This window comes from Desulfoluna sp. HI9BLuna, from assembly GCF_056829775.1.
Genome location: NZ_CP186555.1, coordinates 4,052,361 through 4,110,031 on the forward strand (window position 1 = coordinate 4,052,361; position 57,671 = coordinate 4,110,031).

Below are 57,671 nucleotides of genomic sequence, written 5' to 3' on the forward strand. Positions count from 1 at the left end.
GAAGTTGATGCCCGCGATCTTGCATGCCTCGAACCGGACCCCGTCAAAGGTGGTGCGCAGCACCTCGGACATCATCAGGGAGGAGGAGTGGAAGGTGCAGTTTTCAAAGGTGGTGTTGGTGAGGGTGGTGTCTGAAAAGGTGCAATGCTCGAAGGCACACCCTTCGAAGACCTTGCCGGAGAGGTTGGCGCCCGTGGCGTCCACATGGGTGAAGGTTTCGTCGTAAAAGTCGTCCTGGTCGTAAATCATGGCGGTTTGGTGTGTCATCCCGTGGGGTTCCTGTGGTTGAGGCCGTCTTTGTGTCGGGCCCACGATACCACAAGGTGATTTTGTTTCCTATTGGGATTCACGACCTCACATGGGGACGCCCGCGGGCGACCGTTCCTTGAGGAAACGGTCGCCTGCAGGTTGGACGGGCAGGGTGTTCAAGTGCATTCGCGACCTTATCCGATTCCCATGGCAGCTGCCTGGTTGGCGAGCTCGTCACGGAAGTCGGGGTGGGCAATGCTGATGAGGGCCTGGGCCCGCTCCACCGTGGACTTGCCCTTGAGCTGTACCATTCCGTACTCGGTGGCCACGTACTGGACCAGGGATCGGGGCAGGGTGACAATGGAGCCCGGGGCCAGGGTGGGGTTGATGCGGGAGTGTACCTCGCCTTTGCTGTCGGTGTAGGTGGAGCTGATACCGATGATCCCCTTGCCGCCCTTGGAGCCGAAGGCGCCGAAGATGAAGTCGAGCTGTCCCCCGGTGCCCGAGACCTGGCGGGTGCCTGCGGATTCGGAGCAGACCTGGCTGAAGAGGTCGATGGCCACCGCGTTGTTGACGGCCACCACCTTGGGGTTTAAGGCCACGATCTTGGGGTCGTTGATGTAGTGCACCGGATAGGAGGCGCAGGTGGGGTTGTTGTGGAGGAAGTCGTAGAGCTTCTGGGTGCCCATGGCAAAGGTGTAGGCCATCTTGTACTTGTCGATGACTTTCCTGGCCCCGGTGATCTTGCCGCACTCATAAAGATCCACACAGGAGTCCACCAGCATCTCGGTGTGAACCCCCAGGTCCTTGAGGTCGCTCTCCGCCAGCATGCTGCCGATGACGTTGGGCAGGGCGCCGATGCCCAGCTGGAGACAGGAGCCGTCTTCGATGACCTCCATGATGTGGGCTGCAATGGCCCGGTCGATGTCCGAGGCGTTGGCTCCGGGGACTTCCACGAGGGTGTCGGTGCGACCCTCCACCACGGCGTCCACGCGGCTGATGTGGATGGATTCCTGGTTGCCGCCCAGGCAGTTGGGCACGTTGGGGTTCACCTCCACCACCACGCGCCGGGCCTTGTCCACGGCCGCGGAACTCATGGAGTTGGAGAGGCCGTAGTTGAAGTAGCCACGCTCGTCCATGGGACCTGTGGTGAGGACGACGATGTCGTAGTTCTGGTACTTCCGCATGATGCGGGGGCCCTGGTGATAGGTCAGGGGGATGTAGTTGCAGCGGCCCTGCTTGTGAAGTTTTCGGCTGACGCCTCCGAAGTGCCAGTCGTTGAGGATGAAGTGTTTGCCTTCGGGGTCCACCTCGGCCACTTTGGGCATCTGGGTGAAGCAGACGCTGTCCACGTTGACTCCGGTGACCCGGTCTTTCTGGGCGGCCAGGGCGGCATCGCACAATCTCGGGAAGAGGGTGAACTCCCCGTAAAAGATTCGGTCGCCCGATGTCACTCCCGCCATGGCTTCCGCAGCGCCGGCTCTTTTCAGTTCATATTCACGCTCTACTCGCTCGCTCATCTGGCCCTCCTTACTTGCGGTTCGGTGTGCCGGGAACAACGGTGTTCCCTTGAAAACCACGTGTCGCACCGAGAATAAAAATGATTACACCAGAAAACAGTCACAAATAAAGGAACCGTTATACACGCAAGGTGAGAGAAATTCAATATATTCGCAATGAATACACGCTGTTAATCTATCGTAACGCAATTCACACATAGAAATAGATTCCTTAGTATATGAAAGCGTTTTGTGAAAAATTACAGGTACGCAATCGCCACCAATTTTAACTTTTGCTGTTTTTTTCCGGGAAAGTCCGAAAAAGGGAATAAAGCAGGAACATCAAGTTGACAACCCGTTGGTCTTTTGTGGATAGTCAAAAGGTAACCCCGGATATTTCACGAGTCGAGTGCACCCATAGATCTACTGTTTTTCCCCTGGGATGAGGAGGTCGGACCGGCATGAAAATATCAACGATGAGTCTGCTTGAGGAGCTGGAACGCCCCGAGTATGCATCCATGAAAAAAGCCTTTCGAAGGCGGCGCTATGTGAAAAACGAGACCATCGCCTTTCCCGAGGACTCCCCCAACGAGGTGTTCGTGGTGGCTGAAGGGCGCCTGCGCGTGTTCAGGGCCTATGAGGAGAAAGAGTTCACCTTTGCGGTGCTGGAGGCCGGGGATATCTACAGCAGCCACACCGGCGCCCATGTGGTGGCCCTCACCGACGGGGCCCTTCTCGTCACGGACGTGGGGACCTTTCACCGGGAGATGATGCAGGCCCCGGCCGTGACCCAGGCCATGGTCCGGGTGCTGGGGGGCCTCTTGAAAAACGCCTTTCAGATCATCGACAGCCTCGTCTTCAGCGACAGCACCGCACGCCTTGCCGCTTTTCTCCTCTCCGAAGCCCGAAACGAGCCAGAAGGGCCCGTGGTACGCCTTGCCGTGACCATCGAAGAGCTTGCCCTCCACCTGGGCATGTCCCGCCAGACAGCCTCCACCCTCCTTGCCGACATGGGCCGCTCCGGCATCATCCAAAAGCTGGGCCGCGGGGTCTACCGCATCGAAGACACCCCACGGCTTGAAGAGCTGGCCCGCTGATTCATTTGACTTCGGTGGGTTATGTCGGCTGGGCGACAGAAGCGGTGCCTGGACTCTGGTAAGGTGACGATATAACCGTGGGGTGTCGCGGGCCTTGCCGGAAGGGTTCTGCGAGGCGTGGGCACCGGGAGATGAAGGAGGTCGGCATGGCAAAGGAAAAACGGACGGTGGAAGAGCTTTCCATGTGGGATGACGCCCGGGCGATGATCAAAAAAGCCCGGACTGAAGGCATTGAAACGGCATGGGAGCGCCTGGAACAGCAGACCCCCCACTGCAAATTCTGCGAGCTCGGCACCACGTGTCGGAACTGCACCATGGGGCCCTGCCGCATCAGCCCGAAAAAGGGCGGCAAGATGCAGCGGGGCGTGTGCGGCGCCGACGCAGATGTGGTGGTGGCCCGCAACTTCGGCCGGTTTATCGCCGGCGGGGCTGCGGGTCACTCCGACCATGGCCGGGACCTCATTGAGGTGCTGGCCGGGGTGGCCGAGGGCCAGTGCCCGGACTACGGGATCCGGGATCAGGACAAGCTCATTCGCATTGCCGGGGAGTTGGGCGTGGAGACAGAGGCTCGCCCGGACACAGAGATCGCCGGAGACCTCGCCGAGGTGCTCTTCGGGGATTTCGGGAGCCGAAAGGCCGAAGTGGCCTTTTTGCAGCGGGTGCCTGCACGTCGACGCGAGACCTGGAACAAGCTGGGCATGACCCCTCGGGGCGTGGATCGTGAGATCGCCGAGATGATGCACCGAACCCACATGGGTTGCGACAACGACGCCCCGAGCACCCTGATCCATGCGGCGCGCACGGCCCTTGCCGACGGATGGGCCGGGTCCATGATCGGCACCGAGCTTTCGGACATCATTTTCGGCACCCCCACGCCGTCTAAGTCCACGGCCAGCCTGGGGGTGCTCAAGAAAGACCAGGTCAATATCCTGGTCCACGGCCACAACCCCGTTGTCTCGGAGATGATCCTGGCCGCGGCCCGCCTGCCGGAGCTCGTGGACCGGGCCCGGGCAGCCGGGGCGTCCGGCATCAACGTCTGCGGCCTGTGCTGCACGGGCAACGAGCTGCTGATGCGTCAGGGGATTCCCATGGCCGGGAACCACCTCATGACCGAACTCTCCATTGTCACCGGCGCCGTGGAAGCCGTGGTGGTGGACTATCAGTGCATCATGCCCAGCATGGTCCAGATCTCCGGCTGCTACCACACCCGGTTCATAACCACCTCGGGCAAAGCGCGTTTTACCGGGGCCACCCATTTTGACATTCATCCGGAAAACGCCATGGAAAAGGCCATGGAGATCGTTGCCATGGCCGTGGATGCCTTTGTTGAGCGGGATGCCTCCAGGGTAGAAATCCCCGACGAGCAGGTCCCCATCATGACCGGGTTCTCCAACGAGGCGATCCTGGCGGCCGTGGGCGGCACCCCCGATCCCCTCATCGAGGCCATGAAGCGGGGCGCCATCCGGGGCGTGGTGGGCATCGTGGGATGCAACAATCCCAAGTTCACCCAGGATGCCCTGAACGTGGGCCTGGCAAAGGCCCTTATTAAAAAGGACATCCTCGTGCTGGTGACGGGCTGCGTCACCACTGCTGCGGGCAAGGCCGGACTCCTCGTGCCCGAGGGCATCGACATGGCCGGTCCCGGGCTCAAAGAGGTGTGCGGATCCCTGGGCATCCCCCCGGTGCTCCACATGGGCAGCTGCGTGGATAACGCACGGATCCTTCAGCTCTGCGCACTTCTTGCCGAAACCTGCGGCGTGGATATCTCCGACCTTCCCGTGGCCGCCTCCTCCCCGGAGTGGTACTCGGAAAAAGCCGCCGCCATCGGTCTCTACGCCGTGGCCTCAGGCATCGAGACCCACCTGGGCCATCCCCCCAATATCCTGGGTTCCGACACCGTGACACACCTCGCCACCGAAGGCCTCGAAGACCTTGTGGGCGCGCGGTTTATCATTGAAAAAGATCCGGAAGAGGCCGCTGAACGCCTGGACAGACGCATTACGGCCAAACGGGTGGGGCTGGGGTGGACGCCCTAAGTGAGACAAGGGCTCAGGGAGGGAAAAACAGCCTCCGGCGGCGAGGTGAGCCACCTCGAAAGCTGATTGCCCTTGCGTTTCGCCCTTCGTTCCTCAGGGCAAATCGCAAGGGCGTTCGCCGCGGGCTTCGCCCGCCACCAACGCTGGTGACTGTATGCGTACTGTCACAAGATTTGGCCGGGTGAGGAAGCGGTGCTGTTACTTTGTAGAACCGGTATTCATCTGAATGCCTCCGGCGATTTGCCGGAGGCATTTTTTCGTTACGCTGCTGTGTGCTCGTTTCGCTCCAAGGCTCTGCCTTGCCGGAGTATGAAATTAAGCAGGTGGGGGGCTCACAGGCTTCGGTGGTAGCAAAAGATGGAGGCAGAGCCTCCGGGGAGCATTCCCAGGCGGAGCCTGGGAACGAGCAAGCGGTGCTATTGCTTTAGCAGAATCGGTTGACGTTTTTTGACCATGAATACCCAAGCCACTGCCCACGGGCGCAGCCCGTAAGCGAATGCGACACCCCGAGGAACGAGGGGTGGAGCATTCGCGAACCCGGGTTATTTTTCCCGGAGGACCTGGCCCCTTGAGGTAAAGGAGATGCCCTGCTGGGCCCGGGTGCTGATCATGATGGTCTCGATGAGGGCCGGGGTGATGGGGCTGTCTGCTTCCCAGGAGACGATGAAGCTGGCGCCTGAACCCCCGGTTTTGTCGGACTCCTTGAGGATGAAGCGGGTGGCGGCCAGGGGCGCGATGGTCTGGGGCTTTTTGATGTGGCGCCTGATGAGTTTACCTTTTGATCCGTAGTAGTCCACACGGCTGATGGTGATGGGGCTGTGGGGATCGGTGTTGCGGATGCTTAAGGTCACGGCCAGGTCAAAGGGCTTTCCCATGTTCCCGCTGTAGATATGGGAGTAGACCGGAACGTAGACGGTCTGCCCCTTGGACGCGGCATGGGCGAAGGGGGCAGACAGGGCGAGAAGGGCCACGAAGGTGAAAGCTGCCAGGGTGCGTAGGAATGTCATGTGTCGGTCCTCTCTGTTGGCTGTTGATGCGTCAGTATACGGTCAGGCGCCCGAAGCCTCTATCTTTTTTTTCTCATGATCCTGGTTTTTCTTTACCAAAGGGTCCATCATACAGCATTTTTCCTATCCCCTATCCCCTATCCCCTATCCCCTATCCCCTATCCCCTATCCCCTATCCCCTATCCCCTATCCCCTATCCCCTGATTTCCCTGCATCTCCTGCTTCAGGTAGCATTTCTGGGCAAAGGCAGCGATCTCCGCTTCCAGATTGGGCAGCTCCGAATCCCCGAAGACCGCGTCCATGAAGGGGACGATGCGATCGGAAGGAGAGCCGGCGTGCATCCTGTGCTTCTGGGTGATGGACTGAATCTGGGAGGTGGCTGCTGTCTCCTGCATGCATCCGAAGGGTCCCACATGGTAGATGCCGCTGATGCGTGGCATCTCTCCCTTGGTGAAAAGGTAGGCCTCGCCGATGGAAATGGGCGATTCTCCCTGGATGTGCCGGTCGTACACCAGGTCTTTCTGAATCTGGCTGAGGAGGTGCTCGGAGTCGTGGCTCTCCCTGCCTTTGAGAAAGTCCCGGAAGGGCGCGGTGAGTTTTTTGCCCCGGCTCTGCATGTAGCTCTTTTTGATCATGGACAGGACCAGGCGTTTCCAGTTGTAGGCTTTTTTGAACTCTTCGATGGCTGTTTTGTTGGTGTATCCCATCCACTGGCCCAGGGGGGAGAGCATCACCTCCAGCCCGTATTTTTCCAAAAGCAGGATGGACTCCTGGTTGGCGTTTCGGTGGAGCCTGACAAAAATCTCTCCGTTGATAACCACCACGGGTTTTCTGGGGATACCCGGGTCGATGAGGCCCTGAAAGCCTTCCTGGGCACGGGCCATGAAGGCGAGATACTCCTTTGAACCCGCACGTCTGGCAACCATGGTGTAGAGCTCGTCGGTGAGGCTGTCGTAGAGGGCCTGGGTAGAGCCCGCCTCTTTTTCGTAGGGCCGTGTCCGCAGCAGGGCGTTGCCCAGGATATCCAGGCAGGAGGTGCCCTTGAAGAGCCCGGCCGCCTGCCTCAGGATTTCCCAGTCGGAGACGGGCACGTTGGTGTAATCCTTTTCCGCATCCGGGCTCAGGATGTCCACGTTGCCCAGGCCGTTTTCCCTGAAGAGCTGCTTTAAGATGACGTGATACTGGCCGAATCGGCAGGGGCCCTGGGCCATGGGCTGGAAGACCACGGCTTCGGTGTTGGGGTTGATGCCCTGGTCCATGAGGCTGTAAAGCCAGGCCAGGCAGTCCCCCACCTGGTAGGCAAAGGGCATGCAGGTGTTGGTGCCCACCATCTTGCGGGCGATCTCCTGGGCCCTGCCGGTCTGGGTGGGCATAACCTCGGCGGTGAAGCCCATGCTTCGGAAGGTGGCGGCCAGCACATGGGAGTTGTCCCCCATGTAGGGGATGCCGACGCGTTTGTTTTTGAGGACCACCGGCCTTATTTTTCGCCGGAAGTCCGCCAGGCGAACGGGCTTGGGCCGATGGGTCTTCACCACCTCGTTGTTGGCCAGGGTGCGGGTGCCGAACTGGGCGTTGCTGGAGTGGCCGTCTGTCTGGAGGATCAGGTGGGGTTTCCCCGCTTTGTTCATGATGGCCTCCTCGTGGTAGAGGAGGATGGAGTCGGTGCCGCAGTTGAAGTTGGTGGCCCGCACCGGGTAGAGGTTCGGTCCAAGGGCGGTCTCCAGGGTGTACCGGATGATGGTTTTGCCCTGGACCCAGTACATGTTTTCGGCAATGTCGCTGATATCGAACTCCGGGGGCCTGGTAAAAAAGGCGGGCACAAAGTGGAGGCCGTGGGAGGCGAAGAGTTCGTGGATACGGGATCCGGCCTTGTTGTCCAGCAGGGTGTAGCCCCGGCCGATGCCCATGAAGATGTTTTCTCCCTTGGCCGTGAGCCCTTCGATGATCTTTTCTCCCCGGCTGTAGATGTCAAAGAGGCACTCGGCCTCGGCCTTGCGGGCACTTTCCACAGCCTCAAACACCCGGCCCAGGGTGAAGCGGGTGCCGAACACCCGGGAGAGGTCCTCCCACACCGCCTTTTCCATGGGGTGGGCCGAATCGTCGAAGTGGAGCACCGGAAGCAGCACGTCCCCGTTGTCGATGCCCACGGCATCCTTGGCCAGGAAGCCGTCTCCGGCCACATAGGGGCAGAAACGGTTTTTCTCCCACAGGGCGCCGATGGCGTTGACCAGCAGGATTTTGTCTTTTCCCTGCCTGACATGCTCTTTGAGAAAAGCGGCGTGGCCATGGGCCAGTTTCACCGGAAAGCAGGTCTCGGAGTGGGAATAGTGGATCCCTAAGTTTGTGATCCGGTCGTCGGACTCCGGGGAGAGGGCCACCTCAAAGCCCAGGTGATGATACAGGGCCGCGTAGAAGATTCCTTTTTCGTTGAGGAAGGTGAGGCTTCGGGGGATGAGGACCCGCTCTTTGTCCGACGGCGAGTCCAGGGGACTCGTAAAGCGGGTGAGGTGTCGGTTCATGATCTTCTTGTACTTGGCCACGTAGTCCGGCGCCTTGGCAGAGCCCGAGTCCGTGTTGCCCTTGGGGCATGCCCCGCCCGAGAGGACCCGGTCGTGGCCCACGGTGTAGACCTGGAGCTTGCAGTCTTTCAAGGAGCAGGAGTCGGAGATCAGGCGGCTGCAGAGGGCCTCCGAGGTGGTGAACTCGGTGTCGGCAAGGCCCAGGCCCCTGAATTTGCAGTCCGCAGGTATTCCCTTTTTGCGGCAGGTCTCCAAGGCCTGGTGGGCGGCGATGGCGGCTCCCAGGGCGCCGAAGAGCTGCCGGTGGGGAAAGGCGTGCACCTCCATGCCCGTGTGCAGGGAGAGGGCGGCAAGGCAGGCCGTGCCCTTGAAGGGACCGCCCTGGGCCGATGCAAAGTCCCCGAAGGGCTCGTTGCCGATGAACTTGTTGACGTAGCCCCCCATGAACCCGTAGGCGATGGCCGCGGCCACCTCCTCCTTGGGAAACCCCAGGGCCACGAGGCGGGCGATGCCGGCCTCGGTGAAGACGCCGCAGGTGTCGTCCACGATGGGGGTCCTTTCGGCCCTCAAGGCGTACTCATGGAAGCTCGTGCCGATATCCAGGCCGATCATCTCTACCATGTTCTGCATGGTCTGGCCGGTACCGGCCATGCAGCTTAAGTTCATGCGGGATTTCTTGACGGTACCGTCTGTGTTGAAGAGGGTGAACTTGGCGTCCTGGCCCCCCAGCTCGAAGATGGTGTCCACCTTGTCGTTGAAGTGTTTGACCCCGTAGGCGTGGCAGGTGATCTCGTCCTTGACGATGTCCATGGACGCCTGCTCCGGGTTTTGTCCTGTGTCGGTGAAGAGCTTGTGGTAGAAGGCCCCGGACGAGCCCGTGTAGGCCACGGCCCGGATGGTGAGATCGTCTCCCAGGGTGTCCCGGATCTGCCGGAGGATCTCCTTTGCGGCCTGAAGGGGACGGCCGTTGGTGTTGAGGCAGATCTCGGCCACGATGGCAAGGGTTGAGGCGTCGGCCACAATGGCCTTGGTGGTGGTGGAGCCGCCGTCCATGCCCAGGATGACCTCCCGATGGGCAGGGTCGCTTGTGTCGAACACGGAGAGATCTTTGATTTTGGTGGTGCGGGCGGGTTCATCGTAGATACGCACCTTGTCCAGGGCCGAGGAGAGGGCAGGGGCGGTCTTGACGGTGCTTTTTTCCGCCTGGGAAAGGGCGGTAAGGGCGTCGCTGCGGAAGGTGGCCGGAACATGCCCGGCACAGATCACAGCCCCAATGGCACCTGCGCTGCGGAACAGCTCGGGGACCTCGATGGAGAGGTTCAACGTTTCGGCAAGGAGATCCACGAGGTGGTGGTTGCCGAAGATTCCCCCGGTGACCACGGCCCGCTCGGCTTCGCCAAAGGCCCTTGTTTTGAGGACATCGGACCGGTAGTTCTTGACAATGCGGTCGCACAGGCCCTTCAGGATATTGGGAATCTCTTCCCCCCGGTTCTGGAGGTGGATCATGTCGGACTGGATCACCACCCCGCACCTGCCCCCCACGTCGATGTCCCGGGTGGCTGCCCCCAAGGCCCCTTCGGCTTTGCCGAAGATGGTCTCCAGTTGCTGCTGGAGAAGGGCCCGGTTGGTTTTGCGGTCGTCTCCCAGGCTGACGGGCACTTCTCCTTCGAAAAACCGGCGGCACTGTTTGGCCATGAGGATGCCGCTGCCCCCGCCGCACTTGGTGCCGGTGGCGTGATCCGGCACAAAGGCCCTGGAGCCGTTTGCCTCCTGGATGGTCTCACGCCTGAAATAGTAGGGGTCCTTGGCACCGATGTGGAAGATGTGGTCGGCCCATGGCGCAATGATCCCCACCCCTGCGGGGATGGTGAGGGTGTCATAGAAAAAGGGGACCTTCAGGGCCTGGGCAAAGTACTCGCCGCCGCTTCCGGTAAAGGCCGTTGTGGCGATGTTCTCCTGGCCGTAGCGCGAGATGATCTCGTCAAATATCTCTTTGAGAGCGTCTGCGGGGTTGCCGAAGTGCATCAGGGCCTCCGGGGCGTACTCCACTTCCAACCGGGGCGTTAGAACAACCGAGTGCACAGAATCCGTACCGATGTCAAAACCGACAGCGTAGTGTTTCATGGCAAGTGGTCTTTCATGGGGTTGCGGTTATCTGTTGTGGGAAGGCACGCCATGCGCGGGCTGAGCCGCAGGGTTTTCATGGAAAAAAGGCAGGGTGCGGGGCGCTTTGGCGCTGGCGAGCGGCAACGCGTTTCAGAAACGTTCGGGTGTGGTGACAGTCACCCCGGGAAACGGTACGCTCAATGATACCAAAATACCGAAGATAATGAAGAAAAAATTCAATGGGTATCTTGGGGGGAAAAGTGGCTGGGAAGGCGTATCGCCGCAGATGGCGGGGGGTGGCATGGTGAAAAAAGGTGGTTCGGGTGCGAGGGGATGGAGGGTTCCATTCTGTTGTTCTGTGGCAAAGAGGCCCACTTTGTTACCGGTTTTGCCACTGTTTTGTTTACCTCCGGCAGGGCCGCCGGAGGCAAGCTGAACCGTTTTTTTACTTGATGTACCGGACCCCTTCGCCCTGGGTGACGGTGCCGATGCGGTAGGCTTTTTCGCCCATGGCATCCATGGTGGCCATGACGGCGTCGGCCTCTTTCGGGTCCACGGCGAGGATAAAACCGATGCCCATGTTAAAGGTCTTGAACATCTCGGCTTCGTCGATGTTGCCTTTTTCCTGGATCAGGGGGAAGAGGGGATGCATCTCCCAGCTGCCCATGGTGATATCGGCACCCAGGCCCTCGGGCAGGACCCGGGGGATGTTTTCGGTAAAGCCCCCGCCGGTGACGTGGACCATGCCGTTGACCGGGTGGTTGGCAAGGATCTCCAGGATCTCTTTGACGTAGATCTTGGTGGGGGCGATGAGGGCCTCGCCCAGGGTCATGCCCAACTCGTCCACCTGGTCGCTCACCTTCATCTCCAGCACGTCGAAGAAGAGCTTTCTCACCAGGGAGTAGCCGTTGGAGTGGATACCCGAAGAGGGCAGGCCGATGAGGACGTCTCCCTCCTTGATCTTGCTGCCGTCGATGATCTTCTCTTTTTCCACGATGCCCACGGTAAAGCCCGCGATGTCGTACTCGTCGTCGGTGTAGAAACCGGGCATCTCAGCGGTCTCGCCGCCGATGAGGGAGGCCCCGGACTGCTTGCAGCCCTCGGCAATGCCCTTGACGATGTCGGCCACCTTGTCGGAGCTGATGCGGCCCGTTGCAATGTAGTCGAGGAAGAAGAGGGGCTTGGCGCCCTGGACCAGGATATCGTTGACGCACATGGCCACCAGGTCGATGCCGGCGGAATCGTGGACGTCCGTGAGAAAGGCGATCTTCAGCTTGGTGCCCACCCCGTCGGTGCCGGAGACCAGAACCGGCTTTTTGTAGCCTTCCAGGTCCAGCTCAAAAAGCCCGCCGAAACCGCCCAGGCCACCCAGGACACCCTTGGTGAAGGTCTCCTGCACATAGGCTTTCATCTTCTCAACGGCCGCAGCGCCCTCTTCAATATCCACGCCTGCGTCGGCATACGTCAGTTTCGTCTTTTCGCTCATATCTTTAATCCTTGATTGGGATGGATTTTTAGTTAAAAAACGCCTCCGGCGGCAGGGGGCTAAAGCCCCTTGACCCCAGGGTCGCGAATGCTCCCGACCTTCGTTCCTCAGGTCGATCGCATTCGCAGATTCAGCTGTCCCACGGGCGAAGCCCGTAAGCAAATGCGACGGCCGAGGAACGAGGCCAGGAGCATTTGCGAACCAGGCTATTCGAACATGAGTTTGTTGACCTCTTCGGGGACGTCCATGGGGTAGTCGCCGTCAAAGCAGGCAGTGCACATGTCGCAGTTGGTTTTGCCCACAGACTCAAGAAGGCCTTTTACGCTGATGTAGCCCAGGGAGTCGGCGCCGATGAGTTCGCGTACCTCTTCGTCGCTCTTGGAGGAGCCCACGAGCTGCTGGCGGTTGGGGGTGTCGATGCCGAAGAAACAGGGGAATTTCACCGAGGCGGAGCTGACCCGCATGTGGACTTCGCTGGCCCCTGCCTTCCTTAAGGCGTCCACGATCTTGCGGCTGGTGGTGCCGCGGACGATGGAGTCGTCCACCACCACGACCCGTTTTCCTTTGACGTTCTCTTTGAGGACGTTGAGCTTGAGGCGGACGGCCAGCTCCCGGGACTCCTGGTCGGGCTGGATAAAGGTGCGGCCGATGTACTTGTTCTTGATGAGGCCGATGCCGTAGGGGATGCCGGACTCCTGTCCGAAGCCGATGGCCGCGTCAATGCCGGAGTCGGGAACGGCGATGACGATGTCGGCGTCCACGGGGTGCTCCTGGGCCAGGGTTTTACCGGCGCTGCGGCGGGAGCTGGAGACGCTGACCCCGTCGATGACGCTGTCGGGGCGGGCAAAGTAGACGTATTCGAAGATGCAGTGGGCCACACGCTGGCTGTCGTCGTAGATGATGGACTCCATGCCGTTTTCATCGATGATGACCATCTCGCCGTTTTTCACGTCCCGCACGAGCTCGGCACCCACGACGTCCAGGGCGCAGCTCTCGGAGGAGAGGACCAGGCCGCCGTCGGGGAGTTTGCCGATGCACAAGGGGCGCAGGCCGTTGGGGTCCCGCACGCCGATGAGCTTGCCCTCGCAGACGATGACCAGGGCAAAGGCCCCTTTGATCTCCCGGACGGTTTTGAGGATGGCGTCCTTAAAGCCCAGGGAGTAGTTCTTGGCAATGAGGTTGGCGATGACCTCGGTGTCGATGGAGGTCTGGAAGATGGAGCCGGAGAGTTCCAGTTCGTCCCGGATCTTGTCGGCGTTCACCAGGTTGCCGTTGTGGGTCAGGGCGATGCTGCCCCCCCGGTAGTTGATGACCAGGGGCTGGGCGTTGGAGACATGGGACTCCCCTGTGGTGGAGTAGCGCACGTGGCCCACGCTGATGGTGCCCTTGAGGGTTTCCAGGATGTCGTTGTTGAAGACGTCCTGGACCAGGCCCATCTCTTTGTAGTGGCGGACCTTGCCCTCGTCGTAGGCGGCGATACCCGCACTCTCCTGGCCGCGGTGCTGCAGGGAGATGAGTCCGAAGGCGACCCGGCGTGAAAGGTTTCGGCTTGTCTTGGAGAAGATACCCAGGACACCGCATTCGTCTTTAAACTTGTCGCAATTCATTGTGAATCCTTTGATCATGCCTGTTTACTGGAAGTACCTTACCCCAGACTCAAAAATCTTCATATCGGTTTTGCCGTAAATGTTACCGGCCACATGGTTTCCGATGCGTTCGCTGTGTCCCATTTTGCCCAGGATGCGTCCGTCGACGCTGGTGATTCCCTCGATGGCGTAGATGGATCCGTTGGGGTTGAAGCTGCCGTCGTAGGTGGCGTTGCCTGTTTCGTCCACGTACTGGGTGGCGATTTGTCCCCCCTTGATGAGCCCGTCAAGGACCTCCTGATTGGCAAAGAATCGCCCTTCGCCGTGGGAGAGGGGAGACTCAAAGATCTCACCCACCTCGGTGCCCGCAAGCCAGGGCGAGAGGTTGGAGGCCACGCGGGTCTTGGCGTAGCGGGCCACGTGGCGGCCGATCTTGTTGTAGGTGAGGGTGGGGGCTGTTTCCGAGAGGGTGCGGATCTCGCCGAAGGGCAAGAGGCCCAGTTTCACCAGGGCCTGGAAGCCGTTGCAGATGCCGAGCATGAGGCCGTCCCGGTCGTTCAGGAGGCCGTGGACCGCGTCTTTCACCTGCTCGTTTTTGAAAATGGAGGCGATGAATTTGCCGGAGCCTTCGGGCTCGTCCCCTGCGGAGAACCCGCCGGGCAGGGCGATGATCTGGGCCCCTTTGATCTTGCCGGCCAGGGTGGCGATGGACTCTTCCACCCAGGCGGCGGTGAGGTTCTTGAAGACCACCACCTCGGCGTCGGCACCGGCGCGTTCAAAGGCGCGCTGGGTGTCGAGTTCGCAGTTGGTGCCGGGAAAGGCGGGGATGATCACCTTGGGGCGTGCAACCCGGGTGTTGGCCACATGGACGGTTTTTGCCGTGTGACTTAAGGTTTCGATGGGACCGTGGTGGTCCTCCTTGATGTCGAAAATATCGTTCAAGGGTGCTTCCCACGCGGTGATGAGATCGTCCAGGGCGAGGGTCATCTCGCCGTGGGAGATGGTCGGCTCGCCGGTGACCATCCCAAGATCGACATAGGCCGAAGTGAAAAGTTCTGCAAGCTCTTTTTCGGAGCTGACCTCCAGGACCAGGGAACCGATAGCCTCTTCGGTGAGGATCTCCCGGGTGACCTCGGGGGTGATCTCCATGCCCAGGGTGTTGCCGAAGCACATCTTGGCGATGGCGGCCATGGCCCCGCCCTTGCTGACGGTGTGTGCGCTGATGATGTGGCCTTCTGCCATGAGCCGGGTGATGCGGTCGTATTTTTCCTTGAGGTCGTCAAAGTCGATGACGTCGGCCTCGTTCCGGTTGGCCCGGACCATCACCACGCGGGAGCCTTCCCGCTTGAATTCGGGGGTGATGAGCTGGTTCAGGTCCGTTGCGGCCACGGCAAAGGAGATGAGGGTGGGGGGCACGTCCAGGTCTTTAAAAGACCCGCTCATGGAGTCCTTGCCACCGATGGCGCCGATCTTGAACTCTTTCTGGGCGCGATAAGCCCCCAAAAGAGCGGCAAAGGGCTTGCCCCAGCGTACGGCCTCGCCTCGCAGTTTTTCAAAGTACTCCTGGAGGGAGAGGTAGATGTTGCGGTAGTCGCCGCCCATGGCAACGACCTTGGCCACGCTCTCCACCACGGCGTAGAGGCCGCCGTGGAAGGGGGACCAGATGGCCATCTCCGGGTTGTACCCGTGGGCCATGAGGGTGCCGGTGCTGGTGTCGCCGTGCTCCACGGGGATCTTGGCGGCCATGCCCTCGGTGGGGGTGCGGTAGGTCTTGCCGCCGTGGGGCATGAGGGCCGAGCCCGCCCCGATGGTGCTGTCGAAGAGCTCCACCAGACCCTTCTGGCTGGCCACGTTAAGGTCCGACAGGGTTTCGATCCAGAGGGCGGCGTCATCACCGCTTTTGTTGCTTTCAAAGACGCTGGCCCCTGCTTCGGGGGATTCCACCTCGATCTTGGTGGACTGGCTCACGCCGTTGGTGTCCAGGAAGGCTCGGGAGACGTCGATGATCCAGTTGCCGCGCCACTGGATGCGCAGGCGGCCGGTGTCGGTGATGTCGGCGATGGCCGTGGCTTCCAGGTTCTCGTCCCCTGCCAGGCGGATAAACGCTTCGGCGTTTTCGCGCCTCACCACAACGGCCATGCGCTCCTGGGATTCGGAGATGGCCAGCTCGGTGCCGTCCAGGCCGTCGTATTTCTTGGGCACCCGGTCTAGGTAGATGTCGATGCTGTCGGCAAGCTCGCCAACGGCAACGGAGACACCGCCTGCGCCGAAGTCGTTGCAGCGGATGATCATTTTGGAGACGGTTTCGTTTCGGAAGAGGCGCTGGATTTTTCGCTCCTCCGGGGCGTTGCCCTTCTGGACCTCGGCCCCGCAGGTGGCCAGGGACTCTTCGGTGTGCTCCTTGCTGGAGCCGGTGGCCCCGCCGCAGCCGTCGCGGCCGGTTCTGCCGCCCACCAGGATCACGATGTCACCGGGCTCCGGCACCTCGCGGATCACCTGGTCCTTGGGGGTGGCGGCGATGACGGCCCCCACCTCCATGCGCTTGGCCACGAAGCGGTCGTTGTAGTACTCCTTGACAAAGCCGGTGGTGACGCCGATCTGGTTGCCGTAGGAGCTGTAGCCGTGGGCGGCCCGCTTGCAGATGGTGCGCTGGGGAAGCTTGCCCGGAAGGGTCTCTTCAAAGGGCGTCCTGGGGTCGGCGGCCCCGGTGATGCGCATGGCCTGGTAGACGTAGGATCGGCCGGAGAGGGGATCCCGGATGGCGCCGCCCAGGCAGGTGGCGGCCCCGCCAAAGGGCTCGATCTCCGTGGGGTGGTTGTGGGTCTCGTTTTTGAACATCACGAGGTAGGGGACCTTCTCCTCGGAGCCGTCCACGTCCACATCCACGTTGATGCTGCAGGCGTTGATCTCCTCGCTGACGTCGATGTCCTTGAGGTAGCCGTCGTTTCTAAGGGATTTTGCGGCGATGCAGGCCAGGTCCATGAGGCACTCGGGCTTTTTCGCCCCGCAGGCGGCCCGGTCTGCCCGGTAGAGGTCGTAGGCTTTCTGGATTTCCTCGGCGTACTTGCCTTCCCGGATCTTCACCTCTTCGATTTCCGTCATGAAGGTGGTGTGGCGGCAGTGATCCGACCAGTAGGTGTCGATGGCCTTCATCTCGGTGATGGTGGGGTTTCGCTTTTCGGTCCCTTTGAAGTAGGCCTGGCAGGAGAGGATGTCCCCCATGCTCATGGCAAAGCCTTCGGCATCTTTAAAGGAGGCCAGCTCGGCTTCGGAAAACTCGGTGAAACCCTCGAACACGGCCACGTCCTCGGGGACCACCGCGTCCATCTCAATGGTTTCGGGGAGCTCCAGGTCCAGCTCGCAGGACTCCACCACGTTGATCATGTGGGTCTTGATCTTGGCCTTGTCCGCATCGGAGAGGCTGCCGTTGACGGCAATGACCTTGGAGGCCCGGATCAGGGGGCGCTCTCCTGCGGTTAAGAGCTGCACGCACTGCATGGCGGAGTCCGCACGCTGATCGAACTGGCCGGGGAGCAGGCCCATGCGGAAGACAAAATCACACCCCGTGAACCGGGAGGGGTCCTCATACACCTCATCGATGTTGGGCTCGCTGAAGACATTGGCCTTGGCCAGGTCGAAGGTGGCGTCGTCAAAACCCGTGCACTCGTAGCAGTTGATGATGCGCACATGGGAGACCCCGTCGATGTTCAGGTTGTGGGTGAGGTCCGAGAGCAGGTGGTCGGCCTCGACCTTGAAGTTATCTCTCTTTTCAACAAAGACCCGTCTGATTCTGTTTGGCATGGAAAGACCCCTGAATAATGTATGTGTTTCTCGTTCACGGTTCCGCCGGATCCCGGGGGACCGTGAACCGGTATCGCCTCAATGTGGGGCGGGCCCTGGGGGCTCGCTTCCTGATGACACCCTTGACTTACCATAGGTGGTTTTATAAATGTAATTAATAATTGTAACGTCAATAACAGGTATGGCTAATATAAGGACGGATTGTGAACGTTAATTTTGAATTGTACAAGGTCTTTTACCATGCGGCCAGGCTCCTGAGCTTCACCCGGGCGGCCGAGGCCCTTTTTGTGACCCAGAGCTCTGTTTCCCAGTCCATCAAACAGCTGGAGACCCAGCTGGGGGCCCTTCTTTTTATTCGCAACCGGCGGAACATGCAGCTTACCAAGGAAGGGGAGATGCTCTTTTTCCACATCTCCGAGGCCTTTGACCTGATCAAGGCCGGGGAGAGAAACATCGAAAACACAAAGGCCCTGGGCTACGGCGAGGTGACCATCGGGGCCAGCGACACCATCTGCCGCTACTTTCTTCTGGATTACATCAAGCGCTTCCACGAGGACTACCCCAACATCCGAATCAGCATCACCAACCAGCCCTCCATGCAGACACTGGAAGAGATCGCCGGGGGCAAGATGGACTTCGGGGTGGTGAACCTGCCGGAATCCATGGCCGTCAAGGGGGTGAACATCACGGAGATCAAGGGGTTTCAGGAGGTGGCCATTGCAACGGATGCCTATGCCCAAAGGCTTCCGGCCCGCCCTTCCATCAAGGACCTCAAGGACGTGCCCTTGATTACGCTCACTTCCAACACCAACACCCGCAGGTACCTGGACGCGTTTTTCCGGGCACAGAAAGCGGTGCTGACCCCTGAGTTCGAGCTGGAGAGCATCGATCTTATCGTGGACTTTGTCCGCATCGGCCTTGGCGTGGGGTTTGTCATGGCCGACGCCATCCCCGAGGGCGACCCCATGGTGCGCGTCCTGGACCTCAAGGAGACCCTTCCCTCCCGTTCCATCGGTATCGTCACCAACAGGAACAGCCCCCTGAGCATCCCCACCGAGCATTTTATGAAGGTCCTGATCAAGGGCCGCTAAAGAAGGTTCCGGCTGTCGTGACTTGCCTTTTTTGCGATAAATGAGGCAACCAAGTTCTGAAAAAGGTACTTTTCTTATTCCTGCCCTTTGGCGGTGCTTCGAGGGCCTGCTGTGTACAGGTCCTATTTTTCAGGGACATCGCGTTTTGGTTTTCGGCGAAACCCCGAGGGGTCTTCTGTATCGCCATTCTGGGTTTGTTTGCTGCTTTCCTGCGATGAGTGAGCAAATGCCACTAAGACTTTGATTGTTTAAATCAAATGGGGCGGCCATGATTGCTTTATGGATCAGTTTCACTACTTTTTCTAACGTTTAAAGATATAAAATTCTTTACATGTAGTACACTTGTGCCTATGATTTTCTTGTATTACGTGGTTGTCAGGTGAAATTGGTAGTGTTTTTTGTTGATGTTTTATTTGCTCAATTTGAAATAAAAATTCGGAAACCAACCCTGAATATTCCTTATTGTCGGGTGTTCCCCGCATCACCGCCTTTTCCTGTATCAGCCAGTACTCGCTATCCTTAATGAATGATGTATCCCCTCACCGCCGAAGTGAGCGTTTTGCGTCCCCCCCCCTTTTTTCAGCCTGTGGCGAGCAACGGGAGGTGTGAACCGTGCCCTTCATCCGTGGGAACGGGTTGCGTCTTCACCCTGAAGGGCCCGTGCGCCTTTTCTATCAACGAAATCCAAAAGGAATGAGACATGAAAAAGTCCCTGTTGCTCACTGCCATGATGGTTTTTTTTCTCTCGGGTGCCGCCCAGGCCGCCCTGACCTTCGGGGTGATTCCCCTGGAAGATAAGCAGATTATGGAGGAGAAGTTCACGCCCCTTGCCGGGTACCTGAGCAAGGTGCTGGGAGAGCCGGTGACCCTGCGTGTCGGCGAGAACTACGAGGCCATCGAGGCCGCGCTGCTCTCCGGCGACCTGGCCTTTGCCTACATCGGCCCCGTGGGTGCGGTGAAGGTGAACGCTCAGAAAAAGACGGTGATCCCCATCGTCAAGGTCGTGAAGAAGGGCTCGCCCTTTTACAAGTCCTATGTGGTTGCCCCCAAAGATTCGTCCCTGGCATCGGTTGCCGACCTCAAGGGCAAGGTCTTTGCCTTTGGTGACAAAGGTTCCACCTCCTCCTACCTGGTGCCCAGGTACCTTCTGGCCAAACAGGGCGTGACCTTGGACGCGCTTGACGATCACCTGCTCACAGGCTCCCATTCCAACGTGGTGCGGGCGGTCCTGGACGGCAAGGCCGCTGCAGGGGGCATCAAGGAGAGCGTAGCCCTGAAAAACAAGGATGCCCTGAAATTCCTCGCCATCTCCAAGCCCATCCCCAACTTTCCCATCTGCGCCAACATCGAGGCCCTGGGCAAGGAAAAGGCAAAAACGCTCCAGAAACTTCTGGAAACACTGCCCGCCGACGCCCCGGAGATAAAGGCCATCAACAAGAAGTACGACGGGTTTGCCAGGGCAACCATCGGGGACTACCGGATCATCCAGGCCATCATGAAGCAGCAGTAGGCCGACAGGGTCCGTTCCGGGTCAGGTGCGCAATGCCCCTTTCGGTGCGGGGCGTTGCGCGGTGGCGTGTGCACCGTGAGATGCGAGGGGGATGAGAGTGAAACTCAAGGTCAAGTTGTTGCTGTCCATGATCATCGTGGGGATCCTGCCGGCGTTGTTTGTGGCGGGGTATGCCAGCTACAGGATTTCAGGGTTTATCGAGTCGCGGCAGTCCGAGCAGATGGTTGCGGACAGCCGGATCGCAGCCGAATATCTGGAGGAGGTTCTGGACCATCGTATCCGGGATATCCGGTTGCTGCTGGCAAACCCCATCCTGGGCCAGTCGCTGATCACCGATTTTGATTACGGGGATGTGGACACCCTGCTCACCGGCCTGGTCCGGGACAAGGACAATCCCTTTTCGTTTTTCATGGTGACAAATCAGGAGGGCACCTGTGTGTCGGCCAGCGAACCCGGGCTCATCGGTGCCCGGCACGGGGAGGAGGCATGGTACCGACAGACCCTGGCCCGGGGGACCTACTGGTCGGACTGGCACGAGCAGCCCGAGGGCTCGGTTCTCACCCAGCCTCCCTTTGGCGGGGATGCCCGGTACACCATGGTCATCGCCACGGTGATTCGTGATGCGGACGGCGGGGTGCTGGGCACCCTGAGCGCGCGGGTGAAGTGGCAGCTGGTGCAGCAGTGGCTGGAGGGCAGGGTAAGCAGCTTCCGGGATCTCGGCTGGGCTACCAAGACCCTGACCGTGGTGCGCTCCGACGGCACGGTCATCGGTCATGAAGAGGGCAGCGCGGGATATGGCGGGAACATCCGGGAGAGCCTGGGGGAAGGCTCGGACAACCTGAACATTTTAGAGACCGTGGGCCAGGGTTTTTTCAGCGATGCCACCGAAGGGCACGCCACCGTGTACGGATTTGCCACCGCGGATTTCGGAGATTTCACGTGGAAGGTGCTCACCTCAGCCTCGGAAGATGAGTTTTTTCAGGTGAGGCAGGAGTTTCTTGTGGCCATGGTGGTGGTGTGCATCCTCTGTTTTCTGGTGGCTGCGGGGCTGGGGCTCTTTACGGGCAACGGCATCGTGCGTCCCTTGAACCGGGTGGTCTCCATGCTCCAGGGTATTGCCACCGGGGAGGCGGATCTCACGGCCAGGCTGCCCATGGCCGGCGGCCGGGGAAAGCCCGACGAGATCGGGGCCCTGTCCCTTGCCTTCAACACCTTTATCGGCAACCTGGAGCGCCTGGTGCGCAGCATCCGGGGCAACGCCGAGACCATCGGCCATGCATCGGTGAACATGGACCGCATCGCAGGGGAGATGTCCGGCGGAGCCCGCCAGATGTCGGCGGACTTAGGAGAGGTGGCCTCCTCCTCCGGAGAGATGAACGCCAGCATGGATGCCATGGCAACGGCTATCGATGAGTCGGATCGCCTGGTGGGGCTCATGGCCGAATCGGCCAAGTCCATGACCGCGAGTGTGAAGGAGGTGGCCCATCAATCCGAGCAGGCCAAGGAGATGACCCGCGAGGCCGTGGCCCAGGCGGAGCTGGCCAACACCAGCGTGGAAGCCCTGGGCAAGGCCGCGGGCCAGATCACCCTGGTGACCGAGACCATCAAGGAGATCGCCGATCAGACCAACCTGCTGGCCTTGAACGCCACCATCGAGGCGGCACGGGCCGGGGAGGCGGGCAAAGGCTTTGCCGTGGTGGCTGATGAGATCAAGGCCCTGGCCAGGCAGACCGCCGAGGCCACCCTGGAGATCGAGGACCGGGTATCCGGGGTCCAGGACTCCACCACCCAGACCGTGCAGGTGATCGACCGCATCACCCAGAGCAGCACCCGGGTCAGCGACATGGTGAGCACCATTGCCTCGGCCGTGGCCCTGCAGGCCGACGCCAGCCGGGAGATCGTCTCCAAAGCCGACGACGTCTCCCACTCCATGCAGGAGGGAAACAAGCATGTGGTCAGCGCCTCAGGTGTCAACGACCTGGTCTCCCGGGAGATCTCGTCGGTGAAGGGCGCGGCCGACGGCACGGCACACCGGTGCATCGAGGTGGGCGGGTTTGCCGGAGAACAGAAACATATCGGGATTGTCCTGCAGGAGGTCATCGGCCGGTTCAAGGTCTCTGCGCCCCCCTTTGACATGGGCAAGGTGAAAAATGCCCACTTTGACTGGAAAATGGGCATCGAGACCGCCCTCCAGGGCATCCGGACCATGGAGCCCGGCGAGGTGCCCGGCCACGGGGCGTGCGCCTTTGGCCGCTGGTATGCCTCGGTGGACGATTCCGTGGCCGCCCTTCCCCAGTACCGGGCCGTGGGGGCCTGCCATGAGGAGGTCCACACCCGCGCAGAGGCGGTGGTGGCCCTTCACACCCAGGGGAAAACCGACGAAGCCCGGGCCGAGATGGCCCGCTTTGAAGAGGCCCGAAACGCCCTTTTCGAAACTTTGGACGAACTCTACCTGTGTCGGTGACGTCCCGGGATCCATGCAGGTTTTGATCTGTCGTGTTCCGGGGTCAAAGGTTTAAACAGCTTGCCACACAGCTCTTGCGAATTGTTTGGACCTTCCGGAAGGCCGTCGACGATCCGACTGCTATCCGGGGTCAACAAACTCAATGTTGGCTTCCCGTGAAAAGTCATGCAGGGCCCCGACAGCCTCAATGGATTTCGGGTACAGGTCGTGGAAGAGAATGATCCCTTTTCTCCACAACAGGATCAGGGTGGTCACCCGGTCGGAGAGCTGGTCAGGGCCGATTTTCCGGTTCCAATCCTGGCTGTCGATATTCCAGAGGGCCACGTGGCTGTGGTGTACGGTGCGAAGGTGCGCGATGATCTCCGGGGTTCGCTGACCGTACGGAGGGCGAAATCCGATGCGGCTGGAAGGGGTCGAAAAAACAGCCGAGATCAGAGAATGGGTCCTGTCTATGGATGATTGCCACTGGGCGTACCCGGGGTGGGCCTTGTGGGTATACCCGTGGGAACCCACATAGTGTCCGGCATAAAGGGCTTGGGCTTTTTCAGGGGGCCATGTTTCCAGGCGCTCCCCCAGAAGAAAGAACGCCGCCTTAAGGTGTCTGCTGTTCAGCTCAGAGATCATTTTCCCGGTGACCCCATTGGGGCTGGGGCCGTCATCAAAGGTCAGGATGAATTGCTTGTCGCTGAGTTCAAACCCGTTGCGTTCGGATTGATCCAGTTTCAGAATTTCACTTGTGATCCGGGGGAAGAGGGCCGCCAGGCGTAGCTGCTCGTACACGTAGCGGGTATGGAATTTTCGGGAACGCTCTTTCCACTGATCGTACTCGGAAGGAAGGGTGAGGTAGTGGGGCCGCATCAGGGCCAGGTAGGTCTCTGCGGAATCAATTTTTGAGCCTCCGCCCCACCCTTTGGCGTCCTGCCTTTGGGCCGCATTGAAATTTTTAACCATCTCGTCCCGGGCAAAACGGACCCACCTCCCTACAGACGCCATGTCGGGCTCTTTGACGCCGGTGAATGCCCGGATCGTCTCTGTACTGCCTGTGTCCACGGTGCTCAGCACATCGAGGAAATGATAGCCCTCGAAGGCTGAGGCCCGGTCAAAGGCGGCATTGCTGTCAATGGCTTCCGGCCAGGTCTTTCTGTCATAGGTTGCTATTTTTTCGGGACCCGCGGCATGGGCGGCGGAGGTGAAGATGAGTAAAAGAATCAGAATGTATCTCATGGGTCGTCCCCTTGCCTCGGGCGGGCCGCTTTTTTGACAAGAGTCCCCGCACATGTTTCCGTGGCAACAGCCTTTCCCCTCAGGACCTGCAGGCATCGTAGGGGAAAGACCGTTGCAAGTGATGTTAATGGCGTGCCGAAAGAGCGGGGACACCCCACTCTTTCGGAACAGGTAAAACAGGGCCCCCGGCAGGATCACCGGAGGCAGGCAGGGATTACATCCCGAGCTTCTCATTCATGCGGGCGATGCCGGAATCGTAAGCGCTGTGGCTTTTGAATGACTTGGCCCAGATAAAGTTCTGGAGCGCCTCTTCGTACTTGTTCTGCGCCTCGAAGATTCGAGCGATGTTGTAGTAGGAGCTGGCGCTGACGGTTTTCTTGTGTTTTCCCCTTGCCAGGGCAATGGCCTTTCTGTTGGCCCAGATGGCATTGGGGTAGTCGTCTGCCCGCTGGTAAGCCAGCCCGAGGTTGCTGAAGGCCTGGGCATAAGTGGGGTCTTTTTCGATGGACTCTTTGTAGTAGTAAATGGCCTCATCGTATTTTTTCTTGTGATAGAGCTCTTCGCCCTTCTTGTTCATGTCCCGTGAGATTTTACGGGAGAACCGGATCTCCTGGGCCTTTTTGAGGGGGCCGACCAATGCCCTGGGCTTTCCGCCGGAGAGTTCGATTTTGGAGAAGCCGACGGTATCTCCGCTGGCCTTTTCGATGGTGACCTTGAACTGTGTGATGGGCAGGTCTTTTTCAAAGGTCCCGGAAATAAGGCCGCTTCCGGGATCAACTTCGTAGTGGCGCTTGTCGTCTCCGTTGAGGGTTACGGAGATGCTTGATGGCATGTGTACGCCGTTTTTCGGGGGGTGGATGGTAAAATGGTCGGCCATAACCGGCTCATTGAAGTTCAGGGCGATCCACTCTTTAACGCCGCTTCCGGCTACGCCTTCGGCCCAACAGGTGTTTTTGTCCCCATCAACCACAAAGTGGGGAGAGTAGGGGCTTTCGTTGCCCTTCAGGCTGTATCGCCGACTGGATGCGGTCACCCAGCTCGGGGCCTGGTATTGCGTGACATTGTCTGCCAGGGAGTGGCCTGCAAGGGTCAGCTCGACAGATCTCCAGGTGAAATCGTAGGACGGGCGGCGGCTTGCGAAGGTGAGGGTGTAGTTACCGGAGCTTCCCCCTGCAATCTGGGTGATGATGCGCTTGAACTGGCCTGAGTCCTTGTCGTAGAAGGTGCCGCCCAGCTCAGAGGTCATGGCCTTGTACTGGTCGATGTTGGGGCCCACCACGTGGAGCTGGATGTTTCGCTCCGCCAGGTTCGTGATGATCTCCTGCATGGAGAGGGGGCTTATGGCGTCCCGGGCATGGAAGGTCGCGTCGGTGATCAGGATAAAGATGACCCGTGCATCATCTCTGAAGGGCTGGCGGTAAGCGGCCTCTATGGCGTCCAGTGCATTTTCCGGCTCATCCTCGCCTCCGGCCGCTCGCAGGGAGGAGACCCAGGTTTTGAAGTCCTCGGCGTTTTTTGTGCGCCTGAATGGGTTGTTGATGGTGTCTTTGTAGGTGATCAGGCCCAACTCATAGTCAAACCCCGATGACTGGATGATATCGGCAAACTCAATGGTTTTCTCTTTGAGTCCTTTGATTTCGTATGCCATGCTGCCGGTGTCGTCAAAGACGAAGACGATATCCACCTTGTTGCGTTTCATCTCCTCCGTTTTTTTTGCTTCAAATCCTGTCATTTCAACGGATTTTAAATCTTCCATAAGGGAGAATTGCTCAGGCTTCAGGCCGTAAACGGGGTGACCGTTGCTGTCCAGGATGTTCACGTTCAGCTGGATCTGGGGGAAATCAGTGACGATGGGCTGAATGAAGGCTTTGCCTGTGGCTGCGTGTGCTTGGGCAATGGAAAAAATGCCCACGAGAATCAATGAGCAGATTTTAATAATTTTTGACATGGAACTTCCTTTCTCTTTGGCACGTCAGGTTACAACAGTTGGGAGGGCCATCAGAAAAACTTTTCCGGTAGGCAAATAAGAAAACGCTTGGTGAGGGACGTTGGGACGAAATGATGGAGCAAGGTGTCCGGTAATCCGTTGGGAAACATCTTGTAATAGCACCTGTTTTGTATGATTCGCAGGCGAATTTCCGGGTATGATATTTCGAAAAGAATAGAAATGTCAACCTTATCTGACGTGCCGGGGCGAAGAAAAAGGGAGGCATGACATCTGCGGGTTAAGGGGAGGGACGTTGAGCCATGATCTCTTGATGGTGCTTTTGGGAAAGGGGGTAGAAACCGGCAACGGCAAGGGCCACAATGCTCAAGAGGCAGGGGACAAGGGCGTACAGGGTCCGTAAGGCAAAGATGGCCTCTGGTCCCTGGCGCTGGCCCGCCTCGTAGCCGAAAAAACCGAGGGCCCAGAGGCCGAGGCCTGCCCCTGTGGCACCGGCCATTTTTTTTGCCACGGAGAAGACCCCGATGTACTGGCCTTCGCGCCGTTTGCCGGTGAGGGATTCGTCGAAGTCGATGACATCTGCGGTGAGGGCGGAAGGGAGAGCAAGGCCGGCGCCGAAGCCGATACCCGAGACAAAGACCAGGGCCCCGTAGACCCCTTCGTCACCCGGCCCAAGCCAGAAGACATAGAAGAAGGCTCCGGTGTTGATGGCCATGGAGGCCATCCACGCCGCCTTTTTTCCGATTCGCCTGGCAAGCCGCACCCATGCGGGGAGAAAGACGACCCCCGAGACAAAATAGAGGAGAAGGAACAGCTCGGCCCGATTGGATTCAAGGACGTGTTCCACATAAAAAAGGATCAGGGTGGCGGGCATCTGGGCGGCGATGGCGCTGAATGCAAAGGCCACGACCAGAATGCCGAAGGGTTTGTTGTTCAGGAGGGGGGCCAGGCTCTCTTTGAGATGAAACGGCTCCGGCACGGCGGAGGTGGCATGTTCCCGGACCCTGACAACGCAGATGCCGCAGCAGGCCAGGATCAGGGGAATGTAGACAAGGGACATGATGAAAAAGACGGTGTGGTCGGAAAATGAAGTCCCGGTAGATCGCAGGGCGGTGCGGATGATGACGGGGACGATGGCCGCCATCATGGTGCCGGCGATGAGAAACCCGTCCCGATAGCCGAAGAGAACCGTTCGTTCATGGTAATCAAAGGTGAGCTCCGGGCCCAGGGCTTCGTAGGGCACCACCGCAACGGTCCAGAAGAGGAAGACCAGGGCCAGCCAGATGAAAAACCAGGCCGTGGTCCAGGGCTCGCCGAGTTGGGGCGGGTTGAAGAGGCAGGCGATGGCCAGGCAGAGAATGACGGCCCCCACCGCGATATAGGGGCGTCGCCTGCCCAAGGGGCTGGCGGTGCGGTCGGAGAGCATGCCCATGACAGGATCGGTGACGGCGTCAAAGAGCCTCAGCCCCAGAAGGCCCGCCCCCACCACGGCAATGTCCAGTCCCATGACGTCGGTGTAGAACTTGGGGATGTAGATGTAGACGGGGATGCCCACCACGGCCATGGCAAAGGCGGGCAGGGCGTAGGCGAGCTTGACCGGACGGGGCAGCCTTTCGGTCCCGGGCTTCACTTCGCCCCCAGGAGCCGCTTTCGAAAGGCCTTGTCGATGGGGGCGTCGCCAAGCCAGACGGCGAACATGGCCCGGGCAAAGTCAGGCCCCTGGAAGGTCCCCAGCTGGATGCCGTTGAGGGTGAGGGAAAGGCCCGATTTCGGTGCGTAGGTCAGGGCGTAGCGGTCGGTGGGCACAACGGAGCGGAAGGCGCGGCAGAGGCGATACAGCTCGGGGGCGATGCGGGCATAGGTGGCCTCATCCGTGTTTCTTTCCACCATGGCGCGGGTGGCTTCGGCAAAGTCCTCGGCGTCGATGGTCTGGAAGTATTCGAGGACCAGGTGCTTGGGCACATCGGTGAGCACCTCACTTGAGGGGATGGCCTTGGGCATGTAGAGGGCCCCGGCATAAGCCCTGATGAACCGGAGGTAACGCAGGGTGGCAACACCCCGCAGGTGAAGGGTGACCGGTGCGTCCGGGTAGACCAGGTCAAAGCGGACCCCGTCGATGGTGGCCGTGGGCTCCAGGCTGTGGGCGGGAAGGACCCAAAGGCAGCAGATCAGGAGCAGGATGGTGCGTTTAATGGGCAACATGGCTCTCCTTGGACCCGATTTCTCTTTTACGGTCCGGGCATGGCAAAAAGGGGTGGGTGTTTAGGTTTCGCGTTTATGGATCCTTTGACGGCGCAGAGCATGCTCATGGTGCTCAAGGGCTGTGAGAAGTTGCCTGCGCTCATCCTCGGTCTCACGGGTACCGGGAAATACATGGGTGCTGTGGGGCCTTCGGTCGAGCCAGAAAAGGCCCGAGCACCGGCCCGGTGGTTCGGCCGCGGCAAGCCAGACCAGGGTGTCGGCCCCTTGAGCAGGCGTTCGGAGCAGGGGCCGGATCGCTTTGTGAAATCGGGGCAGGGAGGCGGCAAGACCCGGGGTGTCCACCCATCCGGGGTGCATGGCGTGGACGGCAAAGGGGCGGTGGCGAAACATCTCAGCCCAGTGCTCGGTCAGGATCACCAGGCCTCGCTTGGCCCATGCGTAGGCGGTGGGCCCGTCGTAGGGGGCGCTTTCCATCTCCAGGTCGTCCACGTGGATTTTCTGGGTGTACATGCCGCCGGAGGCCACGTTGAGGATGCGCGGCTCCTTTGCCCGGCAGAGGGCGGGCAGGAGCCTCCGGGTGAGGGTGAACACGCCCAGCAGGTTGATGGCAAAGGTGCGCTCCAGGCCTTCGCTTGTGGTCTCCCGCTGGGGGAACAGCGCCCCGGCGTTGTTGATGAGCACGTTGATACAGGGCGCCTCATGAAGGATTTCGTCCGCCACCCGGTGAACCTCGGCCATGATGCTCAGGTCTGCGACGGCCACATTGATCTTATCGTTGCCCGTGATGCGGGTAAGCTCCCGGCTTGTCTCCATGGCCTTTTGTCGGTTTCTTGCGATGAGGATGAGGCGGGCGTCCCGCAGGGCCAGGGCCTGTGCCGCGGCCTTACCCAGACCCGATGTGGGGCCGGTGAGGACCACTGTTTTGCCGGTGAGAAGCTCGGTGCCGGGTCTCCAGAAGGGTTGGGCCAGGTTGTGGCCCCACTTGCTGAAGCTTAAGGCGCCGGGCAGCACCAGTCGGTCGGCCACGGCATCAACGGGGTGGACCCCCCGGTGAAACAGGGCCACGGACCGGGGCGGGCCCGGGCAGGGGGAGAGGGCGGCCTTCATGCCGTCCATGGCGGCCCGGGCGATGCGCTCCAGAAGGGGCTGCACCACCGGCGCAAGCCGGGGCGGCATATCGGGCAGGTCAAAGCAGGCCGTGTAGGTCACCGTGGTTCGGGAGCTGTTTTCGCTCATCACAATGGTGTCGGTGACGGCAAAGGAGTCTCCGGTTCCCTTGAGCATCACCCGGAAGGGGGGACGGTACTCTGTGATGGTGTAGACCATCCGCATGGAAAAGATCCCGTACCTGAGGGCCAGTGCAAAGGAGGTCCCCTCCCCCACGGGGCCGTCGGATACCTTTTGGGACGATACCACGCCGGGATCCCAGTGCTGGATAAAGGAAAAGTCGCTGATGACGCGGAAGGCCTCGTGGATGGGCCTTCGAACGGCAATGGATTTCGTGATTTCAATCATGGATCCCCCTTTACGTGAGGGTCGAGCCGTTTTTACCCACGGACCAACGGGGCATGGGGCACGTCGGGTGCGCCATGGTGGTCGGGTTCAGGCAGGCGAGCCGGGAGGCAATCAATGGGTGACGGGCAATCTGTATGTGGTGCGAGAAGTAACTTTTTAGAATTACCGCAAAATACACGGCAGTGTCAAATCCTTCGCCAGCAGAACCTGCTCTCAGCATTGGGTATTGTCTCTTTTTTCATTCCACGTCATGACCTATTGGGATATATTTAAGATCTATTACCCAACCTATGACAGGCGTTATCCCTTTGTGGTTTCGGGAGGCGCCGGAGCGTGCCCTGTCGGTCCCCGGCCAATGGCTTGCCGTGGTCCTTTTTCGCACCGCAGCAGGGATTCGGGCCATGTCCCGAGAGTGCTGGTACCTCCTTACAGGACGCAATACAGGACGAGATGTGTATCCCTGATTCAAACAAATACGAACGCTATTTACGGTCTCCACACACAGGGCCGAGGATTCTCTTTTTCAGTGGTGGAACCGCCCTGGGTGAGGTCTCCCGGGAGTTGACGCGGTATACCCACAACACCATTCATATCATGACTCCCTTTGATTCCGGCGGGAGCAGCGGGGAGCTTCGTCGGTGGTTTCACATACCGGCCATGGGCGATATCCGAAGCCGCCTTCTTGCTCTGTCGGACTCGGCCACCGGTGAAGGACAAGCCGCCGCTGCACTTTTTTCCCACCGATTCTCCCGGGACATGCCCCGGGACGAAGCGGCCTCGGAGCTCGCCGCCCTGGCTGGGGGAACCCATCACCTGTTCCAAGGGCTCTCCCTGCGGACAGGTGAGGCCCTTTGCCCCCACTTTCGGCGGTTTCTGGAGTCCATGCCCGATGCCTTCGACCTGAGGGGCGCCTGCATGGGCAACCTGGTGCTGACCTCAGCTTATCTTGCCTCAAGCCACGGCATGGCATCGGGGATCAGCCTGGTGGCAGCCCTTGTGGGGGGCCATGGCGAGGTGCATCCGGTGGTGGCCGAGGACATGCATATCGCCGCTGCCCTGGCCGACGGGTCCGTGGTTGTGGGCCAGCACCTCTTGACCGGCAAAGAGGGCGGGGCCATCCAGTCCAGGATTACCCGGGTGTGGCTGACTCCCTCCCTGGACGACACCTCCCCTGTCAAGATCTCCATCGACGGGGAGACCGCCGACCGTATCGCCGGTGCCGATCTGATCTGTTTTCCCATCGGCAGTTTTTTTACCAGTGTGGTCGCCAACATCCTGCCGTGGGGTGTGGGCAAGGCCGTTGCCGCAAATCCCTGCCCCAAGGTGTTTGTTCCCAACCCTTTCGAAGATCCCGAACTGTTGGGCTACAGCGTGGGAGACCAGGTGGCGGCCCTGCAGGCCTATCTTGTTGAGAGCGGGGCTCCCCGGGGGCGGGACGCCCTGCAGTTCGTGCTTGTGGACAGCCGCAAAGGGCAATACCCCGGTGGGCTGGACACACAGGCCATTGAGGCCATGGGGGTCGATGTCATCGACGTGCCCCTCATCGGGGACCGCCCCGGAGCCGGCATCGACAAAGGACACCTGACCCGGGCCCTGCTCTCGTTTACCTGACCGCGGATCATGCCCCGCAAGGGGGATCCCGTCGTTGGGACACCGGCCGCCGTGCCCGCTCCGGGCAGGGCAAAGGAAAGAGGCCATGACAGACAAGACCGTGTCATCCGGAGAGGTCGGGCGAAGGCTTTTTCCCCGGCAGGGATTTTCCGCCGAAGTCGCCGAAGGGGACCTGGAGCGCTTCTTAGGCCTCGTGGCTACGGAGCTGGCCCCCTGGCAGGTGGAGCAGGTCACGCGGCCCCCTGTGGTGCACCATCGTCAGGAGGCCCTCCTGGCGGTTCACTGGCACCCTGAATTTGTCCCTATGCCCTTGATCAAGCAGCGATTGAAGGCGGCTTTTCCCAATATCCGGGAAGCCCTGATCATTCCTACCCAGCACAACCAGATGATGAGCTGGGGCGGCTACACCGGTGTGGAGGTGGACTGCTACGCCAAAAAATTCAACAGCAAGGTGCAGCTCCTGCTCCACTTCACCGACGAGAAGGTCCAGGAAGCCCATGTTCTCAAGTCCATGCTGGAGCTCACCGCAAAGTACCGCTCTTCCCAGCTCTTTGATTTCATGGACACCATCATCAAGCCCCGGGAGGAGAGAATCAACCAGGCGGCCATGGCCACAGGTGCCGATGCCGAGGTGGTCGCCTTTACCCGGGCCCAGGTGACCCGGATCCAGACCCTTCTGGATGAAAACTGGCCCAAGGTTCCGGCCATCTCCGTGAAAAACAAGCTCCTCAAAAACTGGTTCGACACCCTGCGCCCTGAGGTGGGGGACCTTGCCATCGGACGGGTCCAGGCCTACCTGCAGGCGGTGAAGCAGATCGTCAAGACCCATTTCCCCTTGAGCTATTTCTATCGGGCCTCCGAGGTCATCGAAGAGGTCCGCGCCCTGGGGGGAGGGGTGGTGATTCCTCACCCGGAGGAGTTCTGGCCCATCCTCCTTGCAGGCTACGACGTGGACGGCATTGAGACCTGGAATCCCCAGTCCCAGCGCTACACCGAGTTTCTTATTTCCGTTGTGAACGATCAGAACCGGAAGAGCACGGCAACGCGGCGAAAGCAGCTCATCTTCATGGGCGATGACTGCCACATGGGAGAAAAAACCAAGGCAAGGGAACTTCAGGACGAGGCCAAGGCAAGCCGGGAGATCGGTTATCAGCCAGCCTGGGACAACCTCAACATCCGGAAGAAGCTTGTGATCCACGGGGTCAGCAGGCGCTCCGTCATCCGTGAGTACAGGGAGCGCCTCAAGGGGTAACCGTAATAGTGCGCAACAGGCACCACATGCCGGACAGCGTGAGTCGTTTTCGGTTTCCGGCCTGCCCGGTAAATCCATTCACACCTTCAGGAGCCCTTCCATGTCCGACGAAAAATTCCTTTTCGATTCCCTTCAGGACAACGACACCATCACGGCCTTTCTGACTTCCCTTGCCGAAGGCTTTCGCAAGGGGTCCATCGCGTTGTCCACCAACGGAGCCGCCATCGACCTTCACCCGTCCGGGCTCCTTAACTTTACGGTGAAAGCCAAAAACAAAGCAGGTCTTACCAAGTTGAGTATCACCGTGAGCTGGCGAGACGGGGAGACGCCGGATGGGCAAGGGTACCCCCCGTTGCAGGTGAGGTAGCCCATGGCGACTCCGGAGGGCCTTGACCAACATTTCCGATTCCTTGTCCTGGCCGTGGAAACCCAGGCCCGGGGGACCCGGATGTTCTTTCTGGACCCTGTGCGGAAAGGCATGGCCAAGCTTCACTCCCGCAAGAGGTACATCGATAACCTGAAAACGGTGGTGGATAACGAGTGCTTCGGGTTCATCCACAGCCGAAGCTCCCTGTCGCGCCCTCTTGTGAACAAGGTTCGTGCCGCCCAGAGAATCTGCGACAGCCTGGCACGTATCGGGGACACCCTCGTAGACGTTGCGGAGCAGGCCGCACACCATAGCTGCCGGGAACTCCAGGCGGCAATGGATGTGGAGGGGGCCTTTTTACCGATTGTAAGGGGCATTGCGCCGATTCAAAGGGCCCTGGCCAAGGGCAAGATGGACGCCGGCCTCTCCATCTGCCGGGTGGGATCGGAGCTGGACCGGGCCTGCGCGGACGGTGCGGAGAAACTCATGGCCGCGCTGCAGGAGGGGGGCGACCCGCGGCACCTCGTTTCCGTCCTCTGCGTCTTGAGGGACCTGGGGCGGGTGGGAAGCGAACTCCTCAACATCGGGGAGGCGATCCTTTTTTCCATTCTGGGTGAGCACATCGACATCGAGCAGTTCCATGCGCTGAAGAAAACCCTGTCCAAGTCAGGGAGTGCCGATTCCGTGGAAAGCATCGATTACCGGGCCATTAAGGGGACGCGGTCCGGGTGCCGGGTGGGGGAGGTCAGGGGGCCGGGCACCCGGCCCGAGACCGGGAGCCGGATCTACAAAGAAGGGCCCTTGGAAAAAATAAAACGGGAAAAGGAGAACAACAGCCGGTGGCAGCGCTGCTGCCCGGGCCTGGTGCCCGAGATCTACAGTTTTCATGCTCAGGGGGAGAACGGGTCCCTGCTCCTTGAGTTTCTTCCCGGGGATACCCTGGACACGGTGATCCGGTCGGCAGGGGACGCTACGGCGAAAAGCGCCCTTGACGCCCTTGAGCGTACCCTGTTTGCCGTGTGGGACCGCACAGCCGTTACAGCGCCCCGGAATACGGACTACATCCATCAGATCCAGACTCGCCTTGCCGATGTGCTGGCGGTGCACCCTGCATTTTTCCGGGAGAGCACCCACGTGGGCCGCGCCGCCGCCCACTCCGTTCAAGAACTCCTGGCGCGGTGTGCGGCCATGGAACAGGGGCTTGCAGCCCCGGTGTCCGTGTTTATCCACGGGGATTTCAACACGAGCAATGTGGTGTACAACCACGACACAGGGCGTGTGCACTTCATCGACCTGCACCGATCCCGGGATTTCGACTACGTTCAGGACGCCTCGGTGTTTCTGGTCTCCCTGTTTCGCACCCCGGTGTTCGAGGCCGACCGCCGTCGGCGGATCAACGGGGCCATTCACAGGTTTCACAAGGGGGTTGAAGCCTTTTCCAGGGAGCGCGGCGACGCCTCCTTTTGCGTTCGGTTGGCCCTTGCCCTGGCCCGGTCTTTTTATACCTCCACCCGCTTTGAGCTTAATGCCGACTTTGCCCGGGCCATGTACAAGCGGGCCCTGTTTCTCCTGGAGAAGGTCCAGGGGTGTCAACGCGGGGACTGGGCGGCGTTTCGGTTTCCCGAGGAGGTTCTTTACTACTGACGGGGCCTGAAGGCGGAGTATCCGGCGAACTCGTCATCTGACCTATCATAAGATTCAGGAGGGATGCGGTGAACATTGGCGTGATCGGCAATCAGGGAGGGTGGTCCTCGGAACAACTTGCCGATGCGGTGGCTGCCCGGACCGGGCGGCGTGTCCTCATCTCCCCGAACGAGATCCGCCTGGATCTGCCCTCGGGCAGGGCCCGGTGCGGTCCCCATGATCTTGCAGGGTTCGATGCCCTGATGATCAAAAAGATCGGCGCGCGCTACTCCCCGGACCTTTTGGACCGGCTGGAGCTGTTTCGGTACCTGGAGGGGCGGGGGGTGAAGGTGTTCAGCTCTCCGTTGGCCCTGATCCGCGTTCTGGATCGGCTCTCCTGTACCATCACCCTTCAGCTGGCCGGGATTCCCATGCCGCCCACCACTGTCACCGAGAGTGAAGAACACGCCATGGAGGCCCTGAAGGCCTACGGCACGGCCATCCTGAAGCCTTTGTACACCTCAAAGGCCCGGGGCATGGTCCATCTGAAGGACGGGCCCGGGGCAGGGGAGATTATCCGGGCCTACAAGGCGAAAAATCCCATCCTCTATCTTCAGAAATCCATTGCCATAGGGGACCGCGACCTGGGGATCGCCTTTGTGGGCGGGAAGTACCTGGCCACTTACGCCCGCAGCAGGCAAGGGGGATCGTGGAATACCACCACGGCGTCCGGGGGCAGGTACCGGGCCTTTGACCCTCCTGCCGAGGTCATCGAGTTGGCCCACAGGGCCCAGGCCCTGTTCAACCTGAGCTTTACCTGTGTGGACGTGGCCCTGACAGACGAGGGCCCCTACGTCTTCGAAGTGTCGGCGTTCGGTGGTTTTCGGGGCATTCTGGAGACCACCGGCATCAACGCGGCGGACCGATACGTGGACCATGTGATGGAAAGGGTTATGCCATGATCCTTTCCGGCGGAACCTGCAAAGAACTCCTGGCTCGGGTGCGGAGCCGCATTCCGGCCAACAACGGGCTGACGCTGGGGTTTGCCGGGTGCCTGGTGCGGGTCACCTCAAACTCCCGAGAGATCAAAGAGGCCCTGATCGATTATTTTCAGGAGTTTCTCTGTGACGGCGGCCCGCCTGCCGTGCGCATCAGCCTCCATGAATCCGAGGTGTTATCAGCTCCCTTTGCCTTTGCCCCGAAGCCACCGTCCCACGGCAAGACCGTGATCAAGGAGGAGTGGGTGGATTTCCCGGACGGGCGCATGGTGCGTAAACGGCTCACGGGCATGCTTTTTCTCTTTGGCGGCGGGGAGCACCTTGCAGTGGGGCCTTGCCTTGCCAACACCAACCAGGTGATCAACTTCATCAACAATCGCTTTATCGAGTGGAAGCTAGGTCAGGGGAGCCTGCTGGGACATGGGGCGGGGGTGGTGGCGGGCAATCGAGGCCTTGCCGTGGCCGGGGTATCGGGATCGGGGAAATCCACCCTGGCCCTGCATCTCATGGCTGCAGGGGCAAGGTTTGTCAGCAATGATCGCCTGATGGTGATGCGACGTGGGGAAGGCCTTGAGATGTGCGGGGTGGCCAAGCACCCACGCATCAATCCGGGGACAGCCCTGACCGTGCCCGGGCTTTCCGGCCTGCTCGCCCCCGGTGAGAGGGCTCGGTTCAGGTCTTTGCCCCGAGATGTTCTTAGGGCTGTGGAAGAAAAGCACGACGTGCCCATCCACCGGTTTTTCGGGCCGGGCCGTTTTGCCCTGACAGCTCCCCTCTGCGGCCTGGTGATCCTGAACTGGTCCGGGGGAGGTTCCCCCACCATGGCACGGCCCCTTGAGATACCCCGGGACGCCAGCCTGCTCTCCGCCTTTGCCAAGGACACCGGCCTTTTTTACGGCCCGTTTCAGGGGCAGGACACCAGGGCCCCGACCCTCTCCGCCTATGCCGATCTGCTGGCGGGAGTGCCCGTGGTGGAATTGTCCGGGGGCAGGGATTTTATCCAGGGGACCAAGGTCTGCCTTGCCATGCTTTCGCCTTGAGGCGGGGGCCGGTTAAAGCCAGAGGTTTTCCACGGAGAGACGACGCAAAAATCCCCATCGCTTGATGCTGACAATGATGGGGCCTGTGTGGGCAAGCACCTCCGGGGTGTACCAGACGGGGATGCCGTCCACCAGGGCCTTGCGAAATCTGTTTTTCCTAAAGGGGACGCCCCGGCGAACTGCCGGGGTCAGGTCGGGTGCCCGGCCTGAGGGGCGTCAGCTGCCGCAGCTCTTTTTCTTCACCATACGGAGGGTCACGGCCCCTCCCCGTTTGCGCAGGGCGTGCCCTGCATCATCGGTAAACGCGATATTGAGGGTGTCCAATCCTTTCACCTTTCCTTCCGGTTGTGGTCCATTGTTTTTTTCTACCTCACAACAGGCCCGTCGTAAAGGCAGCCTTTGTGGGTCTTCCGCCATGCCATCTCGTTTTATAAACAGTTTGTCAATGTGATTCCGCGGCTGTCTTTTCAGCGTCACAATCGCCTAAAGTTCCCTGTTTACTGGGTCGATACGTGATGTATCAGTGCGTTTTTCGGCGGTCAGGGAATTTTGCGGTGTGTGATGTGGCCCTGGCGCGGACCATGGACAACGGAGGATGGTGGATGTTTGCAGCGGTAAGTTTGAGGAAAAAACTGATTGCAGGGTTTGCCCTGCTGGTGGGGGTGCTCCTTGTGGTTGGGGGGACAGGTTATCTCAGTTTGAACCGGGTCATCCGCCAGGCGGACGAGGGGTACATGACCCTGGAACTTGATACACAGCTTAAAGGAACCTTAAGCGAACAGGTGGCCTACGCCAAGGAGGGGAAACCCGAGCAGTTTGAGGCCTTGAGCAGGGGGCTGGACATCGTAAAGGCCATGCTGGAAGAGCTGGGTCGGGTGTCCGGTACCACCGGGGAGGTGGACACGCTCAACACCGGACGAACGCTCTACGAGAAGAACCTCATCTCTCTGAAAGCTGCCAAGGGCAAGAAGGCCGAATTGCGCGGACACCTTTTGACGAGCGCCGCTAAGGTGAAAGCCACCACACAGGAAGAGGCGCGTCGCATTGAGTCGGCCATTCGCGGGGAGGTGCTGGAGAACAGCACCTACTACCTCAAAAAGACGGCCTTTGCCTCCGTTCGAAACCTCGTGGACGTGGCCCACGATGCCGTTGAGGCCATGTACAAGGCCTCTCGTTCCCGGAAGGCGGCCCTTTCCGTGGTGCGCAAGATGCACTTTGAGGGGAGCAACTACTTTTTTGTGATGCGGCCGGATTTTACCCTGGTGGCCCACGGCGCGGACCGCAGCCTGGAAGGCATGGATTTTTCCAAGATCCAGGACAAGAAGACCGGAAAGCGTTTCATGATTGATGTGGTCAACGGGGCGGTCAAGGACGGCACGTCCATGACCGAGTACTACTGGACCAAGCCGGGCATGGGGGACGCCGTGTTCCCCAAGGTAACGGTGGCCCGCTACTTCAAGCCCTGGGACCTGGTGATCTGCGCCGGGGTGTACGTGGATGACATCGAGACAGCCGGGCGGGAGCTTGGCGGGGTCATCGAAAACGGTTTCACCCGGTTGGAGCAGGTGGCAAAGGTGAACGAGGCCCTTGTGGATGCGCGGTTGGGGGCCCTTTACTACCTGGCTTTCCGCACCGATCCCGGCAAGGTGACCGAGGCTCTGGACGGCCTCATGGAGATGGAGGCGACCACCGAGGCCATCCGGGCATCGGCCGGAGAGTACAGGGCCACCTGGGACGATTACGTGGTCCAGGACAAACATGAGCTGGCAACCGGCGCCGAGGCCCGGGGGCTCATTGAGGAGGCCTCCGAGACGGTACACACCATGGCAGAGCGTTCCAAGACGGCCTTTGTGGAGTCGGCCTCCTCGGGCAAGGCCGTCATCGTAATCTTTATCCTCATCGGCGGAGCCCTGGCCGTGGGGGCGGCCCTGGTGCTTATTGTCTCCATTACGCGTCCGTTGAAGCAGGCCGGTGACATGCTCCGGGATATCGCCGAAGGGGACGGTGACCTCACCCAGCGCCTGACCATTGCCAGCCGTGATGAGCTGGGGGAGATGGCGCGCTGGTTCAACCTTTTTGTGGAGAAGCTCCAGCAGATGATCCGGGAGATCGCGGGCAACTCCGAGACCCTCTCCCGCTCTTCGGCCGGGCTGACGGATCTTGCGGGCCGCATGGCCCAGGGGTCCGAGGCATCCTCCTCCAAGGCTCACACCGTGGCAGCGGCCTCAGAGCAGATGAGCTGCAACATGGAGGATGTGGCCCGTGAGACCGAGCACTCCGCAGGCAGCCTCAACACCATGGCCTCGGCCACCGAGGAGATGACCTCCACCATCGGGGAGATCTCCCGGAACTCGGAGTCGGCGCGCACCATCACCGGCGATGCGGTGACCCAGGCCCGACAGGCCAAAGAGAAGGTGGGAGACCTTGGGGAGGCGGCCCTGGCCATCGGCAAGGTCACCGAGACCATCGGGGAGATCTCCGAGCAGATCAACCTGCTGGCCCTGAACGCCACCATTGAGGCGGCCCGGGCTGGGGACGCGGGCAAGGGGTTTGCCGTTGTTGCCGATGAAATCAAAGAACTGGCCAAGCAGACCGCGGTGTCCAACCAGGAGGTCAGAGAGCGCATCGGTGGCGTCCAGGCCTCCACCGAAGAGACCGTGGTCGAGATCGATGGCATTGCAGAGGTCGTGGACCAGGTGAATCAGATTGTCATTACCATTGCCGCGGCCATTGAAGAGCAGTCCGTGACCACCGCTGAAATTTCCGGAAATATCAACCAGGCCTCCTCCGGGATCCAGACAGTCTCCGACAAGATCTCCGAAAGCACCGGGGTCTCCCGGGACATGGCCCGTGAGATCGCGGACGTCAATACCACAGCCGGGGAGATGTCCGATGTCAGCGCCCAGGTGCGCACCAACGCTCGGGAGCTCCACGGCCTTTCAGACCAGCTGAGTGCCCTGGTGGGGCGCTTCAGGGTGTAAGGAGGCAGCGGGCCCCGGTGGATGACTTGCGGCAAACCCTTCTCCCCCCGGGGGGCGAAGCCGCAGGGTCTCCTGCGGGGCCTGTCACCCTGCCGGTGGGCATTTTTTCTCGGCAGGGGTCGGGGCGCCCCTTCGGTTTTGGGCCGGGCAGGCGAAGGATGATTTTTTATTGAACATATGGGGGTGTTGATGTAGGATTTTAAGCAAAATTTCAATCTGTTGAGGCGCTGGGTTCGCACCCTGCGCTCACGCCGCATTGCCCGTTTGACGTCGGTTCGTTCCCTTCGACCCCTCCCCCGACACAGGCGGGTATCAGTCCCCTTTCATCGGTCAACATCCTCTGGGATGCCGTCCTTTCCATGGTGAGCCACGCTCTGGTGCATCCTGCAGGCGGAACGGACTTTTTTTCCTGTTTCTGGCGAATGGTGGAGGCGAAATGGAGATAAAACACGCACTGAGTGTTATGGATCCGGCTTCCGGAAAACGTGTGCAGCATGAAAAGGTGGTGCTGATCTGCCACGGCATCGACTCCTCTTTTGGCGATGAGGCCATTGACAAAGAGTTCGCCTGCGTGATTCTGCGTACCCTGATTCCGGATTTTTCCGACGGGATCGATGTGGAGTACATTTATGCCAGAAGCCGGGACGGCGACACCGCTGCCAGGAAGATGATGACCCTGAGCAAAAGCCGGGGACTTGACGCCTTTATCATCCCGGATCTTGATGCCATGGTGATGCCGGTGGCCTTGGGGCTTGCCTTTCCCGCAGCAGATGGGCGGCAGCCCGTCGTGGTGCTGGTGTCCCAGGACGAAACAGACACGTTTCAGGACCGGATCCGCGTGGAGCCTGTGGCGGATTCCTTTGGGGCCGCGGAGCCGACACCCGCTCCCCGGGTTGCCGTGCCGACGCCGGGGCCTCCCGCCGGAGAGCCTCGCAAGCAGGAGACCGCAGAACCCGCAGCCGCAAAGGAGGAGCCGGCTCCGCAAACGCTAAAGCCCCGGAAGACCGGAGGGCTCGCCTTAAAACTACTGACCATCGGCCTGTGTGCCCTTGCCGGTTTTTTGTACTATCACCTGCTGATGCTGCTGTGCGGGATGGTTTACAATCTCTTTTGGGAAGGGGCCTTCCAGGGAAGCCTGGAGAGGGCCGGGGGGATTGTGTCCGCCCTTGGAGGGGTGCTGCTCGTTGTTACCCTGGTGCCGAGCATCAGGGAAGAGTGCTTTGAGGTTTTCGGCTGGATCTGCATTGCCTTTGCCATTCCCGCCTTTATCGGTGCCATCTCATTTTACGACCCCGCAGAAGCGGCGGGGTTCCAGGCCTTTGTCACCACTAACGCCAGGTCGGTGGTTCTGATGTGCGCAGGACTGCTCCTGATCCTCTCCGGCGCCCTGTTTGTCCGGTTCAAGCCCTGACCCGGACTCCGAGTGCCTTCCACCCATCCTGTTGTGCCCCACGTTTACCTGACTGTCTTTCCACTTTTTTAATGGAGGGTCACCGGTTCGTCCGGCGTCCCGTCGCTGTAGATTTTCTCCTTCATGACCCAGGCCGCTGACGTGAAGATGTAGAGGCTGAAGAAGATGTTGCAGCTGACCGTGACGGCGGAGGCCAGGGTGTTGCTTTCAAGGGACGGGAGCAGAACCGGCAGGATGTACCCCTCAAAGAGAAAGGCCACAACGCTCAGGATGATGAGGAAAAGGGAGTCCGAGACGTTGCCTAAAAGGCACTTGATGCCCGTGAACACCGCATGCCTGGCCTGGCCGGTGATGAAGACCAGGGGAAAAACATAGATGGGCAGCACCTTCAGGGTCACCATGACGGTGTAGAACAGGGCCTGGGGATTTCCCGGGAAAAACAGGGCGGACACCAGGATCATGACGGGGGTGAGGAGCAGCGCAAGGAGCAGGGTGGTCAGCAGGTAGCCCGGGAGTTTTTTGCGGATGAGCAAAAGCACCGGAAGGGGACGGAGGCCGAAGATCAGCTCGATGATGCGGCCCAGGAAAAAGGTCATCACCAGGTAATTGAGGGCGGTGGAGACGGCGATGTGTGCAGCAAGGGCATTTTGGGCCTCTTCTCCGGTGCGCATTCCCGCAAAGAAGATGTCGGTGAACAGGGTCAGGCCGATGAAGCCGAGGATGTATCCCACAAGGGGAAGCATGGTGCTGATGACCCGCTTGGCGTCGTGAAGTCCGTATATGTGCATGGGCTGGTTCCAGGGTTTTTGATGTTTCAGGTACGGGCTATCGACACAAGGTGCCAAACAGCCCTCCGGTCTTTTCATCTCCATCAGGCCTTAGCCTGTTTCCCGATGCCGTGTCAACACATCCCGTGGGCCGGTCGGCTTCGTGAAGCGGATGTATGCTCACATGGTCCGGTATCGCGTGTCAACGGGATTTCCTGCGACCGTCTACGTGGGGCGGCGGGCGTGTAACGGTGCGATGGTATAACAATATTGTGTGTCTGGAGCTGTTGTCCATTGGTTGACAATAAATGTTTACAAATGAATTCATCTGTCGTAACTATGTTGACGGACTCGGTTGAAAACCGATGGACAATTCAAGACAACGGGGGAGGACATGCCGCCAAAAACCGTACCTTTCAGTGTGCGAATCACAGAAGATGACGCCGAGTTTTTAAGTCGGCTCGACTTTAAAGGGGCCAAGACGCCCAGTGACCGGTTCAGAGCGCTCATTGCCGAAAGGCGTGCAGCAGAAAATGAGATCGAAGGCTATCAGGACTGGTTTGACGAGATAACGCGGCTCATGGGGCCTGCGGTGCGGAAGGTCCGGGCCGACGAGCAAAGGGCCGGGGTCTCCTCGGAGCTCGTGACGCGCTCCTTTGAGTGGCTTCCGGATTTGCTCGCGTTTTTCCTGTCGTATACCGCAGACCAGGCGGAAGGCGCCGAGGACCTGTCGGGACTGGAGCGCGGCCTTACCGAACGCGTATCCAGAATGATGGACGTAACGCTTCAGATGGGGGCATCGGATTTTCGCCTCTGCTATGACCCTGAGGCTGTGAAATCGCGCATCGCATCCACCATGGAGCTGTCGGCGCTGATGCAGGAAATCATGACTCGAAAACAAGAAGGAGATCAGTGATGAGTAGTGAACGGCTTTGGAAACGGGTACGCCGCATCGTCAGCGGCAGCGTGAACTCGGTGGTCTCTGCCCTGGAAGGGGCGGTGCCGGAGAGCGTCATGGAAGAGACCATCCGCGACGTGGAAGGCGCCATGGACGAGGTGCGCGAAGAGCTTGGCAAGGTGGTGGCGGGCAAGCATCTTGCCAGCAAGCGCCTCATGGCCATGAACCGGACCTACGAAGAGCTCACCGGCAGCATTGAGCTGGCCGTGCGGGAAAACCGTGACGACCTGGCCGAAGCGGCCATCGGCAAGCAGATGGACATCGAAGCCCAGATTCCCATCTTGGAGACTGCCGTGGCCGACAACGCCGCCCAGGAAAAAGAGCTGGAGAGCTACCTTAATGCTTTGAAAGCCCAGAAACGGGAGATGACCGAGGTCCTGGCCCAGTACCGGGAAGCTGTCCGGTCCGAAGGGGAAGCAGGCGACGCCCCCCAGGGAGCCTCAGCTTCAGGAGATGTGGCGCGGCGCGTGGCCGAAGCCCAGGCGACCTTTGAACGGGTCACGGCCAAGGCCAGTGGCATGGGAACGCTCTCCACGGAGACCGGGCGTGCCGATGCGGTGAAGCTTGCCGAGCTTGAGGATATGGCCCGGAGCAACCGCGTGAGGGAGCGTCTGGCCGCCTTCAAGGGTGAGGGCGCCCATGGTTAAGCTGATCCTGCATCCCGCCAACCTTCCGTTCACCGTTGCCCTTGGGGTGATGCTGTGTATCTCCGTGATGGAAGGGGTGGGGGTTTTGCTGGGATTCGGTATCTCCGATCTTCTGGACAGCCTGTTCCCGGACGTGGATGCCTCCGTGGATATAGACGCCCCGGACGTGGCCGACTCCGGCCTTACCCGGTTTCTGGGGTGGCTTCAGATTCGCGGGGTGCCGTTTCTCATCCTGCTGGTGGTCTCGCTGACCTCCTTCGGCCTCCTGGGCCTGGGCATCCAGTCCGCGGCCGAGACGCTGACCGGGGGCTATCTGCCCTCTGTCCTGGCGGCGGTGGGGGCCCTTTTGGGGACCCTTCCCGTGGTGAAGGTGTTTGGCCGTACCTGCGCGCGGTTTCTTCCCAGGGACGAGACCGAGGTGATCTCGGAGAAGAGCTACATCGGCAAGGTGGCCCGGATCACCCTGGGCCGTGCCGAGGTATCGAGCCCTGCCCAGGCAAAATTGAAAGACCGCTACGGCACCACCCATTACATCATGGTGGAGCCCGATGAGGAGGGCCAGGTCCTGGAGCAGGGAGACGCGGTGTTGATCGTGGAGCAGAAGGGCGCGGTGTTCCGCGCTATTTTAAATACCTGTGAAGAACTTGAAGACTAAACGTATACGTGTGTGTGGCTTGTGCCATGGGCACAGCCGAATTAAACGAGGAGAAATGCATGATTGAGATGGGAGGAATGGGCAGTATGTTGATTATTGCTGGTATTGTTTTCATATCTTTGCTGTGTGTGGGCGTTATTTTTTCCAAGCTGTATACCCGCTCGTCCAAGGAGACGTCCTTTGTAAGGACAGGCTTCGGCGGCCAGCGGGTCATAATGAACGGCGGGGCCCTGGTGCTGCCGGTGCTTCACGAGGTGATCCCCGTGAACATGAACACCCTGCGCCTTGAGGTGCGCCGCGCCGAGACCCAGGCCCTCATCACCATGGACCGCATGCGTGTGGACGTCATGGCCGAATTCTACGTGCGGGTGAAGCCCTCGGAGGAGTCCATCGCCAACTCGGCCCAGACCCTGGGTATGAAGACCATGAACCCGGACGAGTTGAAGGAACTGGTGGAGGGCAAGTTCGTGGACGCCCTTCGGTCCGTTGCCGCCGAGATGACCATGACCGAACTCCATGAAAAGCGAGTGGATTTCGTGCAGAAGGTGCAGCAGGTGGTCTCAGAGGACCTCCTGAAAAACGGCCTGGAGCTCGAAACCGTCTCTCTCACCGGCCTGGACCAGACCGGCAAGGAGTTTTTCAACCCGGACAACGCCTTTGACGCCGAGGGTCTGACCAAGCTTACCGAAGAGATCCAGGTGCGCCGCATGAAGCGTAACGCCATCGAGCAGGACACCGAGGTCTCCATCTCCAACAAGAACCTGGAAGCGGAAAAGCTGCAGCTGGAGATCCAGAGGGAAGAGGAGTACGCCCGCCTTAAGCAGGAGCGGGAGATCGAGATCCGCAAGGCAGACCAGGCAGCGGAAATCGCCCGGGAGCGTGCCCAGAAACAGCGTGACGCCGAAGAGGCCAAGATCGAGGCCAAGCAGAAGGTGGACATGGCCACCATCGAAGCGGATCGTGCAGTGGAAGAGGGCAAGATCGACAAGGAGCGTCAGGTACGCGAAAAGGACATTGCCAAGGAGAAGGTTCTGGAGACGGCCAAGATCGAGCAGGAAAAAGCCGTTGAACTGGCCGAGCAGGATCGCTCCATCGCCATCGCTGAAAAATCCAAGGCCAAGTCCGAAGCCCAGGCCGAGGCGGACAAGGCGCGGGCCATGGCCGTTAAAGAGGAAGAGAGCGTGGTCACCGTCCGTGAGAGCCAGGTTGCCGAGCGAGAAAAGCTCGTGGAACTCATCGAAGCGGAAAAGGCCGCCCAGAAAGACGCCATCAAGATCAAGGTGGCCGCCGAGACCCAGAAACTTGCCGCCGAAGACGAGGCCGAGGCCATTCGCATCGCAGCCACCGCCGAAGCCGACAAGCTCATGATCGAAGCCAAGGCAGCCGCCGACGCCGAGATCCTCAAGGCCGACGCCGAAGAGCGCAGCTACGCCGTGGAAGCCGAGGGCAAGCGGGCCCTGAACGACGCGGACAACACCCTGTCCGAAGCCCAGGTGGCCATGCAGATCCGCATGGCCCTCATCAAGTACCTCCCCGAGATCATCCGGGAGAGCGTCAAGCCCATGGAGAACATCGACGGCATCAAGATCATCCAAGTGGACGGCCTCAACGGGGCGTCTGCAAACGGCAGCGCCGCAGCGGCCTCAGGGGACGCCAGCCTGTCCGACCAGCTGGTGAACAGCGCCCTGCGCTACCGCGGCCAGGCCCCCCTGGTGGACTCCCTGCTGGCCGATATCGGCCTCAAGGGCAACGACATCAACGGTCTGACCCGGGAGCTGCTGGGCAACGACGCAGGAACCCCCGAAACAGAGAGCTAAGGCCGGAAAAACGTAGACAAGCAATGCCCCCGGCAGCGAGGTGAGACACCTCTAAAGCTGGTTGCCGCTGCCCCTTAGCCCTTGTACCTCGGGTTAAGGGGCAGCGGCATTTTTTTTGGAATTATTCCGCTTCAAAAAACAGCCTCCGGCGGCCAGGTGGGGGCACAAAAACATCGGCCTAGGCGGATACCTCGGGGAAAAGGATGTAGGTCATTGATTCAGTTTGCCTGAATCTGTTTTTGAAACCTGTTTGTCAAACTTTTCAAAAGTTTGGCCCCCGGCAGGGCCGTCGGAGGCCTTTTGAACTGAATCGCGATGTTTGGGCTTGGGCAACCCTCTAAGTCATCTTTGGCCGCTCCGCAATGCCCCGCAAGAGCCTTCCCAGAATATCCGCACCGGTCACCACTTTCTTTGTTTTTCCCCATAAAATGATCAGGTCGTCGTCGATGACGTCGTCGTCGGATCGCTCCGGGTGGACCTTCAGCTTGGGGAGCACCGAGCCCAGGGGGGTTGTGGCGTCCGCCGTGATGATGGGGCGGTGGCAGTGGGCCATGGGGTGGATGGGCGCGGTGTCAAAGAGGACGCTTCTGAGAAAGCTGTCGGAGTTCAGGGCAAAGCCGGGATAGCCCATGTCGTCGATGAGGATGGTCCACTTCTTACCCGAGGACTGGATCTGGTTGATGAACTCCTCGAATTCCGGGGTGCCCGCAGGGGGGAAGCAGGGCACGTTGTTTTTGAAAGGGAGGTGGATGATGCTTAAAGGATCGATGAACTCTCCCTCCTTGCTAAGGGGGATGTCGTCGAGATTCAGGAAGTTGATGGCACCCTTGCCCTCCACGGCGTCGATGTCCGACTGGTCGGACTTCATGTGCATGGTGATGAGCTGCTGCATGTCCCGTTCACGCATGAAGTGGAAGGACTCCTTGCCCAGCCACTGGTCCAGCATGATGGCCGTGGGCTTGGCCACCACAAAGAGGAGGCACTGATAGATCCGGAGCAGGGGGGTGAACCCGTAAGCCATTTTCAGGGCGTGCCGTGAAAAATAGGCCTGGGGGATGATCTCTCCCAGAAAGGTGATGAGTACCGTGGAGAAGAGAAAGGCGGTGACGCCCGCCATGACGGAATTGGCCAAAAGGGCCAGGAGCACGTTGATGCCAACGTTGCCCCAGAGGATGGTGGTGAGAAGGAAGTTGGAGTCCTTGCGGATCTTGATGACCCGGGCTGCATAGATGTTGCCTTGGGTGGCCTCTACTTCCAGTCGGAGTTTACTGATGCTGAAAAAGGCCAGGTTCAGGCCGGAAAAGATGGCGGACTGTGTAATACAAAACACAATGCCCGCCCAGGTTATGCCTTCAATCATGGGTGGGGTCTTTACCTCTCGTTGATGGGTTGTGGAGGTCAGGGGCACCCGACGGCCCCAAACGGACCGCGGGCGTGCCTGCCTCCGATACCTTTAAGCAAAACATATTTCAACGGAATCTTCCAGAGGATTCCGTCGATCAGGCGTGATCGCCGCGCAATTCCGAGACCAGGCTGTGCAGGCCGCCTGCGCTGACCTCTTCCGGTGTCACAGCATCCCCCACGGTGTAGTGGATCTTGGAGTAGAGGCGCCTGGGGCGCTTGGCAAGGGCCGTGCCGTCCTTGTGGCTGAAAAAACTGCCCCACAGGCCTTTGAGGGCCGTTGGGATCACCGGGGCCGGGGTGCGTTTGATGATCTTTTCAATGCCGCTTTTAAAGGTGTCGATCTCGCCGGTGCGGGTGAGCTTGCCCTCGGGGAAGATACAGACCACCTGGCCGTCCTCCAGCTCTTCTGCGATGCGCTGAAACGCCGCCTCGTACACCTCCGGGTCTTTGCGCTTGGCCGTGATGGGGATGGTCTTTCCCGTGCGGAAGATAAAGTTGAGGACCGGGATGTTGAAGATGCCCTTGTCCATGACAAAGCGCACCGGGCGCCTGCAGCAGCTCCCGATGATGAGGGCGTCCATGTAGCTCACGTGGTTGCAGACGATGACCGCCGGGCCTTCGGCAGGGATCTTGTCCAGGTGCTCGTGGTGGATGCGGTAAAACAGGTGGGTGATGACCCAGACCAGGCAGCGCATGGTGAACTCGGGCACCAGGGTGTAGATGTAGACGGCCACGGCGATGTTCATGAGGGTGATGGTCAGAAACAGGGCCGGGATGGAGAGGCCCATGGGACCTAAGAAAACACCGCCCAGGATGGCGGCCCCCACCATGAACAGGGCGTTTAAGATGTTGTTGGCCGCGATGACGCGGGATCGGTGGCTCTCCTCGCTTCGGGTCTGGACAATGGCAAACAGGGGCACGATGTAGAGCCCGCCGAAGATGCCGATGAGAACCAGGTCGAGGAGGATGGGAAAACTCCCTTTTGCGCCGAGGAATCCCATGAGGGTGTGGGGTGCCTCGGGCACGGGCAGGCTGCCCGCAGCGGCCAGGTGGATGCCGAAAAGGCTGAGGCCCAGGGAGCCGATGGGCACCAGGCCGTACTCCACCTTCTTGCCGGAGAGGTACTCGCAGAGCATGGAGCCTGCGCCGATACCGATGGAGAACATGGCCAGGAGCAGGGTGGCCACCCCTTCGGTGCTGTGCAGGACGTTTTTGGTGTAGGCCGGAATCTGGGTGACGTAGCAGGCCCCCAGAAACCAGAACCAGGAGATGCCCAGAACCGAAAGAAACACGACCTTCTCTTTTTTTGCGTACCCCAGGGTGCGGAGGGTCTGGCTGAAGATGTTCCAGTTGATGGCAAGGTCCGGGCTGGCGGCAGGGGCCTTGGGGATTTTGCGGCTGGCGAGCCACCCGGCAACGGCCGTGACCACAACGGCCAGGGCGGCGTACGCGCTGGGAAGCTGGATCAAAAGCCCCCCTGCGATGGTGCCGGCCAAAATGGCCACAAAGGTTCCCATCTCAACAAGGGCGTTGCCCCCCACGATCTCGGACGGATCCAGGTGCTGGGGCATGATGCTGTACTTCACCGGCCCGAAAAAGGCGGACTGGGTCCCCATGAGAAAGAGCAGGGCCAGAAGGGAGGCGGTGCTGCCCAGCATGAGGGCCGCGGCCCCAGCGCACATGATGCCGATCTCCGCCACCTTGATCATGCGGATGAGACGCCCCTTTTCAAACTTGTCGGCGATCTGGCCGGCCAGGGACGAGAAGAGGAAGAAGGGAAGGATGAAAAGCCCTGCGGCCAGGTTCATGAGAACGTCGGTCTGGCCCGGCTGGGCCGCGCGAAAGGCCAGGAGCAGCATGAGGACGTTTTTAAAGATGTTGTCGTTAAAGGCCCCTGCAAACTGGGTCCAGAAAAAGGGGGCGAAGCGGGGTGCCTTGAGAAGGCTCAACGGGCTGTGCTCATGGGTTGTCATGGGGGCTCCTTGGGGTTCGTAACGGTTGACTATGCATACCATAGCGAGTGGATCTTCGCCGGGTGTTTTTTTCTTGGGGACATGTATATCAAAAGCTATGCCAGAGTTACCGTGTTTTGGTAACGGCTTGATTTTCGGCTGTAAGGGCTATTATGTGACTGCTTGGCGTCTGGATGAGGTGTTGGGGTTTGTGAATTTATGATATGTGTGTATACAAAAAATGACAAACAGGTTTTGAGTTGCCATTTTGAGTCTCCACCGGGGGCAGCTGGGTTAAATCAACCCGCAATGGGCAGGTAGCGACAACGTATCCTGTTGTATCGAAGCTTGTGAGCCAGCTCGCATAAACCATCAGCGTTTATGTCGGGCGCAGCCCGAGTCGAAGGCCCTTGCGCTTTGCCCTGAGGAACGAAGGGACAAAGCGCAAGGGCAATCAGCTTTCGAGGTGTTTTCGCTATCGTGGCTTCGCCACCCTCGCCGCCGGAGGCACGCTTTTGCAAACGGTTTTCACCATAGAACGGAGGTATCCGCAGATGGCCCATCGCTTGACAGAACATGAGAGAACCTTTTTTTCCCTGGTGCGTGATGCGGTGCGGGCCAACCCCTTCAGCGAGGAGCGCCAGGCAATCAACCGCCGCATTGCAGGGGTTTACGGCGGCGAGGACGATGCCCTGGCCCGGACCATCGCGGACGTGGACCATCGCATGGCTGAGATGAAGGCCGGGGGCCGGGGGGATCTTTCAGGGTATGGCCATGCCGATCAGGAGCTTTTGAAGTATGCCCACCTCTTTGCCCTGTTCCACCGCCACATGGGGGCCTTTGACGCCCATATCCTTGCCCAGTCCGCAGAAGGGGCGCGGGTGCTTCCCGTGCCCTTTGCGGGTGATGCCCTGAAGGAGCTTGTCTCCTCGGGGTTCTCCGAGGCCGAGGCCCTGCGTTTTTTTGCCTTGAGTTTTCAGATCCGGCGGGCCTTTTTCTTCATCGACCGGGGGCTTCCCGGCCTGAGCCCCTCCATGGTGGCCCTGCGGGAGGATCTGTGGAACAACGTCTTCACCAGCGACATCGACCTCTACGAGTCCTGGCTGGTGAACCGCATGGAGGATTTCTCCACCCTGCTCCTGGGGGAGACCGGCACCGGCAAAGGCAGCGCGGCCCAGGCCATTGGCAGGTCCGGGTTCATTCCTTTTGACCCTGTGACCATGCGCTTTACCGAGAGCTTTGCCGCCTCCTTTGTCTCGGTGAACCTCTCCCAGTTCTCCGAAACCCTTGTGGAGTCCGAACTCTTCGGCCACACCAAGGGCTCTTTCACCGGCGCGGTCAAAGACCATGAGGGGCTTTTTGCCGGGTGCAGCCCCCACGGGGCTATCTTCTTAGACGAAATCGGCGAGGTGAGCCCGGGCCTCCAGATCAAGCTGCTAAAAGTGCTGGAAGAGCGCACCTACACCCCGGTGGGCAGCCGCACGGAAAAGCGGTTCTCCGGCCGCATCATCGCCGCCACCAACCGCCCGGCCTCAGAGCTCACCGCTACAGGCCGTATGCGAGACGATTTTTTCTACCGCCTCTGCTCGGACCTCATTGTCATGCCCCCTTTACGCACCCGGCTCCGGGAATCCCCGGACGAACTCAAGGCCCTGGTGGACTTCACCGTTGCCCGCATCATCGGAAAACCCGCCCCGGACCTTGCCGCCATGGTCACCGCCACCATCCAGAAAGACCCCGGCACAGGCTACCCCTGGCCTGGAAACGTCCGCGAACTGGCCCAATGCGTCCGCCGCATCCTCCTCAAACGACGCTACACCAGCCAGGCCCCCGAGGCCGAAACCCCCGAGTTTGCCAGGGCCATGACCCAGGGCCGCCTCACCGCCACCGAACTCCTCCAGGCCTACTGCCACCACCTCTGGAGCGGGTGCCACAACATCGGCGAAGTGGCCCGCAAAACCGGCCTCGACCGCCGCACCGCCAAAAAGCACATCGACGGGTTCTTGCGTGGGGAGTAAAAATGCCTTCTATAGTCAAAGTCTATGGAAAAAGTACGCCTCCGGCGGCGAGGTGGAGCCACCTCGAAAGCATATTGCCCTTGCGCTTTGTCCCTCGTTCCTCGGGACAAAGCGCAAGGGCCTTCGCCTCGGGCTTCGCCCGACGCAAACGTTGATGGTTTATGCGGGCTGGCTCACAAGTTTCGAGGTCACAGGATACGTTGTTGTCACTTGTCTACTGTCAATTGACGTGCATTACCTCGACATCATCGGGCTGTTACCCTTGGTTCCAGGCTCCTCACATTCCCTGACGGGCTTCGCCCGTGTTGGGTACCGAGTGTAAGGGGCAGGCCCCTGGACCAGAGTACCTTTCGTTCCCAGGCTCCGCCTGGGATATGGTGCGCAGAGGCTCTGCCTCCATGGTTGAAGTCCCGTCACACTGGACATTTTGCCCATAAAGCGGCTATTCCTCGCCTCGTAAGGCGGAGCCTTGCAACCCACACTCCCAGGCAGATCCCTGGCGCGAGAAAACCCGTGAAGATAAATATTCTCACACCGCTGGTTACGGGCGCAGCCCGTCAGCGAATGCGAGCGGCCTGAGGGACGAAGGCCGGGAGCATTCGCGAACCTGGGGTGCAGGGGCTGTAGCCCCTGCCCGCCGGAGGCGTGCTTTTTAAAAAAAGGCAGCGTGATTGGAGTTGAACACCGGGGGGTCGCGGTGGACGATGGGGGCGATGCGGGGGTGTTTTTTGAACTCTTTTTCGAGGAAGTGGCGGATGAGGGAGCGGTTCCATCCCAGGGGGTGGTTGAATTCGCTGTAGAGAGAGAGGTCGCCGTCGTAGAAGGTGCTGGTGTTGAGGGTCTTTGCCTCGGGGGCAAAGTAGGGGAGATTAAAGACCGAGAGGTTGAGAAATCCGATGGCCTCGTGGTGGTGGGCCACGAAGTCCAGGGTTTTCCGGGCGGCGGCTTCGGTTTCCGTGGGGGTACCGAAGAGGAGGTAGACGTAGGTGTTGATGCCCACCTTGCGCAGGGTGGCAAGGGCGCGGGAGACCATCTCCGGGGGCACCCCTTTGTTCATGTCCGACAGGACCGCGGGATCGCCGGATTCGATGCCCAGTTTGAGCATGCGGCACCCCGAGGCCTTGAGGTTCCTGCAGAACGCTTCGTCGGTGAGGTGGGGGGTGACCCGGGCAAAGGCGTACCAGGGGGTGTTGAACCCGCTGGCAAAGAGCTTTTTCAGAAAGGCCGGTCCCACGGAGTTGTCCACGATGTGGACCAGGGCGGGTTTGAGGGCCTCCACCAGGGTGTTGAGGTGGGCGACGGCGGTGGTGGTTTCCACCGGGGTGTAGGGGTTTTGTTCTGCCCGCTCCGGGCAGAAGGTGCACTTGCGCCACCAGCATCCCCCTGCGGCGCAGAAGGGGAGGACAAACCCCGGGGCCAGGTAGGGGAGGTCCTTGAAATCGTCGTAGTCGGGCAGGTAGTGCTTCTGGTCGGGCTCTTTGCCGAAGAGCCTGAGGAGCGGGTGTTCGCCTTCCCCTGCGATCATCTCGTCCACCAGGTGTTTAAACGGATTCTCCCATGAGGGCATGCGCATCCAGGAGGTGACCAAGCCGCCCCCCAGGACGATGCGGACGTGGGGATAGACGGCTTTGAGGTGACCGATGATGGCAAAGGTGGTGAGGGCCTGGTTGAGGTAGTTCATGGAGATGCCCACGGTGGTGAGGCCCCCGCACTCTTCTTCGAGTTCCTTGAATCGTGTCTTGAAGTAGGGAAAGTAGGCGTTTTCTTCAGGGCTTTGGGCGGCCTGGAGGAGATCTCCGCTTTTTACCGGCGAAAGGGTGTCGCTTTTGTAGTTGGCCATGGAGGCCAGGGCACCGGTGCCTTCCGAGGCCACCTTCAGCACCCGGTTGGTGTCCAGCACCGCGTTGCGGTAGCGGTCGATGTTTTCGTACCCCTGCCCGGAGGTAAGCAGCCCCAGGTTTCGCTCTTTTCGGTTCAGGGCCCGGGTGCTCCACTTGTCGTGGGCTTCCGAGGCGCTGTCAAAGAGGTACATGAAGCCTTCAAGGCTCATGTCCACGGATTTCACGGCAACCCCGTGGTGCTTCAGGGCCCCGGCAAGCCGGGCGATGCCCGCCGGGGGCTCGCTGATCTTGGCTGCGGGGGGATAGATAAAGAGCATGTCGGGTGGGGTGGTGCCTCGGGAATGTGTCACTGGCCGGTTCATCCGTTGAAAAAAGGTTGCAAGGGCCCGAAAAAGGGTGGAACCTGTCCGGGCATGGTAAAATTCCGATGGGGTCATAACACAGCCGGCTGATGGCTGGAAACAATTTACGGAGAAACAATGAACAGGCAACGAAAAGAAGGGGGCGACTCGGTGCGTGCGTCCCTGTTCGAGGGCATACCGGCAGAACTTCCCGAAGAGCTCATGACAACCCTTGCATCGGGCAGCGGGGTCACCGTGGAGCGCATCGTCTCCAAGGGCCACGCTTCCCCGGACGGGTTCTGGTACGACCAGGAGACCCACGAGTGGGTGATGGTGGCCAAGGGCGAGGCGCGCCTCTGTTTTGAGGGCGAAGAGGAGATCCATCTCCGGGAAGGGGATCATCTCCTGATTCCGGCCCATGCCCGCCACCGGGTCACCTGGACTCCCGAGGACCGGGAGACCATCTGGGTGGCGGTGCATTTTAGTTGACCGGTTCGCATGTATCGGCGGTTTGTGATTATTCAGTTCGCTTTCTATTGTTAACGTGGGTGAAAAAAACAGGCCTCCGGCGGCCAAGGGCTGAGCCCTTGGAACCCGGGTTCGCAAATGCTCCGGGGCTAAAGCCCCTACACATTTGCTGACGGTCTCCGCCCGTAAACTTTGGAAACACGATAGAGGGTATTTGTAATTCGCTTGACCTTAATGGACAAGCAGCGACATCGTATCCTCTTCCTTCGAAGCGTGTGATCCAGCCCGCATAAACCATCAGCGTTTACATCGGGTGTAGCCGAGCGGAAGGCGAAGGCCACCGAGAGTGGTGGCATAATGGTTTCCTCCATGCCTTGGCTACCGGAAAGTTTTTGCGGAGCTTTTTTCAAAAAGCGACCCGCCGGAGGCAACTGAGTTTTTACATGCCGTTGGCCTTGACAGCAGGCGTGTGTCTGCTTATTAAATGAATGTTCAATAAATAAGCAGGCGGTGCTGAAGGCACCGCAAAGGATGGGTATGACAGGACGGAAACGACAGAGTGCAGACGAGAGAAAACCGGCCATTTTAAAGGCGTTTTACGAGGTGATCGAGGCCGAGGGGTTTGAAAACGCCTCCGTGGCCAAGGTGGCCAAACAGGCCGGGGTCCATGCCAGCCTCATCATTCATTACTTCGGCTCCAAGGAGAAGATGGTCATGGCCCTGGTGGATGAGGTGTTGCGGACCTACGCGGCCCTTTTTGCACGGCTCCCAGAAGGCGGGGACCCGAAAGAGCGCCTGGAGCGCCTCCTTTCGCTGATCTGGAGCCGGGAGTGGTACGAGGCTGCCAGCTTCTCCGTGGTGTTTTCGTTTCTGGCCCTGAGCCAGCGGGACGCCGAGGTGATGGAGCGGGTGCGAAACCTCTACGGCAACTACCGACGATACCTCACCAAGCAGATGGCCCTCCTCTCCGAGGCCGGTGTGATCCGGGTGGATGACCCCCAGGCCACCACCGAGGCGCTGATCTCTCTGTCCGAGGGGTCCCATTACTTCTGCCAGTACCACCTCAAGGCCGGGACCTTCGATGCCCACTGCGCCCACATGATCCGATCGGCCAGGCTCCTTCTTGGGGCCACGTGAGGGAAAAGCAGCCTTCTATGGTTAAAGTAGCCGGAAAAAGCATGCCTCCGGCGGCGAGGTGGAGCCACCTCGAAAGCTGATTGCCATTGCGCTATAAACGCCGACGGTTTATGCGGGCCGCTTCACAGGCTTCGCCCGAACAGGGTAAGTTGTTGCCACTTGTTTTTTGTGGATTTGACCGCACTGCCTCCGGCGGCCAGGTGGGGGCACCTGGAAACCCTATGGCGAATGCATGGAGGCAGCCATTTTGCATGCGTTATCAGAGCATTCGCGTGATGTGTGACATATAGGAACCGTATTTGCAGGAGAGGCCCATTTCATTCTTCTAAAAACACGATGCAGAACGTTCGTGATTCCTATGACTTAAACCGGAATAACTCCGGCGGGTCGCTTTTTGACAAAAGATCCGAAAAAACATTTCGGTTGAACGCCCGATACGTTTGAATCCGTGGCTTTTCGATAACGTTCGGTCGATCCGGGGCGTTCACAAGACCTGTTTATCAACCTTTTTAAAAGGTTGGCCCCCGGCAGGGCCGCCGGAGGCGTTTTTAATGCGTTAACCCTGCCGGTGTCATGGCACCGGCTGAAGAATATAACCAACGTGATGAATCTGTACTTGGAATTGGGAGAGAGAAAATGACAGAGACACAGTGGAAGTCCCTTGAGGGGGTGGATCGGGAGTGTTTTGCCTGTGGGACGGAGAACCCCCACGGCCTGAAGATGAGCTTTGAGTCCAACGGGGAGCAGCTTCGCTCCTTTCTGACGGTGAGGCCGCGGTTCAGGGGGTGGAGCAACCTGGTGCACGGGGGGATCCTCTCCACCATGCTGGACGAGATGATGAGCTGGACCGCCATCCACCTGACCGAGCGGTTCATTCTCACCAAGGGGATGAACGTGGCCTTTAAAAAGCCCGTGCGCGTGGGGACACCCCTGGCCCTGACCGGCATCATCAAAGAGCGGCTCAGTGAGCGAAAAGCTCGGGTGGTGGCGGAGATCCGCGACGAAGAGGGGGACGTGTGCGCCTCGTCCGAAGGAGAATTTGTGCTGTTTACCAAGGAGGAGTTCGGGGCCATGGGCATCATGTCAAATGAGGAGCTGGAGACCATGGCAGCATCCATGGGATGATTTTAAGTGAAAGGAGAACACATGGCAGGCGAGTTGTTGATTCTGGCGGGCCACAGGGCCTATGAGCGGATCCGGGAGGAAGGGCTCTCCCCGGACGATATCTCCATGGTGGTGGGGGCATCCGGGGCGGCCAAGTGGCTGGTGCTGCACGGGCTGGAGTCGGCGATTTTCGGCCGGTGGTTTCACGGTCGAACAAAGCCCCTTCACCTGTTCGGGACCTCCATCGGGGCGTGGAAGTCGGCGGCGGCTGCCCAGGCTGACCCGGAAGGGGCCTTTGACAGGCTGGCCCGGGCCTATATCCACCAGTATTACTCGGGCAAGGTGACGCCCCGGCAGGTGAGCGACGAGGCCCACCGCATCATGGACACATGCCTGGGGCCGGGAAAGGCCGAAGAGATCCTGGCCCACCCCTATTGCCGGCTGCATCTCTCCACGGTGCGCTGCCGGGGGCCCCTTGCCTCGGACCACCCCCTGGCCATGATCGCAGGCATTGCCGGGGCCTGGGGGGCGAACCGGATCTCCCGAGAGCTGTTCCGGGCCCAGTGCCGTCCCACCTTGTTTTTTGATCCCCGGGATGTGCCGCCGTTTTCGGAAAACGGTGAATTCACGGGCGGGGCCTCGGCCCTGACGCCGGAAAACCTTCGGCAGGCCCTTCTGGCCAGCGGTTCCATCCCTTACATCATGGAAGGGGTGCGGGACATTCCCGGAGGGCCCAAGGGCGTATATCGGGACGGCGGGCTGTTTCACTATCACCCCGCCTTTGATTTTATGAACGGGGAAAAGGGCCTTGTGCTTTATCCCCACTTTTACAGCGACGTGACCCTGGGCTGGTTCGACAGGAACCGCCCCAGCCGCATGGCAGGGGGGGCTCTGTTGTCCGATGTGGTGCTTCTGGCGCCCTCGCCCTCCTTTGTGGCTTCCCTGCCCCTGGGGCGGATTCCGGATAGGCGGGATTTCAACCGTCTTGCGGGCCGGGACGACGAGCGTGTCTCCTTCTGGGAGACGAGCGTTGCCATGGGAAAGGTCTTGGGCGAGCAATTTCTGGAGGCATCTGCCTCCGGGCGTATTCGAGAGTTGGTAAGGAGGATTCCTTGACAGGCAGTGAGATAAAGAGGTTTGAGATCTCATTTCAAGTTCCCTCGTGGGACTGCGGTCCCACGGGGCGCATGGTTCCTGCTGCCATGCTGCGTTACTTTCAGGAGGGGGCCATGCGCCACTCGGACGCGGCCCACGGGGCCTTTGACCGGGTGGGCGAATTTGGCCTCTTCTGGGTCATGGCCGGCATGCGGGTAGAGTTCGAGACCCTTCCCATGCGAGGGGAGTCGGTGCACATCACCACCTGGCACGGCGGCAGGGGACCCCTTCTGTTCTATCGCGCTTTCAAGGCCGTGGGAGATGACGGAAGGCCCCTGGCCTCTGGCGTGAGCAGCTTTGCCCTGGTGAGCCTTGAGACCCGCAGGATGGTGAGGACCTCGGCCTTTCCCGTGAAGGTCCCTGTGTGTGAGCTGGGGGCCGAACACGAGGCCCTGGTGCCGGAACGCCTCGGGTCCATGGAGGTACCCGAGGAAGGACTGCACTGGCAGGCGGGCTTCCGGGACCTGGACATCAACGGGCATGTGAACAACGTGCGTTACGCCGAGTGGATTCTGGAGAGCGTGCCCCCGGAGGTGCTGATGAACGGCGCGCTGACCCGCCTGGAGCTGGAGTTCAAGAGTGAGATCCGGTTCGGGGAGAGGCTGCGGTCCGTGGGAGTGGGGGCGGACACGCCCGGCCTGTTTGAGCACGCCGTGGTCAAAGAAGGCGATGTCCTTGCTTGCAGGGCCCGGACCCTTTGGCGTCCGGCAGCAACTTAACCCGGCGGCAGGGTGTCCTTCAGGTGGGGGAATTCCGGCACGGGAACCGGCGGTGACCAGAGGTAGCC

The 57,671-nt window shown here is 60.1% G+C and carries 40 protein-coding genes (2 of these 40 cut by a window edge); 23 read left to right on the forward strand and 17 right to left on the reverse strand.

Annotation, left to right across the window (positions count from 1 at the left end; genetic code table 11):
* On the reverse strand, window positions 1-267 hold the beginning of the coding sequence (locus tag ACOYW0_RS16430; RefSeq protein WP_482414912.1) for a pentapeptide repeat-containing protein. The gene continues 330 nt to the left of window position 1, outside the view; the window shows 267 of its 597 coding nt (coding positions 1-267); it begins with the start codon at window positions 265-267; the stop codon falls past the left edge of the window.
* Window positions 268-443: 176 nt separating this feature from the next.
* Window positions 444-1,769, reverse strand: coding sequence for an acetyl-CoA hydrolase/transferase family protein (locus tag ACOYW0_RS16435; protein ID WP_482414913.1), 1,326 nt, complete (start codon window positions 1,767-1,769; stop codon window positions 444-446).
* Between the two features lie 440 nt (window positions 1,770-2,209).
* On the opposite strand from ACOYW0_RS16435, the gene ACOYW0_RS16440 reads away from it, so the two are divergent.
* Together ACOYW0_RS16440 and cooS are read left to right on the forward strand one after the other, a co-directional pair.
* Entirely contained in the window at window positions 2,210-2,845 is a 636-nt protein-coding gene (locus ACOYW0_RS16440) for a Crp/Fnr family transcriptional regulator (protein WP_482414914.1), read from the forward strand.
* Between the two features lie 146 nt (window positions 2,846-2,991).
* Complete coding sequence (gene cooS / locus ACOYW0_RS16445) at window positions 2,992-4,881, forward strand: anaerobic carbon-monoxide dehydrogenase catalytic subunit (protein WP_482414915.1); 1,890 nt, start codon at window positions 2,992-2,994, stop codon at window positions 4,879-4,881.
* A 542-nt stretch (window positions 4,882-5,423) separates the two neighbouring features.
* Here the strand turns inward: cooS and ACOYW0_RS16450 are convergent.
* From ACOYW0_RS16450 to ACOYW0_RS16470, 5 genes are all read right to left on the reverse strand, one after another.
* Window positions 5,424-5,888: a DUF3124 domain-containing protein gene (locus ACOYW0_RS16450; protein ID WP_482414916.1), complete on the reverse strand. Its 465-nt coding sequence runs from the start codon at window positions 5,886-5,888 to the stop codon at window positions 5,424-5,426.
* 179 nt (window positions 5,889-6,067) lie between these two features.
* Complete coding sequence (locus ACOYW0_RS16455; RefSeq protein ID WP_482414917.1) at window positions 6,068-10,531, reverse strand: BadF/BadG/BcrA/BcrD ATPase family protein; 4,464 nt, start codon at window positions 10,529-10,531, stop codon at window positions 6,068-6,070.
* Window positions 10,532-10,958: 427 nt separating this feature from the next.
* The gene (gene purM / locus ACOYW0_RS16460) at window positions 10,959-11,999 is read right to left on the reverse strand and encodes a phosphoribosylformylglycinamidine cyclo-ligase (protein ID WP_482414918.1); all 1,041 of its coding nucleotides are present in this window, start codon (window positions 11,997-11,999) and stop codon (window positions 10,959-10,961) included.
* A gap of 206 nt (window positions 12,000-12,205) precedes the next feature.
* Window positions 12,206-13,606: an amidophosphoribosyltransferase gene (gene purF, locus ACOYW0_RS16465; protein WP_482414919.1), complete on the reverse strand. Its 1,401-nt coding sequence runs from the start codon at window positions 13,604-13,606 to the stop codon at window positions 12,206-12,208.
* A gap of 24 nt (window positions 13,607-13,630) precedes the next feature.
* Window positions 13,631-17,386 carry a phosphoribosylformylglycinamidine synthase gene (locus tag ACOYW0_RS16470; protein WP_482414920.1) on the reverse strand — a complete coding sequence of 1,252 codons (3,756 nt, stop codon included), beginning with the start codon at window positions 17,384-17,386 and terminating at the stop codon, window positions 13,631-13,633.
* 203 nt (window positions 17,387-17,589) lie between these two features.
* Here ACOYW0_RS16470 and ACOYW0_RS16475 point away from each other — a divergent pair, with 203 nt between their 5' ends.
* From ACOYW0_RS16475 to ACOYW0_RS16485, 3 genes are all read left to right on the forward strand, one after another.
* Entirely contained in the window at window positions 17,590-18,477 is an 888-nt protein-coding gene (locus ACOYW0_RS16475) for a LysR family transcriptional regulator (protein WP_482414921.1), read from the forward strand.
* Window positions 18,478-19,177: 700 nt separating this feature from the next.
* Window positions 19,178-19,987 (forward strand): phosphate/phosphite/phosphonate ABC transporter substrate-binding protein, encoded by an 810-nt coding sequence (locus ACOYW0_RS16480; protein WP_482414922.1) that lies wholly within the window; start codon window positions 19,178-19,180, stop codon window positions 19,985-19,987.
* 97 nt (window positions 19,988-20,084) lie between these two features.
* On the forward strand, window positions 20,085-22,451 hold the full coding sequence (locus ACOYW0_RS16485; RefSeq protein WP_482414923.1) for a methyl-accepting chemotaxis protein: 2,367 nt from the start codon (window positions 20,085-20,087) through the stop codon (window positions 22,449-22,451).
* 120 nt (window positions 22,452-22,571) lie between these two features.
* On the opposite strand, the gene ACOYW0_RS16490 is transcribed toward ACOYW0_RS16485, so the two are convergent.
* The 5 genes from ACOYW0_RS16490 to ACOYW0_RS16510 form a co-directional block, all read right to left on the reverse strand.
* Window positions 22,572-23,675: a polysaccharide deacetylase family protein gene (locus ACOYW0_RS16490; protein WP_482414924.1), complete on the reverse strand. Its 1,104-nt coding sequence runs from the start codon at window positions 23,673-23,675 to the stop codon at window positions 22,572-22,574.
* Window positions 23,676-23,889: 214 nt separating this feature from the next.
* Entirely contained in the window at window positions 23,890-25,623 is a 1,734-nt protein-coding gene (locus tag ACOYW0_RS16495; protein ID WP_482414925.1) for a tetratricopeptide repeat protein, read from the reverse strand.
* Between the two features lie 277 nt (window positions 25,624-25,900).
* Window positions 25,901-27,250, reverse strand: coding sequence for an MFS transporter (locus tag ACOYW0_RS16500; RefSeq protein ID WP_482414926.1), 1,350 nt, complete (start codon window positions 27,248-27,250; stop codon window positions 25,901-25,903).
* On the reverse strand, window positions 27,247-27,822 hold the full coding sequence (locus tag ACOYW0_RS16505; RefSeq protein ID WP_482414927.1) for a chalcone isomerase family protein: 576 nt from the start codon (window positions 27,820-27,822) through the stop codon (window positions 27,247-27,249). The genes ACOYW0_RS16500 and ACOYW0_RS16505 overlap by 4 nt, the downstream gene beginning before the upstream one ends.
* A gap of 60 nt (window positions 27,823-27,882) precedes the next feature.
* A complete protein-coding gene (locus ACOYW0_RS16510; protein WP_482414928.1) occupies window positions 27,883-29,337 on the reverse strand; it encodes an SDR family NAD(P)-dependent oxidoreductase in 1,455 nt (484 codons plus the stop codon).
* 450 nt (window positions 29,338-29,787) lie between these two features.
* Between ACOYW0_RS16510 and ACOYW0_RS16515 the strand changes: the two genes are divergently transcribed.
* From ACOYW0_RS16515 to ACOYW0_RS16550, 8 genes are all read left to right on the forward strand, one after another.
* Window positions 29,788-30,948 carry a GAK system CofD-like protein gene (locus ACOYW0_RS16515; protein ID WP_482414929.1) on the forward strand — a complete coding sequence of 387 codons (1,161 nt, stop codon included), beginning with the start codon at window positions 29,788-29,790 and terminating at the stop codon, window positions 30,946-30,948.
* An 85-nt stretch (window positions 30,949-31,033) separates the two neighbouring features.
* Window positions 31,034-32,200, forward strand: coding sequence for a hypothetical protein (locus ACOYW0_RS16520; protein ID WP_482414930.1), 1,167 nt, complete (start codon window positions 31,034-31,036; stop codon window positions 32,198-32,200).
* 100 nt (window positions 32,201-32,300) lie between these two features.
* Window positions 32,301-32,567: an amphi-Trp domain-containing protein gene (locus ACOYW0_RS16525; RefSeq protein ID WP_482414931.1), complete on the forward strand. Its 267-nt coding sequence runs from the start codon at window positions 32,301-32,303 to the stop codon at window positions 32,565-32,567.
* Window positions 32,568-32,570: 3 nt separating this feature from the next.
* Complete coding sequence (locus ACOYW0_RS16530) at window positions 32,571-34,211, forward strand: phosphotransferase (RefSeq protein ID WP_482414932.1); 1,641 nt, start codon at window positions 32,571-32,573, stop codon at window positions 34,209-34,211.
* A 68-nt stretch (window positions 34,212-34,279) separates the two neighbouring features.
* Window positions 34,280-35,152 (forward strand): GAK system ATP-grasp enzyme, encoded by an 873-nt coding sequence (locus tag ACOYW0_RS16535; RefSeq protein ID WP_482414933.1) that lies wholly within the window; start codon window positions 34,280-34,282, stop codon window positions 35,150-35,152.
* Entirely contained in the window at window positions 35,149-36,228 is a 1,080-nt protein-coding gene (locus tag ACOYW0_RS16540) for an HprK-related kinase B (RefSeq protein ID WP_482414934.1), read from the forward strand. The genes ACOYW0_RS16535 and ACOYW0_RS16540 overlap by 4 nt, the downstream gene beginning before the upstream one ends.
* 602 nt (window positions 36,229-36,830) lie before the next feature.
* Window positions 36,831-39,209, forward strand: coding sequence for a methyl-accepting chemotaxis protein (locus ACOYW0_RS16545; RefSeq protein WP_482414935.1), 2,379 nt, complete (start codon window positions 36,831-36,833; stop codon window positions 39,207-39,209).
* A 436-nt stretch (window positions 39,210-39,645) separates the two neighbouring features.
* Window positions 39,646-40,620: a hypothetical protein gene (locus ACOYW0_RS16550; RefSeq protein ID WP_482414936.1), complete on the forward strand. Its 975-nt coding sequence runs from the start codon at window positions 39,646-39,648 to the stop codon at window positions 40,618-40,620.
* A gap of 68 nt (window positions 40,621-40,688) precedes the next feature.
* On the opposite strand, the gene ACOYW0_RS16555 is transcribed toward ACOYW0_RS16550, so the two are convergent.
* On the reverse strand, window positions 40,689-41,408 hold the full coding sequence (locus ACOYW0_RS16555; protein ID WP_482414937.1) for a hypothetical protein: 720 nt from the start codon (window positions 41,406-41,408) through the stop codon (window positions 40,689-40,691).
* Between the two features lie 373 nt (window positions 41,409-41,781).
* On the opposite strand from ACOYW0_RS16555, the gene ACOYW0_RS16560 reads away from it, so the two are divergent.
* Genes ACOYW0_RS16560 through ACOYW0_RS16575 form a run of 4 tightly spaced genes read left to right on the forward strand, consistent with a single transcriptional unit; the run spans window position 41,782 to window position 45,464 of the window.
* On the forward strand, window positions 41,782-42,303 hold the full coding sequence (locus tag ACOYW0_RS16560; protein WP_482414938.1) for a hypothetical protein: 522 nt from the start codon (window positions 41,782-41,784) through the stop codon (window positions 42,301-42,303).
* The gene (locus ACOYW0_RS16565) at window positions 42,303-42,992 is read left to right on the forward strand and encodes a PspA/IM30 family protein (RefSeq protein ID WP_482414939.1); all 690 of its coding nucleotides are present in this window, start codon (window positions 42,303-42,305) and stop codon (window positions 42,990-42,992) included. Before ACOYW0_RS16560 ends, ACOYW0_RS16565 begins: the two co-directional genes overlap by 1 nt.
* Window positions 42,985-43,647: a YqiJ family protein gene (locus ACOYW0_RS16570; RefSeq protein ID WP_482414940.1), complete on the forward strand. Its 663-nt coding sequence runs from the start codon at window positions 42,985-42,987 to the stop codon at window positions 43,645-43,647. The genes ACOYW0_RS16565 and ACOYW0_RS16570 overlap by 8 nt, the downstream gene beginning before the upstream one ends.
* 59 nt (window positions 43,648-43,706) lie before the next feature.
* Window positions 43,707-45,464, forward strand: coding sequence for a flotillin family protein (locus ACOYW0_RS16575; RefSeq protein WP_482414941.1), 1,758 nt, complete (start codon window positions 43,707-43,709; stop codon window positions 45,462-45,464).
* Between the two features lie 337 nt (window positions 45,465-45,801).
* On the opposite strand, the gene ACOYW0_RS16580 is transcribed toward ACOYW0_RS16575, so the two are convergent.
* A complete protein-coding gene (locus tag ACOYW0_RS16580; protein ID WP_482414942.1) occupies window positions 45,802-46,824 on the reverse strand; it encodes a DUF21 domain-containing protein in 1,023 nt (340 codons plus the stop codon).
* Window positions 46,825-46,963: 139 nt separating this feature from the next.
* Window positions 46,964-48,841, reverse strand: a complete 1,878-nt coding sequence (locus ACOYW0_RS16585) for an MFS transporter (RefSeq protein ID WP_482414943.1) — start codon at window positions 48,839-48,841, stop codon at window positions 46,964-46,966.
* A 533-nt stretch (window positions 48,842-49,374) separates the two neighbouring features.
* Here ACOYW0_RS16585 and ACOYW0_RS16590 point away from each other — a divergent pair.
* On the forward strand, window positions 49,375-50,838 hold the full coding sequence (locus tag ACOYW0_RS16590; protein ID WP_482414944.1) for a sigma-54-dependent transcriptional regulator: 1,464 nt from the start codon (window positions 49,375-49,377) through the stop codon (window positions 50,836-50,838).
* A 652-nt stretch (window positions 50,839-51,490) separates the two neighbouring features.
* On the opposite strand, the gene ACOYW0_RS16595 is transcribed toward ACOYW0_RS16590, so the two are convergent.
* Window positions 51,491-53,029: a B12-binding domain-containing radical SAM protein gene (locus tag ACOYW0_RS16595; protein WP_482414945.1), complete on the reverse strand. Its 1,539-nt coding sequence runs from the start codon at window positions 53,027-53,029 to the stop codon at window positions 51,491-51,493.
* Window positions 53,030-53,158: 129 nt separating this feature from the next.
* On the opposite strand from ACOYW0_RS16595, the gene ACOYW0_RS16600 reads away from it, so the two are divergent.
* The 5 genes from ACOYW0_RS16600 to ACOYW0_RS16620 all read left to right on the forward strand — a co-directional run bounded on the left by ACOYW0_RS16600 (window position 53,159) and on the right by ACOYW0_RS16620 (window position 57,603).
* Window positions 53,159-53,509, forward strand: a complete 351-nt coding sequence (locus ACOYW0_RS16600; protein WP_482414946.1) for a cupin domain-containing protein — start codon at window positions 53,159-53,161, stop codon at window positions 53,507-53,509.
* A 516-nt stretch (window positions 53,510-54,025) separates the two neighbouring features.
* Window positions 54,026-54,625: a TetR/AcrR family transcriptional regulator gene (locus ACOYW0_RS16605; RefSeq protein WP_180136944.1), complete on the forward strand. Its 600-nt coding sequence runs from the start codon at window positions 54,026-54,028 to the stop codon at window positions 54,623-54,625.
* 636 nt (window positions 54,626-55,261) lie between these two features.
* A complete protein-coding gene (locus ACOYW0_RS16610) occupies window positions 55,262-55,750 on the forward strand; it encodes a PaaI family thioesterase (protein ID WP_180136943.1) in 489 nt (162 codons plus the stop codon).
* Window positions 55,751-55,771: 21 nt separating this feature from the next.
* Window positions 55,772-56,845: a patatin-like phospholipase family protein gene (locus tag ACOYW0_RS16615; RefSeq protein WP_482414947.1), complete on the forward strand. Its 1,074-nt coding sequence runs from the start codon at window positions 55,772-55,774 to the stop codon at window positions 56,843-56,845.
* Window positions 56,842-57,603, forward strand: a complete 762-nt coding sequence (locus tag ACOYW0_RS16620; RefSeq protein ID WP_482414948.1) for an acyl-[acyl-carrier-protein] thioesterase — start codon at window positions 56,842-56,844, stop codon at window positions 57,601-57,603. The genes ACOYW0_RS16615 and ACOYW0_RS16620 overlap by 4 nt, the downstream gene beginning before the upstream one ends.
* Here ACOYW0_RS16620 and ACOYW0_RS16625 read toward each other — a convergent pair.
* On the reverse strand, window positions 57,600-57,671 hold the end of the coding sequence (locus ACOYW0_RS16625) for an EAL domain-containing protein (protein ID WP_482414949.1). Its footprint extends 2,967 nt past the window's final position; the window shows 72 of its 3,039 coding nt (coding positions 2,968-3,039); the start codon falls outside the window, past its right edge; its stop codon occupies window positions 57,600-57,602. The genes ACOYW0_RS16620 and ACOYW0_RS16625 overlap by 4 nt on opposite strands.

Excerpts from the sequence above, each read along its gene's own strand:
- ACOYW0_RS16585 (WP_482414943.1), bottom strand. The coding sequence starts at position 48,841 with ATGACAACCCATGAGCACAGCCCGTTGAGCCTTCTCAAGGCACCCCGC.
- ACOYW0_RS16550 (WP_482414936.1), top strand. The coding sequence starts at position 39,646 with ATGGAGATAAAACACGCACTGAGTGTTATGGATCCGGCTTCCGGAAAA.
- ACOYW0_RS16600 (WP_482414946.1), top strand. The coding sequence starts at position 53,159 with ATGAACAGGCAACGAAAAGAAGGGGGCGACTCGGTGCGTGCGTCCCTG.
- ACOYW0_RS16590 (WP_482414944.1), top strand. The coding sequence starts at position 49,375 with ATGGCCCATCGCTTGACAGAACATGAGAGAACCTTTTTTTCCCTGGTG.
- ACOYW0_RS16615 (WP_482414947.1), top strand. The coding sequence starts at position 55,772 with ATGGCAGGCGAGTTGTTGATTCTGGCGGGCCACAGGGCCTATGAGCGG.
- purM (WP_482414918.1), bottom strand. The coding sequence starts at position 11,999 with ATGAGCGAAAAGACGAAACTGACGTATGCCGACGCAGGCGTGGATATT.
- ACOYW0_RS16565 (WP_482414939.1), top strand. The coding sequence starts at position 42,303 with ATGAGTAGTGAACGGCTTTGGAAACGGGTACGCCGCATCGTCAGCGGC.
- ACOYW0_RS16455 (WP_482414917.1), bottom strand. The coding sequence starts at position 10,531 with ATGAAACACTACGCTGTCGGTTTTGACATCGGTACGGATTCTGTGCAC.
- ACOYW0_RS16510 (WP_482414928.1), bottom strand. The coding sequence starts at position 29,337 with ATGATTGAAATCACGAAATCCATTGCCGTTCGAAGGCCCATCCACGAG.
- ACOYW0_RS16580 (WP_482414942.1), bottom strand. The coding sequence starts at position 46,824 with ATGATTGAAGGCATAACCTGGGCGGGCATTGTGTTTTGTATTACACAG.
- ACOYW0_RS16480 (WP_482414922.1), top strand. The coding sequence starts at position 19,178 with ATGAAAAAGTCCCTGTTGCTCACTGCCATGATGGTTTTTTTTCTCTCG.
- ACOYW0_RS16610 (WP_180136943.1), top strand. The coding sequence starts at position 55,262 with ATGACAGAGACACAGTGGAAGTCCCTTGAGGGGGTGGATCGGGAGTGT.
- ACOYW0_RS16570 (WP_482414940.1), top strand. The coding sequence starts at position 42,985 with ATGGTTAAGCTGATCCTGCATCCCGCCAACCTTCCGTTCACCGTTGCC.
- purF (WP_482414919.1), bottom strand. The coding sequence starts at position 13,606 with ATGAATTGCGACAAGTTTAAAGACGAATGCGGTGTCCTGGGTATCTTC.
- ACOYW0_RS16555 (WP_482414937.1), bottom strand. The coding sequence starts at position 41,408 with ATGCACATATACGGACTTCACGACGCCAAGCGGGTCATCAGCACCATG.
- ACOYW0_RS16540 (WP_482414934.1), top strand. The coding sequence starts at position 35,149 with ATGATCCTTTCCGGCGGAACCTGCAAAGAACTCCTGGCTCGGGTGCGG.
- ACOYW0_RS16435 (WP_482414913.1), bottom strand. The coding sequence starts at position 1,769 with ATGAGCGAGCGAGTAGAGCGTGAATATGAACTGAAAAGAGCCGGCGCT.
- ACOYW0_RS16490 (WP_482414924.1), bottom strand. The coding sequence starts at position 23,675 with ATGAGATACATTCTGATTCTTTTACTCATCTTCACCTCCGCCGCCCAT.
- ACOYW0_RS16545 (WP_482414935.1), top strand. The coding sequence starts at position 36,831 with ATGTTTGCAGCGGTAAGTTTGAGGAAAAAACTGATTGCAGGGTTTGCC.
- ACOYW0_RS16495 (WP_482414925.1), bottom strand. The coding sequence starts at position 25,623 with ATGTCAAAAATTATTAAAATCTGCTCATTGATTCTCGTGGGCATTTTT.
- ACOYW0_RS16450 (WP_482414916.1), bottom strand. The coding sequence starts at position 5,888 with ATGACATTCCTACGCACCCTGGCAGCTTTCACCTTCGTGGCCCTTCTC.
- ACOYW0_RS16470 (WP_482414920.1), bottom strand. The coding sequence starts at position 17,386 with ATGCCAAACAGAATCAGACGGGTCTTTGTTGAAAAGAGAGATAACTTC.
- ACOYW0_RS16515 (WP_482414929.1), top strand. The coding sequence starts at position 29,788 with ATGTGTATCCCTGATTCAAACAAATACGAACGCTATTTACGGTCTCCA.
- ACOYW0_RS16575 (WP_482414941.1), top strand. The coding sequence starts at position 43,707 with ATGATTGAGATGGGAGGAATGGGCAGTATGTTGATTATTGCTGGTATT.
- ACOYW0_RS16530 (WP_482414932.1), top strand. The coding sequence starts at position 32,571 with ATGGCGACTCCGGAGGGCCTTGACCAACATTTCCGATTCCTTGTCCTG.
- ACOYW0_RS16520 (WP_482414930.1), top strand. The coding sequence starts at position 31,034 with ATGACAGACAAGACCGTGTCATCCGGAGAGGTCGGGCGAAGGCTTTTT.
- ACOYW0_RS16525 (WP_482414931.1), top strand. The coding sequence starts at position 32,301 with ATGTCCGACGAAAAATTCCTTTTCGATTCCCTTCAGGACAACGACACC.
- cooS (WP_482414915.1), top strand. The coding sequence starts at position 2,992 with ATGGCAAAGGAAAAACGGACGGTGGAAGAGCTTTCCATGTGGGATGAC.
- ACOYW0_RS16440 (WP_482414914.1), top strand. The coding sequence starts at position 2,210 with ATGAAAATATCAACGATGAGTCTGCTTGAGGAGCTGGAACGCCCCGAG.
- ACOYW0_RS16605 (WP_180136944.1), top strand. The coding sequence starts at position 54,026 with ATGACAGGACGGAAACGACAGAGTGCAGACGAGAGAAAACCGGCCATT.
- ACOYW0_RS16505 (WP_482414927.1), bottom strand. The coding sequence starts at position 27,822 with ATGTTGCCCATTAAACGCACCATCCTGCTCCTGATCTGCTGCCTTTGG.
- ACOYW0_RS16560 (WP_482414938.1), top strand. The coding sequence starts at position 41,782 with ATGCCGCCAAAAACCGTACCTTTCAGTGTGCGAATCACAGAAGATGAC.